The 57,671-nt window shown below is 49.1% G+C and carries 50 protein-coding genes and 1 pseudogene (2 of these 51 cut by a window edge); 42 read left to right on the forward strand and 9 right to left on the reverse strand.

The window, feature by feature from the left end:
* The 3 genes in view from DESTI_RS21185 to DESTI_RS21195 are tightly spaced (at most 56 nt apart) and all read left to right on the forward strand, a layout consistent with a single transcriptional unit that may run on beyond the window.
* A protein-coding gene (locus DESTI_RS21185) for a hypothetical protein (RefSeq protein WP_014812023.1) crosses the window boundary here: on the forward strand, nt 1-262 show its 3' end. It extends 266 nt beyond the left edge of the window; 262 of the gene's 528 nt are visible here — the last part of the coding sequence; its start codon lies beyond the left edge, outside the window; the stop codon is at nt 260-262.
* Between the two features lie 37 nt (nt 263-299).
* Nucleotides 300-839 (forward strand): hydrolase, encoded by a 540-nt coding sequence (locus DESTI_RS21190; RefSeq protein WP_014812024.1) that lies wholly within the window; start codon nt 300-302, stop codon nt 837-839.
* Nucleotides 840-895: 56 nt separating this feature from the next.
* The gene (locus tag DESTI_RS21195) at nt 896-1,300 is read left to right on the forward strand and encodes a hypothetical protein (protein ID WP_014812025.1); all 405 of its coding nucleotides are present in this window, start codon (nt 896-898) and stop codon (nt 1,298-1,300) included.
* A 233-nt stretch (nt 1,301-1,533) separates the two neighbouring features.
* On the opposite strand, the gene DESTI_RS21200 is transcribed toward DESTI_RS21195, so the two are convergent.
* Nucleotides 1,534-3,369 (reverse strand): hypothetical protein, encoded by a 1,836-nt coding sequence (locus tag DESTI_RS21200; RefSeq protein ID WP_157212239.1) that lies wholly within the window; start codon nt 3,367-3,369, stop codon nt 1,534-1,536.
* A 262-nt stretch (nt 3,370-3,631) separates the two neighbouring features.
* On the opposite strand from DESTI_RS21200, the gene mtnP reads away from it, so the two are divergent.
* The 18 genes from mtnP (at nt 3,632) to tpx (ending at nt 18,841) form a co-directional block, all read left to right on the forward strand.
* Nucleotides 3,632-4,417, forward strand: a complete 786-nt coding sequence (gene mtnP, locus DESTI_RS21205) for an S-methyl-5'-thioadenosine phosphorylase (RefSeq protein WP_014812027.1) — start codon at nt 3,632-3,634, stop codon at nt 4,415-4,417.
* A 30-nt stretch (nt 4,418-4,447) separates the two neighbouring features.
* Nucleotides 4,448-6,160 (forward strand): adenine deaminase, encoded by a 1,713-nt coding sequence (gene ade / locus DESTI_RS21210; RefSeq protein WP_014812028.1) that lies wholly within the window; start codon nt 4,448-4,450, stop codon nt 6,158-6,160.
* 702 nt (nt 6,161-6,862) lie between these two features.
* Nucleotides 6,863-7,285 (forward strand): Fur family transcriptional regulator, encoded by a 423-nt coding sequence (locus tag DESTI_RS21220; RefSeq protein ID WP_041286382.1) that lies wholly within the window; start codon nt 6,863-6,865, stop codon nt 7,283-7,285.
* A gap of 90 nt (nt 7,286-7,375) precedes the next feature.
* A complete protein-coding gene (rbr, locus tag DESTI_RS21225) occupies nt 7,376-7,951 on the forward strand; it encodes a rubrerythrin (RefSeq protein ID WP_014812030.1) in 576 nt (191 codons plus the stop codon).
* Between the two features lie 16 nt (nt 7,952-7,967).
* Nucleotides 7,968-8,339, forward strand: a complete 372-nt coding sequence (locus tag DESTI_RS21230; protein WP_014812031.1) for a desulfoferrodoxin — start codon at nt 7,968-7,970, stop codon at nt 8,337-8,339.
* A 71-nt stretch (nt 8,340-8,410) separates the two neighbouring features.
* Nucleotides 8,411-8,587, forward strand: a complete 177-nt coding sequence (locus DESTI_RS30220) for a rubredoxin (protein WP_211213702.1) — start codon at nt 8,411-8,413, stop codon at nt 8,585-8,587.
* Between the two features lie 16 nt (nt 8,588-8,603).
* Entirely contained in the window at nt 8,604-9,164 is a 561-nt protein-coding gene (locus DESTI_RS21235) for a peroxiredoxin family protein (protein ID WP_041287426.1), read from the forward strand.
* A 53-nt stretch (nt 9,165-9,217) separates the two neighbouring features.
* Nucleotides 9,218-9,769, forward strand: coding sequence for a peroxiredoxin (locus tag DESTI_RS21240; RefSeq protein WP_237671451.1), 552 nt, complete (start codon nt 9,218-9,220; stop codon nt 9,767-9,769).
* Between the two features lie 50 nt (nt 9,770-9,819).
* The gene (locus DESTI_RS21245; RefSeq protein WP_014812035.1) at nt 9,820-11,376 is read left to right on the forward strand and encodes a multiheme c-type cytochrome; all 1,557 of its coding nucleotides are present in this window, start codon (nt 9,820-9,822) and stop codon (nt 11,374-11,376) included.
* A gap of 3 nt (nt 11,377-11,379) precedes the next feature.
* Complete coding sequence (locus DESTI_RS31120; protein WP_014812036.1) at nt 11,380-11,556, forward strand: rubredoxin-like domain-containing protein; 177 nt, start codon at nt 11,380-11,382, stop codon at nt 11,554-11,556.
* A gap of 285 nt (nt 11,557-11,841) precedes the next feature.
* The gene (locus DESTI_RS21250; RefSeq protein ID WP_014812037.1) at nt 11,842-12,189 is read left to right on the forward strand and encodes a DsrE family protein; all 348 of its coding nucleotides are present in this window, start codon (nt 11,842-11,844) and stop codon (nt 12,187-12,189) included.
* A gap of 75 nt (nt 12,190-12,264) precedes the next feature.
* The gene (locus DESTI_RS21255) at nt 12,265-12,861 is read left to right on the forward strand and encodes a flavodoxin family protein (RefSeq protein WP_014812038.1); all 597 of its coding nucleotides are present in this window, start codon (nt 12,265-12,267) and stop codon (nt 12,859-12,861) included.
* A gap of 296 nt (nt 12,862-13,157) precedes the next feature.
* The gene (rd, locus tag DESTI_RS21260; protein ID WP_014812039.1) at nt 13,158-13,313 is read left to right on the forward strand and encodes a rubredoxin; all 156 of its coding nucleotides are present in this window, start codon (nt 13,158-13,160) and stop codon (nt 13,311-13,313) included.
* 393 nt (nt 13,314-13,706) lie between these two features.
* Nucleotides 13,707-14,912 carry an FprA family A-type flavoprotein gene (locus DESTI_RS21265; RefSeq protein WP_014812040.1) on the forward strand — a complete coding sequence of 402 codons (1,206 nt, stop codon included), beginning with the start codon at nt 13,707-13,709 and terminating at the stop codon, nt 14,910-14,912.
* 121 nt (nt 14,913-15,033) lie between these two features.
* Nucleotides 15,034-15,735: a DVU0298 family protein gene (locus DESTI_RS21270; protein WP_014812041.1), complete on the forward strand. Its 702-nt coding sequence runs from the start codon at nt 15,034-15,036 to the stop codon at nt 15,733-15,735.
* A gap of 87 nt (nt 15,736-15,822) precedes the next feature.
* Nucleotides 15,823-17,136 carry a cytochrome ubiquinol oxidase subunit I gene (locus tag DESTI_RS21275; protein WP_014812042.1) on the forward strand — a complete coding sequence of 438 codons (1,314 nt, stop codon included), beginning with the start codon at nt 15,823-15,825 and terminating at the stop codon, nt 17,134-17,136.
* Between the two features lie 20 nt (nt 17,137-17,156).
* Entirely contained in the window at nt 17,157-18,185 is a 1,029-nt protein-coding gene (gene cydB, locus DESTI_RS21280; protein WP_014812043.1) for a cytochrome d ubiquinol oxidase subunit II, read from the forward strand.
* A gap of 140 nt (nt 18,186-18,325) precedes the next feature.
* Nucleotides 18,326-18,841: a thiol peroxidase gene (tpx, locus tag DESTI_RS21285; protein WP_014812044.1), complete on the forward strand. Its 516-nt coding sequence runs from the start codon at nt 18,326-18,328 to the stop codon at nt 18,839-18,841.
* 341 nt (nt 18,842-19,182) lie between these two features.
* On the opposite strand, the gene DESTI_RS21290 is transcribed toward tpx, so the two are convergent.
* Nucleotides 19,183-20,280 (reverse strand): potassium channel family protein, encoded by a 1,098-nt coding sequence (locus tag DESTI_RS21290; RefSeq protein WP_014812045.1) that lies wholly within the window; start codon nt 20,278-20,280, stop codon nt 19,183-19,185.
* 444 nt (nt 20,281-20,724) lie between these two features.
* Between DESTI_RS21290 and DESTI_RS21295 the strand changes: the two are divergent.
* The 4 genes and pseudogenes from DESTI_RS21295 to DESTI_RS21310 all read left to right on the forward strand — a co-directional run.
* Nucleotides 20,725-21,090 (forward strand): annotated as a pseudogene (locus tag DESTI_RS21295) (septal ring lytic transglycosylase RlpA family protein); the annotation flags it as partial.
* Nucleotides 21,091-21,498: 408 nt separating this feature from the next.
* Nucleotides 21,499-21,759, forward strand: a complete 261-nt coding sequence (locus DESTI_RS21300) for a DUF4177 domain-containing protein (protein ID WP_014812047.1) — start codon at nt 21,499-21,501, stop codon at nt 21,757-21,759.
* A complete protein-coding gene (locus DESTI_RS21305) occupies nt 21,756-21,959 on the forward strand; it encodes a heavy-metal-associated domain-containing protein (RefSeq protein WP_014812048.1) in 204 nt (67 codons plus the stop codon). The genes DESTI_RS21300 and DESTI_RS21305 overlap by 4 nt, the downstream gene beginning before the upstream one ends.
* Nucleotides 21,952-24,420: a heavy metal translocating P-type ATPase gene (locus DESTI_RS21310; RefSeq protein WP_014812049.1), complete on the forward strand. Its 2,469-nt coding sequence runs from the start codon at nt 21,952-21,954 to the stop codon at nt 24,418-24,420. The genes DESTI_RS21305 and DESTI_RS21310 overlap by 8 nt, the downstream gene beginning before the upstream one ends.
* Nucleotides 24,421-24,697: 277 nt before the next feature.
* Here the strand turns inward: DESTI_RS21310 and DESTI_RS21315 are convergent, their stop codons facing one another.
* Nucleotides 24,698-26,098, reverse strand: coding sequence for an SAM-dependent methyltransferase (locus DESTI_RS21315; protein ID WP_014812050.1), 1,401 nt, complete (start codon nt 26,096-26,098; stop codon nt 24,698-24,700).
* Nucleotides 26,099-26,898: 800 nt separating this feature from the next.
* Here DESTI_RS21315 and DESTI_RS21320 point away from each other — a divergent pair.
* The 16 genes from DESTI_RS21320 (at nt 26,899) to DESTI_RS21395 (ending at nt 50,858) form a co-directional block, all read left to right on the forward strand.
* Nucleotides 26,899-28,620: a nucleotide sugar dehydrogenase gene (locus DESTI_RS21320; protein WP_014812051.1), complete on the forward strand. Its 1,722-nt coding sequence runs from the start codon at nt 26,899-26,901 to the stop codon at nt 28,618-28,620.
* 89 nt (nt 28,621-28,709) lie between these two features.
* Nucleotides 28,710-30,974, forward strand: a complete 2,265-nt coding sequence (locus DESTI_RS21325; protein WP_014812052.1) for a GumC family protein — start codon at nt 28,710-28,712, stop codon at nt 30,972-30,974.
* A gap of 53 nt (nt 30,975-31,027) precedes the next feature.
* Nucleotides 31,028-33,793 carry a DegT/DnrJ/EryC1/StrS family aminotransferase gene (locus tag DESTI_RS31635; RefSeq protein WP_014812053.1) on the forward strand — a complete coding sequence of 922 codons (2,766 nt, stop codon included), beginning with the start codon at nt 31,028-31,030 and terminating at the stop codon, nt 33,791-33,793.
* A 43-nt stretch (nt 33,794-33,836) separates the two neighbouring features.
* Nucleotides 33,837-34,838: an amidohydrolase family protein gene (locus tag DESTI_RS29245; protein WP_014812054.1), complete on the forward strand. Its 1,002-nt coding sequence runs from the start codon at nt 33,837-33,839 to the stop codon at nt 34,836-34,838.
* 44 nt (nt 34,839-34,882) lie between these two features.
* On the forward strand, nt 34,883-35,707 hold the full coding sequence (locus DESTI_RS21340; RefSeq protein WP_014812055.1) for a GNAT family N-acetyltransferase: 825 nt from the start codon (nt 34,883-34,885) through the stop codon (nt 35,705-35,707).
* A 345-nt stretch (nt 35,708-36,052) separates the two neighbouring features.
* Nucleotides 36,053-37,402 carry a lipopolysaccharide biosynthesis protein gene (locus DESTI_RS21345; RefSeq protein ID WP_014812056.1) on the forward strand — a complete coding sequence of 450 codons (1,350 nt, stop codon included), beginning with the start codon at nt 36,053-36,055 and terminating at the stop codon, nt 37,400-37,402.
* A 142-nt stretch (nt 37,403-37,544) separates the two neighbouring features.
* Entirely contained in the window at nt 37,545-40,241 is a 2,697-nt protein-coding gene (locus DESTI_RS21350; protein ID WP_014812057.1) for a heparinase II/III domain-containing protein, read from the forward strand.
* Nucleotides 40,242-40,545: 304 nt separating this feature from the next.
* Entirely contained in the window at nt 40,546-41,904 is a 1,359-nt protein-coding gene (locus DESTI_RS21355; RefSeq protein ID WP_014812058.1) for an O-antigen ligase family protein, read from the forward strand.
* A gap of 131 nt (nt 41,905-42,035) precedes the next feature.
* On the forward strand, nt 42,036-43,148 hold the full coding sequence (locus DESTI_RS21360; RefSeq protein ID WP_014812059.1) for a glycosyltransferase family 4 protein: 1,113 nt from the start codon (nt 42,036-42,038) through the stop codon (nt 43,146-43,148).
* Nucleotides 43,149-43,336: 188 nt separating this feature from the next.
* On the forward strand, nt 43,337-44,584 hold the full coding sequence (locus tag DESTI_RS29250) for a DegT/DnrJ/EryC1/StrS family aminotransferase (RefSeq protein WP_014812060.1): 1,248 nt from the start codon (nt 43,337-43,339) through the stop codon (nt 44,582-44,584).
* A 42-nt stretch (nt 44,585-44,626) separates the two neighbouring features.
* A complete protein-coding gene (locus tag DESTI_RS21370; protein ID WP_014812061.1) occupies nt 44,627-45,889 on the forward strand; it encodes a glycosyltransferase family 4 protein in 1,263 nt (420 codons plus the stop codon).
* 326 nt (nt 45,890-46,215) lie between these two features.
* Nucleotides 46,216-46,857 (forward strand): hypothetical protein, encoded by a 642-nt coding sequence (locus DESTI_RS21375; protein ID WP_157212240.1) that lies wholly within the window; start codon nt 46,216-46,218, stop codon nt 46,855-46,857.
* Between the two features lie 18 nt (nt 46,858-46,875).
* Nucleotides 46,876-47,598: a hypothetical protein gene (locus DESTI_RS21380; RefSeq protein ID WP_014812063.1), complete on the forward strand. Its 723-nt coding sequence runs from the start codon at nt 46,876-46,878 to the stop codon at nt 47,596-47,598.
* Nucleotides 47,599-47,643: 45 nt separating this feature from the next.
* Nucleotides 47,644-48,495: a hypothetical protein gene (locus DESTI_RS21385; protein ID WP_014812064.1), complete on the forward strand. Its 852-nt coding sequence runs from the start codon at nt 47,644-47,646 to the stop codon at nt 48,493-48,495.
* A 14-nt stretch (nt 48,496-48,509) separates the two neighbouring features.
* Nucleotides 48,510-49,676 (forward strand): polysaccharide deacetylase family protein, encoded by a 1,167-nt coding sequence (locus DESTI_RS21390; RefSeq protein ID WP_014812065.1) that lies wholly within the window; start codon nt 48,510-48,512, stop codon nt 49,674-49,676.
* Between the two features lie 18 nt (nt 49,677-49,694).
* Nucleotides 49,695-50,858, forward strand: coding sequence for a GNAT family N-acetyltransferase (locus tag DESTI_RS21395; protein WP_014812066.1), 1,164 nt, complete (start codon nt 49,695-49,697; stop codon nt 50,856-50,858).
* Between the two features lie 65 nt (nt 50,859-50,923).
* On the opposite strand, the gene DESTI_RS21400 is transcribed toward DESTI_RS21395, so the two are convergent.
* The 4 genes from DESTI_RS21400 to DESTI_RS21415 are packed head-to-tail and all read right to left on the reverse strand — an operon-like array spanning nt 50,924 to nt 54,723.
* On the reverse strand, nt 50,924-52,438 hold the full coding sequence (locus DESTI_RS21400; RefSeq protein ID WP_014812067.1) for a metal ABC transporter permease: 1,515 nt from the start codon (nt 52,436-52,438) through the stop codon (nt 50,924-50,926).
* The gene (locus tag DESTI_RS21405) at nt 52,438-53,205 is read right to left on the reverse strand and encodes a metal ABC transporter ATP-binding protein (protein ID WP_014812068.1); all 768 of its coding nucleotides are present in this window, start codon (nt 53,203-53,205) and stop codon (nt 52,438-52,440) included. Before DESTI_RS21405 ends, DESTI_RS21400 begins: the two co-directional genes overlap by 1 nt.
* Nucleotides 53,195-53,704: a hypothetical protein gene (locus DESTI_RS21410; protein ID WP_014812069.1), complete on the reverse strand. Its 510-nt coding sequence runs from the start codon at nt 53,702-53,704 to the stop codon at nt 53,195-53,197. Before DESTI_RS21410 ends, DESTI_RS21405 begins: the two co-directional genes overlap by 11 nt.
* An 8-nt stretch (nt 53,705-53,712) precedes the next feature.
* The gene (locus DESTI_RS21415) at nt 53,713-54,723 is read right to left on the reverse strand and encodes a metal ABC transporter solute-binding protein, Zn/Mn family (RefSeq protein WP_211213706.1); all 1,011 of its coding nucleotides are present in this window, start codon (nt 54,721-54,723) and stop codon (nt 53,713-53,715) included.
* Between the two features lie 307 nt (nt 54,724-55,030).
* Here DESTI_RS21415 and DESTI_RS21420 point away from each other — a divergent pair, with 307 nt between their 5' ends.
* Entirely contained in the window at nt 55,031-55,261 is a 231-nt protein-coding gene (locus tag DESTI_RS21420; protein ID WP_014812071.1) for a hypothetical protein, read from the forward strand.
* Between the two features lie 51 nt (nt 55,262-55,312).
* Here the strand turns inward: DESTI_RS21420 and DESTI_RS29255 are convergent, their stop codons facing one another.
* Together DESTI_RS29255 and DESTI_RS21430 are read right to left on the reverse strand one after the other, a co-directional pair.
* Complete coding sequence (locus DESTI_RS29255; RefSeq protein WP_014812072.1) at nt 55,313-57,559, reverse strand: sigma 54-interacting transcriptional regulator; 2,247 nt, start codon at nt 57,557-57,559, stop codon at nt 55,313-55,315.
* A 10-nt stretch (nt 57,560-57,569) separates the two neighbouring features.
* Nucleotides 57,570-57,671 carry the final stretch of a circadian clock KaiB family protein gene (locus tag DESTI_RS21430; RefSeq protein ID WP_014812073.1) on the reverse strand. The gene runs 261 nt beyond the window's last position, so 102 of the gene's 363 nt are visible here — the last part of the coding sequence; its start codon lies beyond the right edge, outside the window; it ends in the stop codon at nt 57,570-57,572.

Genomic DNA, 57,671 nt, shown 5'->3' on the forward strand with positions numbered 1-57,671 from the left:
AGATGTCCCGCCTACAGCTTTTTCCGAGCCCTTCTTTGAAAAGTTTGAGATTGAAGTTGAACGATGGCGGATTGTCGAAATACTCGATCTATTCAAGCCGATAATAGATCCCGATCTCCTGGGAAAGGCCAAGCAGATAAAGAAATATAGGGATTGGCTTGCTCACAAGAACGACCGAAAAGGCCATGATGGAAAGACCGACCCGAAAGCTGCGTATCAAATACTCTCCAAGATAATTCAGTCGATTGAAGGCGCTCAATAGCAGTTCAAATCGACTGCTCTGCCAAAGGGAGATCCACATGCTCAGATTGGAAGACTCGCTGCTTTTAGTGATTGATGTTCAGGAGAAACTAGCCCGCGCCATGCATCAGAGAGATGCGGTCGTGGAAAATACGGCCAAACTTGTCCAAGGCGCTGTGATTCTGGGAATTCCCATAATCTGGACTGAACAGAATCCCAAGGGACTCGGACGCACTCTGCCTGAAATCGCGGATCGATTATCCGGGTCAGAACCCATTACAAAATTGAGCTTTAGCTGCTGCGGAGAAGCGGCGTTCATGGATCGTTTGGAATCCCTCGGAAAAAAACAAGTTCTCGTCTGCGGATTGGAAGCTCATGTATGCGTGTATCAAACCGCTGCAGAGCTTGCTCATAGAGGCTACGAAGTTCATATTGTTACGGATGCTGTTGACTCTCGGACAGAAACCAACAAAAATATCGGATTAGAGAGATCTAAAGCATGCGGGGCCGCACTTACCAGCACGGAAACCGCTCTCTTTGAGCTCCTGAAAGTCGCAGATGGCGACAAATTTAAACAGATGCTCAAGGTAGTAAAGTAATTGATTCTTGTCCTTAAGAACATTATTAATGAAGCAACTATCGTGAGGGGGATTCTATGGTCGGCAAGAAAGTCTCGATTCGTGGTCTGAAGAAGCTTATAGAAAAATCTCTCATCAACGGTCCCCGATGGTATCGTAACCAGGCAGATCCACTTGATCCGCCCACCTGGAAAGACGTGTACCAACTTACCTTGAATGCTTATGCAATGGCTCTGGAAGACGTGCTTAAGGCGCTGAACGGCAACCCCGAGTTTCTGATCAAGACCTGCCCTGCGGATCGAAACAGGAAGAGCGGTCGGCCGTTGGTCTTGAATCCCGCAACCTTTCCCTGGCGGAAAAAAGAAGAGACCAACGGTGAGCGGACTCCTGAGCCGCGTCTGGAGACTATCGGAGTACAACTCTCCGGAACGGAACTGTTCAACACCTTTCAGGTAATGTCAAAAGACCAGGCAGCGGATTAGGCAGGACAGAAGGCGGAATATTCCGTTTGTGCGGCCCGGATCGTGATATTGCGAGGGGTGTGGTGTCCTGAGCGGAGTGATTAGACGGCTTTGCGTCGTCCGGGGTGAAGGATACCCTCCAGCCTCCCAGATTATGCAAAGAAAAGCTAATCAGTATAAGCCCTCTTGGCCATCTAGCGAAAGAGCTGAAATGCCTGCAAATTCAACCCCAACCTGAAGAAACTTTGTCAAAATTATTTGATTATCTCGCCGGACAGGCTGGTCTTATCGGTGAACCACACGGTAACGAAGAGGTTAGCTTTGGGATCTGACAGCATGCCGTTATCTGCTGCATACAAGTACAAGGTTTTTCTGCCTGCAAGCTCCAGGTTGAGACTCCCCGGTTTCTTATTAATGCACTCACGGAACTTCGGGTAAATAGCGACCCCGAGATACATGACAGGAGGTTTCGGATCGCTCGACCAACGTACTACTTTGTCCGGACCACTGATATCAACTTTGGCTATTTTCTGTTCGTCAGCCTGTATCTTGAGGATGAACAATCCATCCAGATATCCGTCTTTTCCCGGTTTGGCAGATGCGCTCACGAGATCGTACAGGAATCCTCTGAATTCGCAGTTAATAGCACCCTTCACTCTGTATGGGTCCTCAGTTCCGGGAACAACGGACGGCGTCGTTCCAATGGGTCGTCGAATCAGTTGCTGATAGGAGGAACCGTCTTCCAGGTGAACGATCATGAGAAGCTGCTGGTTGGACGTTGCTAAATCGCCCGGATCGGCCGCGTACACAAAAAATTGCGCCCTTCGCTCCAGAGGGATGCGGATGCCTCCATCGGGTTTGTTCAGGAGCGTCGACTGGGCGGACTGATAGGCTACTCCCATGCCCCAGGCACCTGGAACGGGATATGTGCTCCATCGCCTGGTCGGACCGTCCACCGACTGGATTTCAATTCCGATGATTTCACTCTTGGGAGTTGTTTCGATATCAAGCCCAAATACCGCGTCCGCCACTCCGTCGGGCTTAATCCCGGGGTACTGACCCACAGCATCGGTAGTGACAAAACCCAACAATGTAGCCATAAAATTCACATTCTTGGATGGCACCGCTTCAGGAGCGGGTTTAGGTTCTTCCTGACCCGCAGCACTTTTTTGCACGGGACACCACGACAGCCCCCCGTCTGCAAATGTCACAGACACCCGGTAATTTGTCTTTCCTGCCGCTATACTGCCGTTATCGGCCACGTACAAATTGAGTTCAAGCGGCTGCTTCTGCACAGGAATGGATACTGTGCCATCACGATTGTTCAGCAGCTTCACCGGTTCAGAAGTGATAGCCACTCCAATCGCGCCGTTCCGAGTACCGGGAATTGTGTCCCAGACGGAAGGCGTTCCGTCCACATTGCGAATCTCGATTCCGGTTATAGTCTTGTCAGTCGCTTCGACTCTCAAAACAAATAGTCCGTCTGCCTTGTCATCACTTGCGATATTCTTCTCAGGACTCACAGCATCATAGTTCGATATGCCTTTCAAGACTGCGGTCATTCGAACAGGATACGCATCTTGCGGTGCGGGAGCATCTTCCGCGGAGGTGATTTGAATTTTCACCGGGAGAGTGATAGCAGTCCCGTCAGAGTGGATTATTCTCATTTGGTAGCGGCGACTTTTGTTCTGAAACTGTCCATCATCCGTCAAGAAGAGCAGCAAAGAAGAATCTTCGACCGGATCGATTTTCAGTGCTTCACGACGAGGGTTCAGCAGCTCTGAAGGATTCTTTGCCCTGGCAATTCCGAGATACCCCACCTCAGTGCCCGGTCGTCCGGAACTCCACAACCCGGAAGGGCCCGCAAGCGTTCGTATTTCTATTTCCGCAATATTCGGTTCTCCCCGAGTAGGCTTGAGGTTCAAGGTGAATACTGCGTCCGGAGTTCCATCCGGTTGGGCATCGTGGCGTCCCACACGATCGGTCTTTTTGATGCCAATGAAGACGGCTTCACTCCTAGGCTGAGTTTGGGCATAGGTCAGGCTCGCCAGGGACAGCAACATCCCTGAAAGGAAGACTGTACACAACATTTTCCCAATGAAAGATATTTTAGCCAGAAGTAGCCTCACCCATACTGGAGAACTCTGACCCAAGTCTCCGTCAGTAATTGGCAATCTAGTTGACAACATTAGGGAATGTCAACACAAAAGTCCTCGTCTAACGGCTTATCTGCGGTTATCTATCAAAGTACGCCTGTACTTCAAAAGTTTCCTCAAAGAGCTTTGTCTTTGACACGGCTGTTGATCCCGCTTTACAATCATTTGTCATCATTCGGTCACCAAGGAGGTGCACGTGATCAGAATCGGTATGATCGGAGGATCGGGATTTGACGACCCTGATTTTCTCTCTGATGTCAAACTGCTGAAGAAAGGGACCCCCTTCGGTTCCGTTTCCCACGATCTCATAGTCGGCAAAGTCAGCGACACGGAAGTAGTCATCCTGCTCAGGCATGGGCGCGGACATCGTATCATGCCGTCTGCCGTGAATTATAGGGCAAATATATGGGCATTGAAAGAATTCGGCGTTACTCATGTCATCGCTACCACTGCCTGCGGGTCGCTCCGTGAAGAGATCGAACCCGGGCATCTGGTATTTCCCGATCAGTTCATCGATCGCACCACATCACGGAAGAGCACCTTTTTCGAGGGAGACCAGGTTGCTCATATCTCCATGGCCGAACCCTTCTGCGAAAAACTGAGGGAAATTCTCATACAAACGGCTCAGGAGGAAGGTGTTCGTCATCATCCTCAGGGCACGGTCGTTACGATAGAAGGCCCAAGGTTCTCAACCCGGGCGGAAAGTAAAATGTTTCGCCTGTGGGGTGGCGACATTATCAATATGTCTACCGTGCCTGAAGCAGTTCTCGCACGAGAAGCAGGCATCTGTTACGCCGTCGCCGCCATGAGCACGGATTACGATTGCTGGCACCACAGTGAAGAACCGGTTACGTGGGAGATGATTGCCGAGACCATGAGCAAGAATGTGGAAAACGTGAAGAAACTCTTCTTCAAAGCCATCCACCGCATAGATTTCGAAACCTGTGGGTGTCGAAATGCCATAGACACGGCTCTCGTATAAGACTGCCATGCCGAACACAAGGAGCACCTTATGAATACCGCCGATAGGATTGCCGCTGCATTGGGAAATGAGCCGGCAGACCTTCTCTTGAAAAACGGTAAGCTCGTGAATGTCTTTTCCGGTGAAATTCATCCAGCGTCCGTCGCGATAAAAGACGGGCTCGTGGTGGGTTTTGGAGACTATACTGCCAAAGAGACAGTGGATCTTGACGGCAAATATATTTGTCCGGGATTCATTGACGGTCATCTTCACCTTGAATCCAGTATGCTCGCGATTCCCGAATTTGCCCGAAACGTGCTGCCTTGGGGGACTACCACCGTGGTTGCCGATCCCCATGAAATCGCGAACGTCCTCGGAGTTGCAGGAATCAGGTACATTTTGGATTCCAGCGAAGGACTGCCTTTAAGGGTCTTTGTGATGTTTCCGTCCTGTGTGCCGGCAACTCCTTTTGAAACCTCCGGAGCTGAATTGCTCCATTCGGATATGGAACCTTTCAGAGATCATCCGAGAATTCTCGGTTTGGCTGAAATGATGAACTTCCCGGGATTGATTGCGGCCGATCCTGAAATCTTGAAGAAAATTGAGGTATTTCGTGACAAAGTCCTGGACGGACATGCTCCGGGACTTTCCGGAAAAGGGCTAGCCGCGTATGTCGCTGCAGGAATCGGTTCCGATCATGAATGCACCACTGTGGAAGAAGCCCGGGAAAAACTGCGCATGGGCATACACATTATGATCAGAGAGGGATCCGCGGCAAAGAATTTGGATTCCTTGCTTCCGCTGGTGAATAATCTAAATTCACGAAACTGTTTCTTTGTCACAGACGATCTCGATCCGGAAGACATCATGGAAAAGGGACATCTCAATAATCTTGTCCGAACTGCTGTTGGAAAAGGCCTGGACCCTGTGCGGGCAATCCAAATGGCGAGTTTGAATCCTGCCTCATACTTCCGTTTGAAAGGACTCGGCGCGGTCGCCCCCGGTTACACGGCCGATCTGCTGATTCTGAAAGACTTGACCGATTTCAAAGTTCTTCAGGTGTATCATTCCGGAAAGTTGGTTGCGCAAGATGGCGGAATCATAGAATCTCCCATGGCTCTGGAACGGGTCCAACTCGCTCCGACAGTGAAAGTTGACTGGAACAGCGTGCAAGACTTCTCCATCGAAGCTCGAGGCAGCTCGGTGAACATTATTGAAGTAGTGCCCGATCAAATTGTGACTCGCCGTGTTGTGGAACCCGCGCCAATCATGAACGGGAAAGTGGTCGCAGATACATCGAGGGACATCCTCAAGGTTGCCGTGATTGAACGTCACAAAGGCACAGGAGCGTTCTCTGTAGGCTTGATCCGCGGATTCGGGCTGGAATGCGGAGCCATCTCGAGCACGGTCGCGCACGATTCCCACAATATTATAGTCGTGGGGGCTTCGGATGAGGATATGATGCTTGCCGCACGCGAAGCAGTGGCAATGGGCGGGGGAATGACTACCGTGAAGAATGGCAACATCGTAGCGCGCTTGCCGCTCCCTATTGCAGGTTTGATGTCCGACGAGGACATCGATACTGTTCGCTCCGAATTGGAATCTCTCGTCCATTCGGTCAAAGGATTGGGGTGTACTCTCCACAATCCTTTCGCAACCTTATCGTTCATGGCGCTCACACCAATCCCTGAGATAAAGATTACGGATCAGGGACTCTTCGATTCAGTGAACTTCCGGTTTATCTCGCTTTTCGCGGATTCATGATGTGAGATTGATACGGACCTGAGATCGAGATAGTTCTCATTAAGGCGACAGCACAGACCTGCAGGGCAGGTCCGTGGCACCCAAAACCGCACTCATTTGAAGAAAAGCGTGCCATATGTTTACGGGGGGGAACGGCATTCTCTCGTTCGACTCTAGGAATTGCCGAAATTAATGTCCGATTGAAGATTAAGAATGTTGGTGGGTGCCGTGCCTCCGTGCCGGCACGTCTTCCATATAATCAGTGATATCAATGGAATGGACCGTCAGAAAGAAACTGTCTCAAAATTCTGGAATGTACCAAAATCGTGCCACGACACCCCATCCGCGCAGGAGCAGACCTATGTGTCTGCCCTCATTTGGGCGGACACGCAGGTCCGCCCCTACAACCACGCCGGGAAAATGATGAGAAATACGTGCCACGATTTGGGATAGATTTCGATTTCGAGACAGCCTCTGACGCCCGTGGCTACTATCGGGCCGCCCTTCCAGGTCGTGCCCGCTCATTACTGAATAGTTGCGCGGGATGTAGGAAATTTGCCTGAATGAAGCCCTGTCCAGAAGCTGCGCATCGCAAACTCACAATTCCTTGATGATTGTCTCGTACAAAGTTCTTGACAAGGAACAAAGAAGGGGGGTATATCTTAATGAGAATAGTTACTATTACCAAACAGGAGCTTCGATACGGTGACCTCTGTTCTCCGAATGACTGAACAGCGCAGAATCATCCTGGAGGAACTCAGAAAACTCCGTACGCATCCAACAGCGAACGAGGTTTACGAAATAGTTCGCAGGCGATTGCCGCGGATCAGTTTGGGAACTGTCTATCGGAATTTAGAAATCTTGTCTGAAACCGGTATGATCCTGAAGCTTGAAATGGCCGGCACACAAAAGCGTTTCGATGGAAAAACAGAAAACCACTATCATGTGCGATGCCTCGGGTGTGGCCGGGTTGACGATGTTGCAATCGAACCCATCTCTTTAATAGACAGCGCGCTCGACGGCGTGAGCGATTATCGAATTGTGTGGCACAGGCTTGAATTCATGGGGTTCTGTCCAAAATGCCAGTTTAATATGAACGGTGTCCTAAAGAATAACAGCAAAGATTATTTGGGCAACAATCACTAGCATTCAATAAACTATATGCCACAATGAAGGCATACTGTAGTTGGCCAGGTTTACGTACGAATTTATGAAAATTCTATGAAAGGAGAATTTATGCCGAACATGAAGGGATCGGAAACGGAGAAGAATCTTCTGGCAGCGTTCGCCGGAGAATCTCAAGCACGCAACAGGTACACATATTTTTCCTCCAAGGCGCGAAAAGAGGAGCTGATTCAAATTTCACAGATTTTTGAAGAAACCGCGAATCAGGAAAAAGAGCACGCAAAGCGTTTTTTTAAGTATTTGGAGGGTGGCGAGCTGATGGTACAATCAGCCTTTCCTGCAGGAATAATAGCTTCAACTCAGGAGAATTTGCAGGCTGCCGCTGCCGGTGAAAATTATGAATGGAGTGACTTGTACCCCGGCTTTGCCAAAATCGCATACAAAGAAGGCTTTGATGAAATAGCCAAAGTTTTCGAAGCAGTGGCGATCTCAGAAAAACAGCACGAGAAGCGCTATTTGGATCTGCTTCGTAATCTGAAAAACGGCAAGGTCTTCAAAAAGGATTCGCCCGTGGTCTGGCGCTGCATAAACTGCGGGTACCTTCATGAGGGTCTTGAGGCTCCAGATCCATGCCCTGCTTGTAACCATCCGCGGGGTTATTATGAGATCCTTGCAGAAAACTGGTGAATTGAGGAGGTATTTGATGACTGAGTTGCTCCAGATCTACAAATGTGACGTTTGTGGAAACATTGTCGAAATGGTGCATACCGGCGCAGGTGAGCTGGTCTGTTGCGGACAACCTATGAAACTGTTTGTCGAAAATACGGTGGATGCCGCAAAAGAGAAACACGTACCTGTGAAGGAAGCTGTGGCCGGCGGACTCCAGGTCAAAGTAGGCAGTGTTGCGCATCCGATGGAAGAAAAACATTATATAGAGTGGATCGAGATCGTTGCAGACGGCCAAACGTATCGCAAGTTCTTGAAGCCCGGAGAAGCTCCGGAAGCCGTCTTCCCCGTCCAGGGAGAATGGACTGCTCGAGAGTACTGTAATCTTCACGGGTTGTGGAAAGCGTAACAATCAAAGAAAACGATTGTCGGGATTTTCCCGGCAGTCGTTAGCGAAACAATTTGTTTGGGGAAAAGACTGTGTATCAATGTCAAACACCTAACTGTGGCTATATCTACAATCCGGAAAAAGGCGATCGTAAGGGCAAAATAGCCAAAGGCACCGCTTTCGAGGATCTTCCCGATGATTGGAAGTGTCCCATTTGTGGAGCATCGAAAAAAGCATTTAAGGCTCTCAGCTTTCCGGGACAAGCTTGATCCGAAGGTTGTTCACATGAAATCCGTTTTGGCTCTTTTTTTACTGATGTTGCTCCTTCCCTTCGAAGGACATGCGGCTCGTACGTCTTTAGATTCCAAAGCGCTTGGCGGAATGGAATTCACGGTCCCCTCGGACCCGGAGTGTCAGAACTATCTCGGCACTTCCCGGTCGGGCACGTTCAAGCTGACGGAAATTCCTGCCCAAGTGCTTCTCGTGGAAATCTTCAGCATGTACTGCCCGTATTGCCAAGCGGATGCCCCCACGGTGAACGAGATTTATAAGATCCTTCAGCAAGACCCTGTTTTGAGCAAGAAGGTAAGACTCATCGGCATTGGAACAGGAAATACCCCTTTCGAGGTTGACGTTTTCAGGAAGAAGTACGATATCAAATTTCCTCTGTTCCCGGACGAAGATTCTGCTCTACAAAAAATGGTCTCCGAACCAATCAGGACCCCGACCTTTATCGCACTGAAAAAAACCGATAAACGTTTGGAAGTGCATAAAGTCCATGTAGGTGAGAGTAAGAACGCCGAATCTTTTCTCAAGGAAATCCTGGAAGGGTTGAATCTCAAATAGGTGCAGGTTTGATGCGGGTCACAGGAAAAACGACAGTCGGGATTCTATTCCTCATGCTTCTTTATTGCGGACACACGTGGGCTGAAGTCTCTGGTGCCTTACTGTATCGTCCAGGTGAGTTGAAGCCGCGAGACAGTGACCTGACCCTCAAGGTAGGGGATCGTGCACCGGATTTCACCCTGCCGAGCCTTAGTGGGGACAAAGTTTCACTGAATCAGTTTTTGGGAAAGAACAATGTGGTGCTGTCCTTCGTTCCCGCAGCCTGGACACCGGTTTGCTCCCAGCAATGGCCCGGGTACAATCTTGCCAAGGATTTTTTTCTGGAGGCAAATGCTGTCTTGTTGGGAATTTCCGTGGACAACATTCCGACGCTTAGCGCCTGGTGCGGTCAAATGGGCAACCTGTGGTTCCCTGTCCTTTCGGATTTTTGGCCTCACGGCGCTGTTGCTAAGAGCTACGGGATTCTGAGGTCGGACGGGACATCGGAACGAGCGCTTTTCGTCATAGATAAGACCGGGATAATTCGTTACATCGATGTTCACGATATCAATAAGATGCCACGACTGGAAGATCTTGTCCGTGAACTGTCGAAGCTGCCGAAATGAGGCAAGCTTATGGACGCACACGAATTCGGTGCATGTGAGGAGTATGTACGATGCCGATAAACCGGTTAGACACGAATCGTATCTTTGCTCCGCAATCTGCGACAGCTGTCTTCGCTTTGATCCTAATTGCCTTTTCGTGCCCCATTTCGGCGAGCGAAGCGCCTGTGAGCGAGGCCACCCAGGAGTGCATTGATTGCCACGCGACGTTTGCACCGGCAATGATAGCGGATTGGAAAAAGAGCCTGCACGCAAAGACCACCCCAGCCGCGGCGAGAAAAAAACCTGAACTGGAAAGACGCGTTTCTTCGCCGAACATCCCTGAACAGCTTGCAGGAGTAGCAGTGGGCTGTGCGGAATGTCACAGCTTGAACCCTGCCGCTCACAAGGACACATTCGATCATAACGATAAGAAAGTGCACTTGACGGTCACGCCCAATGACTGCGCTGTGTGTCATGCTGAGGAGTCGCAACAATTCGATCAGAATCTCATGTCTCACGCATGGGGAAATCTCACGAAAAACTCTGTTTTTTCCAGTTTGATGAATGCAGTCAACGGATTGCAGTCAGTTCACGGCCTTAAATCGACGTTGATCGCTCCGGATCAAAAATCTCAGGACGATTCCTGTTTGCAGTGTCACGGAACAGAAGTTCAAGTGAAAGGATTGCAGACCCGCGAGACCGACCAGGGTACGTTTGATTTCCCCGTGCTCACAGGCTGGCCCAATCAGGGCGTTGGAAGAATTAACCCTGACGGATCCAAAGGTTCCTGTTCCGCATGCCACAACCGCCATCAGTTCGCAATTGAGATTGCAAGAAGTCCCGGTACGTGCGCTCAATGCCATAAGGGTCCGGATGTCCCTGCATACAAAGTGTATTCGGTGAGCAAGCATGGCGCGCTCTATTCAGCTCTTGCAAAGGAATGGAATTTCAAGAGCGTGCCGTGGCGAGTGGGGGAAGATTTCACTGCGCCAACGTGTGCGACCTGTCACGCGAGTCTTTTGACATCGCCGGATGGCGACGTGATAGCGAAAAGAACTCACCGCATGAATGACCGTATTCCCTGGAGGTTATTCGGATTGATCTACTCTCATGCTCATCCGAAATCTCCGGACACTTCAATTATTAAGAACAAAAACGGACTTCCTCTTCCCACGACGCTCACGGGAGAGTCGGCGAAGGAATATCTCATCAATGACGAGGAAATTGCCGCCCGGCAGAAGACGATGCAGGAGGTCTGCAAATCTTGTCACACAACGGATTGGGTGGACGGCCACTGGGATCTATTCCAGAATTCCCGCAAGACTTCTGATGCAATGGTCCTCTCGGCCACCGAAATCATGAGAACGGCCTGGGATAAAAAGCTTGCAGACAACAGCAATCTGTTCGATGAAGCGATTGAAAAAAAGTGGATCGAGCAATGGTTATTTCATGCCAATTCAGTGCGACTGTCATCTGCAATGCTTGGCGCGGATTACGGTGTCTTCGACGGCGGTCGGTGGAGCTTATCCAAAAACATTCAAGATATGCTGGATTACATGAAGTTTCTCATGAAACCGGGTGCCACCGAAGGGGCTGAACAGCCTCGACAAAAACCTAAACAGAGGTGAATCATGGACAAGAATACCTGGAAATGTTCGAATTGCGGCTACACCTTCGACACCGATGCAACCGCAAATCCTCCGGAAACGTGCCCTTCGTGCCGCACTAAATGCGAATTCCTTAACGTGACCTGTTATATCCCGGAATGCGGAATGAGCGGCCAGGATCCACGACTCGGATCGAAATAGTGTTTTGGCAGGACGTAAACGCGAAAACGTTATAAAACAAGTATATAAACAGTGTCCAATTGCGAAAAGCATTTCTCGGCAATTGGCAGGTGCCGTGCCTCCGTGCCGACACATTTTTCAAATGCAAATCAACCGGTTCGGGCCTGCAGGGACGCCGGGCCCCTACCGATCATTGAAAACACTGTGTGTTCAAAAGGTCAGAAATTATGTCACCTGCTATAAGACTCATGCCGCGGGAAGGCCGGAGTCATCTTCTCTCGGTTCGTAATGATAAAGGAGATTTCTGTGAACAAGATCGCGCTGTTTGCTTTTAGAGGCGACCCCGTCTGTTTTGTGCATGTTCTCCTGAATGCTTTAGACATGCACGCGAAGGAATATGATGTGAAGATCGTCCTGGAAGGTGAAGCGACAAAGCTGGTCCCTGAGCTGGCTCAGCAAGGCAACCCTCTCTTCAATCTTTATTCCAAAGTAAAAGAACTTGGCCTTGTCGATGCCGTGTGCAGGGCTTGTTCATCCAAAATGGGGGTGCTCAAGGATGTTGAGGCTCAGGGGCTTCCGATTTCCGATGAAATGTCCGGTCATCCGAGTATGGCTCGGTACAAGAGTGCAGGGCACGAGATACTGACATTCTGAATAGCAGCTTTTCGCATTGTTTAATCTTGGCAAGTTCCATGGCGACTTGCTTCAGTCTCCATCGAGTAACAGGAAATGAAAGTTCTCGGAATTTACGGTAGCCCGCGTAAATGTGGTAATAGCGATATTCTGCTGGATGAAGCTCTCAAAGGAGCCGAATCTGCCGGAGCGGACGTATCCACTGTCTATTGCAGCGACGTGACTGTATCGGGGTGCCTTGAATGCGGCGGATGTGACGAGACCGGTGAATGCGTGGTGGATGACGATATGCAATCGATCTACCCCAAGCTGGTGGAAGCGGATGTGATTTTTCTCAGCACGCCGATCTTCTTTTATGGGCCCACTGCCCAGGCGAAAGCTGTCATCGACCGGTCCCAGGCTCTCTGGTGCAGGCGGATGCTCGAGAAAAAACCCGAAGACCACAAGAAATATGCAAGTGGTAGAGGATATCTCATTGCCGTCGGTGCGACCAAAGGAGCAAACCTCTTTGAGGGCATCCAGCTTGTGGCCAAATACTTCTACGACGCTCTTGACATGAGTTATGAAGGAGGCCTGTTTGTCAGATCTGTTGAAAAAAAAGGTGATATCAACAATTTTCCTGAGTATCTCAAACAGGCATTCGACTTGGGAGTGACAGCAGTCAGTTCCGGTAGACGAGCAGATCGAGATTAGATCGATTCAATTGCCTGAGATAAGGCAATTTCAGAGGGGATTCATCCTCATAGGTTCTAACTTTTCTGCAATTCTTTGTCCCGCAGGGACTAAAGAAAATAGCCCGGTAATTCATTGCCGGGAATTTGTGTATCAGCCGTCCCTCCGGGACTTGAAAATCATTAGGTTTTTCTTAACCGGCGATGAATCGCCGGCCTATTGTCAGTTGTTCCTCCGGAACAAACGACCAAAAACACGCTAAGTCAGCGCTTATGGGACTCTCCCTGATTTGAATTCATATGAGAAAGGCAGGAAACATGAAGTACGTATGTCAAGTATGTGGTTATGTGTACGATCCAGCAGAAGGAGATCCGGATAATGGAGTAGCTGCCGGTACTGAATTTGCCGATCTCCCCGCTGAATGGGTTTGCCCTGTGTGCGGAGCCGACAAAGACAGTTTTTCACCGGAATAGTCTTGAAAGCACAGTAAAGCTGCCGGGGTTCCCGGCAGGCCTCTCCTCTACGGGTATCTATCCGGAACTGCTGGAGGATGCAACAGATTTCTTTGTTCTGTGTCTCGGTAAAAAAAGATGAAAACGGCGAATGCGTACCGACAACTGAAGACGGGATTATATAGCAAATGTCAGAATTTTTGTCCGATTGCGAAAAGCGCTTCTCGAAAATTGGTGGGTGCCGGCCTCCGTGCCGGCACATTTTCCAGGACAAATCGACCAGTTCGGCTCGGCAGGGATGCCGGACCCTATCGTTTCTTATAAAGGGTAAGGTGTTCAAAAGGTCAGAAATTTTGTCAACTGCTATAACCGTCCAACCTATTTGATCTTGTATAACACGACGGAGGATTGGAATTGCGAATCAACATCGAAATCAAACCCGGAATTCATTGGGTTGGTGCCGTCGATTGGAATGTCCGCGATTTTCATGGATATTCAACCAAGAAAGGCACGACATACAATGCCTATCTTGCCATCGACGACAAAGTAACGCTGTTCGACACGGTTAAAGGTTCTTTCAAGAACGATTTGCTGCATTGCATTTACAAAGTAATCGACCCGAGCAAAATCGATTATCTCGTGATCAATCATGTGGAACCCGACCATTCGGGTTCTGTTGTGGAAATGGTCGACCTTATCAAACCGGAGAAGATCTTCTGTTCAGCGAGAGGCAAGAAAGCACTCCTGGACCATTATCATAAAGAAGACTGGCCGTATGAAGTAGTGTCAACCGGCCAGGAAATCAGTCTGGGCAAACGGACGGTGCAGTTCATCGAAACACGCATGCTTCACTGGCCGGATAGCATGTTTTCCTACCTGAAAGAAGATGCTCTGCTCATCAGCAGCGATGCCTTCGGTCAGCATTGGGCTACAAGCGAGCGATTCAACGATGAAGTCGATACAGGCGAGCTCATGGCTCATGCCACAAAGTATTATGCAAATATTTTGCTGCCGTACAGCGGGCTCATTCAGAAGCTCATCGCCGATGTGGGGAAATTGGGACTGAAACTGGACATGATTGCTCCGGATCATGGCCTGATCTGGCGGAAAGACCCGCTCCAGATAGTGCAGGCATATGATGTGTGGAGCAAACAGATCCCAAAACGCAAGGCGCTTGTCATATATGACAGTATGTGGAACAGCACCCAGACCATGGCCAAAGCGATTACCGACGGTCTGGTGGAGAGTGGCATACATACCCAGCTTCTGGATCTACGCTGCAATCATCGCAGTGACGTGATGACCGAAGTCTTGGACGCAAAAGCGGTTATTCTGGGATCGTCTACACTCAACAACGGCATGCTGCCAAAGATGGCTGATATGGTCTGTTATATGAAGGGGTTGAGACCCGCCAGCAAGATAGGAGCCGCCTTCGGCTCTTACGGCTGGAGCGGGGAATCGGTGAAACTGCTGAATGCGGCCTTGGAAGACATGAAGATGAAGATCGCTCATCCGGGCGTGAGTCTGCAGTTTGTCCCACGGCACGAAGATCTGAAGAAATGTGTCGACCTCGGTAGACAGATCGCAGTTGCCATAAACGAGGAAGTGAAAGCGGGCTGATTCGTCCCCCCATGACGAGCTATCCTCTGATTGCTTTGATTGGCTCATCACAGCTCTTGGCAGGACGAATCGAACAACAAGTGCTTTTGTCCAACCGAACGAATACAGAGGAAGGGAAATCGTGGAAGACAGTGCACCCGGTCTCAGAAGACTGAAGAAAATTGTCCTGGAAAAGCTTCAGGCTGACGATTTTGTCGCGAGCTTGGGCGAACTCTTGCAGCTTCAACTCAAGCAGGTCACCAATTCCCTTTTTGCTTTCCTCATGCATTCGGACGAAAGAGTGAGATGGCGGGCAATAACCGCAATGGGTGCGGTCATTGCACAATTGGCAGAAACCGACAGGGAATTCTGCAGGGTGATAATGCGCCGACTCATGTGGAGTCTCAATGACGAATCCGGCGGGATCGGGTGGGGAGCGCCGGAAACAATGGCAGAGATTATGGCCCAACATGACGGTCTCGCGGGCGAGTACAACCGAGTTTTTGTATCTTATCTGAATCCGAGCGGAAATTTCCTCGAGTACGAAGCCCTACAAAGGGGGTTGCTCTGGGGAACGGTGAGACTCTCCCTCGTCAGACCGGACACCATCCTCGAAGCGGGAAATCATCTCTGCTTGTACATGGAATCGAACGATCCTATAATCAAAGGCTGTGCTGCGTGGGCTGCCGGTTTGCTTCGGGCGAGAGAGTGTGTGCACGCTCTTCGTTTATTGGCGGAAGACCCTTCGGAATTCCGGGTGTATCTGGATGACCGTTTTTTCACGCATTCCGTGGGGGAGCGGGCAAGACGTAGTTTGTCGCTGTTGTCAACTTCACAAACCTGAATTTCTGACAGTTTTTCGAATTCACAGAGGGATCGTAGTATTGTTTGGCTGAGAACACATTAACAGCAGACAACAGGAGAATTGGGCATGGATGTTCTTATGTTATCGCGTTTGCAGTTCGCTGCTGCCACAATGTTCCACTTCATCTTCGTTCCGCTGAGTCTTGGTTTGGCCCTGCTGATTGCAGTCATGGAAACCATCTATGTGCGGACCGGTGATGAAGAATACAAAAACATGGCGAAATTCTGGGGGAAGATATTTCTTGTTAATTTTGGCGTGGGCGTAGTGACGGGAATAACCCTGGAATTTCAGTTCGGGACCAACTGGTCCGGGTATTCCAAATACGTGGGAGACATTTTCGGGTCGCTCCTCGCCATAGAAGCGACTACCTCTTTCTTCCTTGAATCCACATTCATAGCAATATGGCTTTTCGGTTGGAAAAAATTGAGCCCGAAAGTTCATGCATTGTGCATTTGGCTTGTAGCGATTGCTTCTTCTGCATCTGCCTACTGGATTCTTGCAGCCAATGCATGGATGCAGCACCCTGTGGGATACGTTATTCAAGGGGGACGTGCCGAACTGACCGACTTCTGGGCGGTTATGAGCCAGCCCTTCGCGATTTTCACGTTTCTCCATACTGTTATGGCGGGGTACCTTGTTGGAGCATTTTTCGTGATGGGGGTCAGTGCATATCATTTGCTGAGGAATAGTCACACGTCCTTCTTCACCAAATCCTTCAAATTGGCCATGTTGTTCGGCCTGATATTTTCCCTGGGCGTAGTCGCTATCGGAGATCTTCATGGAAAAGAAGTAGCCGCAAAGCAGCCGATCAAAGTCGCTGCTATGGAAGCACAATGGGAAACGCAACGTGCAGTGCCTTTTTCCATGATGGTGATACCTGATGAGAAAAACGAGCGCAACTATGTCGAAGCGATACAGATACCGAAGTTTATGAGCTGGCTGGTTTTCGGTGATTGGAATGCAGAGTTCAAGGGTCTTAAGGAATGGCCGAAGGAGGAGAGACCTCCTGTGACGCTTGTGTTTGTTTCCTTCAGGCTCATGGTCGGGCTCGGCTTTCTCTTCATTGCCCTTTCTCTTATTGGTTGGGTGCTACGGGATAGACTGCAATCCAGTCCGCTGTATTTGCTGATAATGATGTGGTCGGTTCCCTTACCGTTCATTGCGTCGCAGCTTGGCTGGATGGTGACGGAAGTCGGCCGCCAACCCTGGATTGTGTATGGTGTGATGAAGACGAGTAATGCCGTATCTACTCTGGCTACCAGTCAGGTTGCAATATCTCTTGCTGCGTTTGTTGTCTTGTACTCGCTCCTGGGATTGGCAGCGTTCGTTATCATGATCAAGATCGCCAAGAAAGGCCCTGAAGCGCCCGGGCTTGCATGATGCAAATTGGAGGTTGAGCCATGTTGGAAACTATATGGTTTTTTCTGTGGGGATTGCTCTGGGCCATTTATTTCATGACGGACGGGTACGATCTGGGATTGGCCACTCTCAGGCCTTTTATTGCCCGTACCGACATTGAAAACCGCATTGTCTATAACGCAATGGGTCCCTTTTGGGACGGCAATGAAGTTTGGCTCATTACTGCGGGCGGTGTTACATTTGCTGCATTTCCCACGACATATGCAGTGATGTTCAGCACTTTGTACAGTCCGCTCTTACTTCTCCTGTTCGGGTTGATCATCCGGGCAGTCTCATTTGAATTCCGCGGGAAGTTCGAAGGCAATTCGTGGCGCAAGTTGTGGGATACCTGCCAGTTCATCGGCAGCTTTGTGCCTGCTCTTTTGCTGGGTGTGGCATTTGCCAATATTTTTCAGGGAATTCCTTTCGATCAAGATGGTGTATATCACGGAAACCTGCTGATGTTGCTCAACCCGTACGGACTTGTGGGCGGAGCGCTCTTTGTGATTATGTTTTGCGTACATGGAGCTATCTGGCTGGCGATCAAGTCTGAAGGAGTAATGCTGGAGCGGGCGGCTTCTTCCGCAGCCAAACTATGGGTAGCCTGGCTGGTGGTGGCAGTCATCTTTCTTGTGTACACCTGGTTTGCCACCCCGTTGTACAATAATTACCTGGCGAATCCCGTGCTCTTCGTGATCCCGCTGGGTGCGGTCGTTGCCCTGCTTGCGACCAGACTCTACATAGCACATGCAACATGGTGGACTGCCTGGGCGGCTTCCGCTGCTACCATAGTGCTTTCCACACTATTCTGCATCGTGGGATTGTATCCCAATCTGTATCCTTCCAGCATGAATCCTGAGTACAGCTTGAACGCGTTCAACTCTTCGTCGAGCCCCTTGACGCTCAAGATCATGCTGGTTGTAGCGTTGATATTCGTTCCTATAGTCATTGCCTACCAGGCATGGGGATACTACATTTTCAAAGATAAACTGACTGAAGCATCCATTCTCGAAGACGAGGATGCATACTGATGGCGATTTGCTTTCAAAGTTGGACGAAAATCCCGTCTAACCCCCCTTTATAAAGGGGGGAATGGGGGGATTTTGAATGCAAATTGGTATGATTTCCGGATTGACGCTATCGAACAAAGTAAAGGAAAGGATTTCTATACATGAACGAGCGAAGCGGCATTGTGACCATGAGGGGGAACCCTGTCACTTTACTGGGAGATGAAATCAAGGTTGGATATCAGGCTCCGAATTTCACCGTCACAGGAACGGATTTGAAGCCGGTAGATTTCTCATCCTTCAAGGGTAAGACATGTATCATTTCCGCTGTGCCCTCTCTTGACACACCGGTTTGCGACATGTCCACCAGGAGGTTCAATCAAGAAGCTGCCACTCTCGGCGATAATGTTGAGATTCTCACCATAAGCATGGACCTTCCGTTTGCACAGGCAAGATGGTGCGGTGCTGCCGGAGTGGATCGTGTAATAACTCTCTCAGACCACAAGAATGCCTCTTTCGGGACGGCATACGGAGTGCTCATCAAAGAGTTCAGACTTCTCTCCCGAGCTGTATTTGTGGTCGATAGTCAAGGAATCGTTCGATATTGCGAAATTGTGAAAGAAATAGCAGATTCGCCGAACTTCGACGCTGCTTTGGCATGCGTCAAGGAGTGCAGTTAGTACGATGCTCACCTTGAAATCAGGGGGAAACTTTTTGCCAAGATTCCCCCTGATCACTGAATAGCAAATACCGTATCAGGTCGACATGTGGTGATATGAATCCTTGTAGGCTAAGATGTGAGTCTGGGCCGATCTTATGCCGATTCACTTTTATGAATTTAATCTGGCCGGCACGGAGGCCGGCCGCTACCGGCTCACGGTGTAGGATGGAGTGAGAAAAGCGAATACCATCGTTCGAGAAAAGCCAAATTCGGGTAGACACGCAGGTCTCCCCCTACACAGACCTTGTCGGTCATGTCAGCGACGAACGCAGGTTCGGTTCATGTATCAGCCACGATCTATCAAACCACATTTGCTTCCGTGTCATCAACGAGAAGATCCTGTAACCATTGCCGCGTATCGGCTATGTACACCAGCCTGTCGTTTTCGGTAAGCTCCAGGGTATCGGGAGGGTTGACCATGGATTTACCGTCCCTCAGGATACCGACTGGAATTACCCGCAAGTCGTCGCCTTGCTGCAGACGTTTGCGAACAGCGCCGTATAATTTCGGAGCGTGCTTTGGAATCGCACCAACATAGAAATGATGTTCCTTCAGCTTTGATGAGAGTTGGGAGATCACCTCAGGAATGCCGGGGTCCAAGATGGATTGCACGATAATTGGCGGGACAAGATTCTCCAGGCAAACCACATCATCGACACCTGCAGTTCGGAGCGGTTCGACGGAATCCCTGTTCACCGCTTCCGCCGCAATGTACAACTTCTTACCGATGCTTCGATGCATGTTTTCCAGCGCCAGAGCCACCTGAGTCGTCAAACCATCGGAATGACCGTCTTTGGGGTCACGTGCGAGAATCACCACCTGTGAGGCTTCTCTGGCGTTTGCCCTGTCCAGTATTCGACGAAGTAAAGGATTTCCCTTCACGAAAAAGAAGTTTTTACGCCGAAAAAGCTGGTCCGGGCATTCGGGAAAATCATCCGAAATCAATACAATGGGCACTTCGTACGATCGATTGTCCACGCGCAGTTCGTCAATTATTGCATGCACTTTTTCTTCGTTAGGACAGTTGATGATCAGAATATGTCCTGTACAATCGAGATCTACCAGTCCGCTCATAGTCTTGAACTCTCTTTCGATCACTCGGGTGGCTATCAGGGAAACCAGGTACGCCATAACACCTATGCCGCAAATCATGGTCACCAGGGTCATGAATATTCGGCCGCCGTGAGTCCTGGGAGCAATATCCCCGTACCCCACAGTCGTCATGGTAACTACGCTTAACCAGAAGCTGTCGAATAGGGATAAACTCTGTTCTTGCTCCAGGTAGTAAATCCCGGCCATAGAACAGAGCAGAATCAAGAACAGGCAGCCTAGCGTGAGAAGCACCCGCCTTGTTTTGCGGTTAACCAGGAATTTGCGTATTAGAACATAAAAGGTCATGGAATCTAACCCGTAGACTGCCGAAGACTACCGATCAGTGTTCGCCAGAATCCCTCTATTGAGGAGAAAAGAGAGATTCGAAAAAGACCCCCAAGTTCCATTCTCTTGAAGCAAGTTTAGCACACGATCAAAAGTCTTGAAGGTATTTTTTGATTATGTCCGCGTTGCGGCTCAAACGAGAACGGAAAACGGATAAGACACTGTTGTCACCACACTCTTCTCCTGACAAAAGCCTGTAATTGGTTGCCCGAATGCGTCAAGCCTTACGACCACCGTAGTTTCCCCGTTGACGCGCGCTACCTTCGTATGCTATAACTCTATGCAATTAAGGTATGTTGAGATTTCTTTCCAAAGTTATATAGCATGAAAATATGCCAATATACCATTTTTATACTTGTTTTAATGCTCAGTGTCTCCGGGTGTGCCGGTAAGCAGGCCCTGGTCAAAAAAAATCCCAATTCCAAGGGATCTTACACCGTCATGGGGAAGACGTATTATCCTCTCAAGGAAGTCCGTCCGGGTTACAAACAGGATGGCATCGCGTCCTGGTACGGCCCGGGATTTCACGGCAAGAAGACTTCTTCAGGCGAAGTCTACGATATGTACGAAATGACGGCAGCTCACAATGTGCTGCCTCTGCATACGCTCGTTAAGGTCAAGAATCTGAGCAATAATAAAGAGATTGTGGTCCGAGTGAACGATCGCGGCCCATTCGTGGACGACAGGGTGATCGATCTCTCTTTGGCCGCAGCAAAGGGTCTGGACATGGTCCGATGCGGAACCTCTCCGGTGAGAATCTCCGTGATTGGGCCTGCAGAAGCTGTGGCATCGAAATTACCTGCTCCGGTTGTGAAAGCTGCTCCTCCCAGATGTCCGAATCCGTTCTTCTCCGCCAGTCCGAAGGGCGCGCTTGCAAAGCTTTGAGAACATCCCTCTTCATCAACACACCTCTGTGAAATTCTTCGGTTTGGAGAAGAATTCCCGCATCTTAAATGCATGCATAGAGATCGTGGTTCCCAGATTTATCTTGGGATTCATCGTATGCCGTATTGAAATTTTCGTATCACTGCATTAAACTTTGTTGGAAGAATCTTAATCGGCGTAGCGATATTTGTGTGATTTGTTAAACGGATTTAGAGAACATGGTGAGTACATAGCTGCGCAAACATTCTTCAGGTGCTCTTGCGCTCTGCAGTGTCATGGACGGAGGAGACGGTCATGGTCAATTTTGAATATCGCATTACCGTACATCCCACAGATTCTCTATCTCGCATGGCGTATTTTTGCTCTCAAGAGGGCGCTTGTTCCATAGAAGAGATTCCCTTGGGCGAACCAACTAAGCTTGAAGGCATACTGAATGAGTATGGCGTTCAAGGCTGGGAACTGGTGCAGATGATCTTTGGCAAAGACGGGTTGCTCGCCTGCTGGAAACGCAAAACTTCAACCCTGGACCGAAACACCGACGCGGAGGTAATATGACGTCGACAACGTTAAAGATTCAAGGAATGTCGTGCAATCATTGTGTCATGGCTGTAACAAAAGCACTCAATGGTATCGGTGGTGTAAAAGACGTGAATGTGAACCTGGAAAAAGGTGAGGCTACGTTTAACCGCGACGATTCCGTCGATCTCGACCAGGTAAAAAAACAGATAGAATTGGAAGGTTTTACGGTTGGCTAAATACACGATCAGAATTCTGGGCATGAGCTGCGCTGCATGCGTGAGGCGCGTTGAGCTCGGTTTGACCAATCTGCAGGGTGTCACGGAGGCTTCCGTCAACTTGGCTGCTCAGAAGGCCACGGTGGAATACGATCCCCAGATCGTCAAACCTGCAAATCTGGAAGCAAAAATCCGCGATCTCGGGTACGAACCGGTCAGTTCTCCGCAACCTGAAGACAAGCCCGAACGGACCACTATCAACATTGGTGGAATGCATTGTGCCGCGTGCGTACGGCGTGTGGAAAACACGTTGAAACGTATTCCCGGTGTTTTGGAGGCCAATGTGAATCTGGCCTCGTCGAGAGCGGTCGTTACGCACGAACCCGGTAAAGCGGACGTATTCGAACTGAGAAAAGTCCTTGATGACTCGGGGTACCAGTTCCTTGGAGTCGTGGGCGAGCAATCTGAAGATCCGCTGGAGGCCGCTCGGAAGCAGGAGCTCCGGGATTTGAAGATCAAGCTTGCAGTTGGCGCAGTGCTCAGTATTCTGATCCACATTGCGGCATTTCCGCATCTGATTCCTTCCCTCCATTCATTGATTCCGAGCAACTGGTTGCTTATCGCCGGTTTCATCATGACAACGCCCGTGGTCTTTTGGGTTGGGAGCCGTTTCATCATAGGAGCCTACAAAGCGGCTTTGCAGAAGACCTCGGACATGAATACCCTGGTTTCCGTAGGTGCATTATCTGCATATCTCTATTCTTCGGTGGTGACGTTTTTTCCTCGATTTTTCGAGACAGCAGGCATTCCTGCACCGGTGTATTTTGACGGTGCCGCTATGATCGTCACCTTGATTCTTCTGGGCCGCTATCTCGAAGCCCGGGCGAAGGGCAAGACGTCTGAGGCCATTCAAAGGCTCATGGGTCTGAAACCCAAAACTGCGAGGGTTATCAGAGACGATACCGAAATAGACCTCCCGGTCGAACTGGTCCAGGTGGGGGATGTAATTGTTGTCCGTCCCGGTGAACGCATCCCCACTGATGGAATCGTGCTTTCCGGTTCTTCAAGCGTGGACGAATCCATGCTCACGGGTGAAAGCATTCCGGTCTTGAAAGAGCAAGACGCGGAGGTCTTCGGAGCCACCATCAACAAGACCGGCAGCTTCACGTTTCGAGCGACCAAGGTGGGAGCGGAAACTGCCCTGGCTCAGATCATCCGCCTCGTGGAAGAGGCTCAGGGGTCCAAGCCCCCAATTCAGAGATTTGCCGATAAAGTTGCGTCGATTTTTGTTCCCGTGGTCTTCAGCATAGCCATTGTGACGTTTATCGTATGGTATTTTCTTGTTCCGGACTCGGTATTCAGCCGAGCGATGTTGAATTTCGTCTCAGTGCTGATTATCGCATGCCCCTGTGCAATGGGACTGGCAACGCCCACGGCTATCATGGTGGGGACGGGTCTGGGAGCGGAAAAGGGAATACTCATAAAAAGCGGTGAAAGTCTGGAAAAAGCATACAAGCTCACCACCGTGGTGTTCGATAAAACCGGCACTCTGACTCGTGGAGAACCTGTGGTCACGGATATTATCCCTGCAGAGGACGTTGGACAGGACGAAGTCATGCGCATAGCCTTGTCCATCGAGGCGGTATCGGAACACCCTCTGGCTCAGGCCATCATGGATCGGGGTAAGTCCGAAGGAATGCAGGCTTTGCCTTTGCAGGATTTTCAGGCGGAAACCGGCCTGGGGGTGCGCGGATCACTTGAGAATCGGCCTGTGCTGCTTGGCAATAGGCGATTCATGGAAATGCAGTCCATCTCCATGAACGGCCTGGAGAACTCGGTACAAACGATTGGCGATCAGGGCAAGACTACCGTGCTGGTTGCCCAGGAGGACAAAGTAATAGGCCTGCTCGGATTGCAGGATGTTCCCAGAGATGGTGCTCGGGAAGCAGTGGAATCCCTGAAACACATGGGACTGACGGTCGCGATGATCACCGGAGACAACAGGAAAACAGCGGAAGCCATTGGATCTTCCGTGGGAATCGACACAGTCCTGGCGGAAGTGTTACCGGGAGAAAAGGCTCAGGAGATACGCCGCATTCAGGGTACCGGACAAGTGGTGGCAATGGTTGGAGACGGCATCAACGATGCTCCTGCATTAACCGCTGCAGATATAGGAATCGCAATTGGCGCCGGCACTGACGTAGCCATCGAAGCAGGAGATGTTACTCTGATCAAGAGCGATCTCCAGTTGGTTCCAAGTGCTATCAGGCTGTCGTTGCAGACCATGAAGGTGATCAAACAGAATCTCTTCTGGGCATTTTTCTACAATTCACTGGGAATTCCCATTGCAGCCGGTGTGCTCTATCCGTTTTTCGGCATACTCCTGAATCCGGTGTATGCGGCTGCAGCAATGGCGCTGAGTTCCGTATCGGTTGTGAGCAATTCGCTCCGCCTGCGCTGGTCACTAGGCAAGAAGCTTTAAAGCGGGAACTCGGGGAGGAACTTCTTGTAATCCCGCTTATAGCAGGACTCCCCGAACCCCACCTCAAGAACTTCTAATACGGACCTGCAATCAAGATAGCTCTTACTGAGGCGGAAGCACGGACCTGCAGGGCAGGTCCGTGGCACCCAAAACCGCCGTCGTTCTCGGTACGGGGGTGCCACTGACCTGCGGAGCCAGGTCAGTGTAGTTCGCATCCTGAATGCAAAATAGTATAACATTCTATAAAAAAGCCATTCTTAAGAAGAAAACCTTCATCTTACTCCATACGGTCTATCTGCTGAAGCAATGCCTTGGTTATCGGTCGTTTCGATCCTTTCCATACGAGCGACTCGAGAAACCGAAGATTTTCGGGAGAGTTAAGCGCTTCGGCCAGGTGTTCGGCCTGCTCCTGAGATTCGCACGCGATGTAATAGCATGTATCGTCCAACATTACCGGACGACCGTTGACCGGGCCGACAACTCTGAATCTCGGGATTGGGTAAAATCCGGCTATAGCGACTTTGTAGAGTGCAAATGCATACGGTCCTATGCCGAAAATCGAATAATCGGGTCTTCCTTTGAATACCGACGACTTGCGCTTCCGGAACGTTTCCCTATGTTTCTTCAAATATGCCCATAACTTAGGAGCTACAGAACGTATTCGTACAGTATCCTCCCCTACTCTCTTTTGAGGAACTATCACAGATCTTTCACTTGTTCGACCGTGGAAAAGATCCGAACTCTTCATCAAGGGGTATAGGAATTGCTTCTCCACGTCCACGATGTCACCAGATTTGTTGCGAAGCCTATTTTCAAAATCGGGCGACAATTCCATGACCGAGGCCGCATTGTGCTTGATACCCTGGCGCCACACAAGTCCAGGCCTCATCGAGGATTCAACGCCTGATATCTTCTCTGAAACCGGTGATATGCCATTGGAAACAGCATCCGCAATGAGCTGCTCGGGTTGCTTGGAAGAAAGCTCCGAATACAGTGCTGCCTGCGACAAACGACTTCCTTCACCTACCTGGAGTATCAGTAAGCAAGCGTCAACTGCAGCACGAAACCATTTTTGTGCGTCTATACGGCGAATTTCCGCTCTTGTGATCGGTATTCCTTGTTTCAAAGCGAAAAGCCAGGCGTTCCTCGCCACTACGGTCTTGCACAGCAAGGCTATTGTGGGTCGTTGCTGCTCCAGTTCCATTAAGAGTTTTGTCACAAGCGACTCGGCCAGGTCGAAATTGGAAGCTCCCGTCAAAGCCGCAATTCCGGGAAGTTTGCGGAAATTGTGCTTTACAGGTAGATTTGTGCTTCCCATGCTTCCGAGTTCTGCATTTGTCACCCATGGCGGATTACCCAGAACGAGCAGCGGACCGGAGCACTTCCAGGAAACATCTCTGAAACTCATTCTAAAGACGTCGCTTTCACAAATCCGGACAGATACCTTGCAGTTATGCCCAACTCTTGCTGAAGCTTCATAGACATGAGAGGGGTTAATCTCGTAACCCCTGATTTCGCGCGGAGGATGGGAATGGCCGATCAAACCTGAGATGAAGTTGCCGATCCCGCAGGTAGGTTCGAGCACTCTCGGCCATCTTTGTCCAATGGGTCCCAATATCTGTAGTATACACTCCACTAATTCCGGTGGAGTCTGAAAATCTCCAAACGCTCTACTCACGTGCACCACTCTTCAGGCGTAAGACATTGCTCTTGTCATACTCGACAGAGCGCCGGATGTAAATGGCTGGGATAAAAAGCAGACGCAAGCGCAAAAGACATTGACATGACTCTATCTGCCTTTTATTTTCTGTTTATGGATTGAGAGAGAAAGTGTCAAGTTACTTTTCGGAATGCAAAAACAGTGTATGATTTGTCTCCTTCTACAACACTCCAGTATCTGTAATTACACTGGAATCGCACCGGAAAGCATTGTTCCTTTGGTTCAAGAAAGAATTAGATGCCGTTTGGAATACACCACATCTCTTTCAATTTCAATAAGATACAATCATAGTAATCCGAAACCGATTATCGGTTTAACTGTCAGCGCGTACCCGGAGTCTTTTCTACACGGATTCATGTCATTTGAGCAAAAATTACACTGGTTGTCGATGACAAATGGTTAATTTTCGCCAAATCAGCTCGGTTTTTGCCATTCATCAAACCACCTTATCTAACGTGCCATTAGCAAAAATATTTGTAGAATGGTCTTTACAACATTTTGGCACGGCGGATGCACAGTTTTTTAGAATCAATTGCGATACGAACAATCAAGGGGAAAATGGGGATTACTATTAGAGGTATAGTAAATTAAATATTGTCATTGGGGGCTTCAATTATTTTTTTTGAACAGATGCATTTTCACGCATGAAAAAACTCAATCACCCTTGTCTTTCAAAAACTAGCGTAATTTCAAAGTGATGCAGCGTTCGTCATGAAGCGAAGCTATGCCACCTGTCTGTTACCTGGAGGAATCAATTGATGCCAAGCAAAACTCTCCCTTTCAAAAGCCAAATTGATTATGACAACTACCTGAAAAGATTGCCGACCGGCGACCACTATTCAATCAGCCCTGAAGGCGAACGGTTCCGTCTCCCTTCCAAGGAGGACTATGAACGCGAATTCCTGAGATTGCAGAATCTCGTGGAGAAGAATCGCGCCGAAGGAAAGGAAATAGTGGTAGTTCTGGGAATCGGCTTTGTCGGCGCGGTTATGGCCGGGGTTGTTGCCGATTCCACCGATAAGGACGGAATACCGCGCAAGTTCGTTATCGGCGTACAGCGGCCCAGCACCAGAAGCTTCTGGAAAATACCGTACTTGCAGCAGGGGATTGCGCCGGTAAAATCGGAAGATGCGCAGGTTCCCGAAATGCTCCGTCGATGTGTCTTGGAGAAACAGACTCTCACTGCTTCCTTTACCTATGATGCGCTTACTCTCGCGGACGTGGTAGTCGTCGATGTGCAATGCGATTACGTGAAAGAGGATCTCGCGCAGGTAGCTTCGGGTTACGTGCAGATGGCTGATTTGGAAAGGGCGCTTGAAATTATAGGGGAATTGGTCAGCCCTGAAGCTCTGGTTCTCATCGAAACCACAGTCCCGCCGGGAACTACCGAGCAAATCGCTTATCCCCTGATGAAGAAAGCCTTCAAACAGAGAGGAATAACGTCCGAACCCTTCATTGCTCACAGCTATGAAAGAGTAATGCCTGGAGCTAATTACGTTGCTTCCATAAGAAATTTCTGGAGAGTGTGCAGCGGCATCAATGAAGAATCCAAGAGAAGAATTGTCAAATTTCTTACCGAGATAATCGATACTGAGAATTTTCCTTTGACCGTTTTGGATCGCCCCATGGAATCGGAAACCGCGAAGATCGTGGAAAACAGCTATCGAGCGGTAATTTTGGGCTTTCTCAATGAATGGAGCCTCTTCGCGGAACGCAACGGCATAGATTTGATTAAGGTCATCGAAGCAATCAAGGTGCGCCCCACCCACTCGAACATTATCTTCCCGGGACCTGGAATAGGCGGATATTGCCTCCCCAAGGATGGTGGATTGGGCGTATGGGCTTATAAGCATATTATGGGTTTTGAAGACGACCTCTTCAAGATTACTCCTATGGCAATAGATATCAACGACCGAAGAGCGCTTCATGTGCCTGAACTCGCACGAGATGCACTGAGGAACATGGGACGCTATATTGCCGCTTCAACAGTTACGATCCTTGGAGCATCCTACAAGGAGGAAGTCGGTGATACCCGGTACAGCGGTTCTGAGCTCATAATCCGTCGTCTGGCCGAAATGGGAGCCAACGTATGTGTGTGTGACCCGTACGTGGACCACTGGTGGGAATTCGAGGCCCAGGATTCATATCCCGCGCCCGGTCAGAGTCGTGCTCGTTTCTTCAGGGGCCAGGAAACCTTGAAGTCTTTACGCATAGAAAAGGATGTGAAGACCGCAGTCGCCGATGCTGACGTGGTAATTTTCGCAGTTCGTCATAAACAATTTCTCGACTTGCAACCCCAGGAGCTTGTGGAGGCGGCTGGAGGTCCAATCGCCGTCATAGATTGTATGGGAATGCTCAATGACGACAAAATACGCTCCTATTTCGAGCTTCAATGCGAAGTGAAAGGCTTGGGAAGGGGACATATCGAAAGACTCAAACGCCTGTACAAGAGTCGGCCGGCTATTCCGTCTCCAGGATGACAATCTCAGCCTTGGTTATTGGAGGCTTTCTTCATACAGGAAATTCGGTCACGATTACCGCGTGATCGTCCAAATACAGGATAAGTGCCATGGACCGGAATTATTATTCCAGCGGTCGCGACGAGATAGTCAGCAATGCAGTGATTCCGACTATCAGATCACCTCGTCACTTGACGCACAATTGCGGCTATTACGAGACCCGACAGGTAAACCAGAATGCGCCTATATCCCTCGATGATATCAAGCATTATATTGCCGTTCTCCTGAAGAAGAAATGGCAGATACTCTTGACAGCCCTGGTGGGAATTGTCCTGAGCGGGATCTATGCGTTGCTCTGCACTCCCGTATACCGGTCCTATGCAACCCTCGTTATAGAGGAGGAGAACAAAAGGGCTCTTCACATAGCACCTGCCCAACCTACCCTGGAGAAAGACTATTTTACGACACAAATTTCTATCCTCAGGAATATGGTGATTGCACAGAAGCTTGTGGAAAAAATGAACCTTGAAACGCATCCGGAATTTGCACCAAACAACAGATTTCCGTGGTCTGTGGTTAACGACCTCACTGCGTACATCGCGAAATTCCGAAGCGCTGACACCAACCCGGAACTAATGGATCCGGAAATGGTGGAAAATGAAAAGAAGACCAAGCTGATCGAGGAAGTGATCAAGAGACTTTCTGTGGATAGCCAGGGGAAGAGTAGGTTAGTCAGCGTAGCCATGGAAGCTCAAGATCCCAAGACGGCAGCAGAGCTGCTCAAGAACTACTTGTCTATCTATCTCGAATATAACCTTAGCCGCAGGCGCGCAGAAAGCCTTGAGAGTAGTGCCTGGCTCCAGGGTGAACTCAAGCAGGTCAGTCAGGAGTTGATGAAATCCAGGTCTGCTCTGATAGAGTTCATTAACAAGCATGGAATGGTATCGCTGGAGAAAAATAACCATGTTATTACCGCATTCAATACTGCAGCCGAGGGATTACTCAAGTCGAAAGAAAGCCGCGTGAGACTCCAGGCCTTTGAACGCCAGGGTAGCATCGGGGAGACCCAAACCGTTCCGGGCGGAGTCGACGTGCAGCATTTGGTAAAGCTCAAAGAATCCTTGGCCTTACTGGAATCCGAGTATGCACATCTCCGTACGGTGTACTCTCCAAATTATCCCAAGACGTACGCTATGGGCCGGAGAATTGAAGAGATGAGAAAAAAGATAGCGGAAATAGAGAGTTCCACTATCTCCGTTGCAGTAGAAGCTGCCATTCAGGAAGAAACTCTTCTTCAGGACAACTTTGAAAAAGCCAAACGTGCAGCTATGGCCTTGAATTCGCTCGACGTGCAATACGCAATCCTCCAGAAAGAAGTCGATACCAACGAGCGCGTCTATCTCATGTTTCTCCAGAAGGCAAAAGAAATGCAGGTGAACGCAGGAGTTACCGGCAACAACGTATCGGTGATTCTTGCACCTGTAACTCCTGTGATTCCCGTAAAGCCACAGAAGGCGAAATTCCTGTTACTGGGGGCTTTGGCTGGAATGATGATCGGGATTCTGAGAGTTGTAATCAAAGAGTACAAAGATCAATCCATCAGGAATTTCGAGGATCTCAGAAATAACACCACTGTCCCCGGTTTGGGTATCGTTCCCGATGTTAAGAAATTGGACGACTACGGTTCGATGAAGGCTCTTGAATTTGCTGCTCATATGTGGCCCAGGTCGGCATTGCATGATGCTTTCAGGAATATATTCACTTCTATAGAGCTTACTTCCATGGCCAGGGAACGAGTGAAGACAATCGCATTCACGAGTGCCGGGCCCGAAGAAGGCAAGACATTCGTTGCCGTGTCCATCGCCACTATAGTCTCCCACGATCGGGAAAGGGTTCTCATCGTAGACTGCGATCTGCGCCGACCAAAGATTCACAAAGTCTTCGGCGTTAACCAGAACAACAGAGGCTTGACCAATCTCCTGAGCGGCAGGGTGAATGACATCGATTATGTGGTAACTCCCACTTTCCTGCCGAATCTCAATATGATCACAAGCGGTCCTATCCCGGAAAATCCCGTCGGATTGCTTCAGTCGGAACGACTGGCGGAAGTCCTCCTCCAGATTCGTGAAAAATACGATACCATTATCCTGGACTGCCCGCCAATACTGGGTTTTGCCGATTCCCGGCTGTTGACCATGAATGCCGATGGAGTGGTGCTCGTTGTCAAAGAAGCTCAAGTATCCAGACACGTTCTCAATGAAGCGGTGCACTCACTTTCCCGCGCACATATTATCGGAGCAATATTAAACATGGCCAACCCAAAATCTGCTCAACACAGCAGTTACTTTCAGATGAGATATTACGTGCCGAGTTAATCCATTGCAGTTGCAGTTTATCTACTAATAATTGGTACCAGAGAGGAATTCACATGATTGAAAAAGAGGGTGTTTACACGAATTACGGAGTAGCAGTTGTCGGCGCCGGTTACTGGGGCAAGAACCACGTTCGCAACTTCTTTCGATTGGGTGCTCTGGCACAAATTTGCGATCTCGAGGAAGAAACCAGAACTCGCATGGCCTCACAGTATCCGGGGGTGTCTTGCACTGATTCGTATGAAAGCGTGCTTGCGAACAGCGATGTGCGAGGAGTGGTCCTGGCGACCCCTGCCGTAACGCATTATCGCCTTGCCAAAGCCGCTTTGGAGGCTGGTAAAGATGTTCTGGTAGAGAAGCCGCTTGCCTTGAATGTAAAGGATGCACAACACCTCATGACCCTCGCTACTGAGAGAAGAGCAATTCTCATGGTCGGCCATATACTCCTTTATCACCCGGCTGTGATCAAGCTGAAGGAGCTGGTCGACAGTGGCTACTTGGGCAAAATCCAGTACATACAGTCAAATCGCTTGAGTATGGGTATCGTGAGATCCGAAGAAAACATCCTCTGGAGTTTCGCTCCTCATGACGTGTCCGTCCTTCTCCATTTGCTGGGAGAAATGCCCACCAAAGTCAATGCATACGGAGTGTGCCAGCTTCAGGACGGCGTCGAAGACGTCACCATCAGTGTCATGGAGTTTGCCAGCGGAGTCGGTGCTCATGTGTATGTCTCCTGGATGAATCCCTTCAAGGAGCAGAAACTCGTAGTAGTCGGCGACAAGCGGATGGCCGTATTTGAAGATTCAAAGCCTGAAAACAAGTTGCAGGTGTACAACAACAGTTTCTCATGGGTTCAGAGGCATCCTGTACCAGTAAAAGGAGACGTAGAGAATATACCTATCGAGGTCGCCGAACCTCTTTACAGCGAATGCCTCCATTTTCTCGAATGCATGAAAACCAGACAGCGACCGAAGTCTGATGGAGAAGAAGGACATCGCACGCTATCTGTGCTGATGAAGTGCTACGAATCTTTGAAACAAATCTGTGCTGAACCGGAGGCAGTGGAAACAGTCCAACACAGAGACTATTTTGCGCACCCGACTGCGGAAATCGAGCAACCTTGCTCAATCGGTTCGGGAACGAAAATTTGGCATTTCTCTCACGTGCTGCCTCACGCCACTATAGGCAAGAACTGCAATATAGGCCAAAATGTCGTTGTAGGCAAAAACGTTATCATTGGAAACCAGTGTAAGATCCAAAATAACGTGTGCATTTATGAAGGAGTGACACTCGAAGATTACGTATTCTGCGGCCCGTCTATGGTCTTCACGAACGTGTACAATCCCCGTTCCGAGATCCCTCGCATGACTGAAATCAGACCGACTCTCGTGCGCCAGGGTGCCACTATAGGAGCCAATGCAACAATCGTATGCGGCACGACTATCGGACGTTATGCCTTTATTGGAGCAGGAGCCGTGGTCAAGAAGGACGTGGACGATTATGCGCTGGTAGTAGGAAACCCAGCACGGAAAATCGGATACATGTGCAAGTGCGGCCATAAACTGCACGAACATGCAGGTTCCAACGGTCTTTTCAAATGCTCGTCCTGTGGGATGCTGTACAAGTTCGGACCGAATGCAAAGCTGGAAGAGTATCAAGCCGAGGAAACGGTGACGAAAGTGGCCCTCCTCGATCTGAAGAGTCAGTATCTCTCGATAAAGGACGAAGTAGATAGTGCGATTAAGAAAACGCTTGAAAGTCAACGATTCATCCTGGGGCCGGACGTGGAAGCATTAGAACGTGAAATCGCGCAGTATTGCGGATGCAGTCAGGCAATTGGTGTATCTTCCGGGACCGATGCCCTTCTGATCGTGCTCATGGCACTCGAAGTGGGACCTGGAGATGAGGTGATCACGACTCCATTTACTTTCTTTGCAACTGTTGGCTCGATAGCAAGGGTCGGAGCTGTTCCGGTTTTTGCCGATATAGACCCGCATACGTTCAATATCGATGCCAACCAGGTCGAGAAACTCATCACTCCGCGAACAAAGGCAATCCTGCCGGTTCATCTTTTCGGTCAATGCGCCGAAATGGGCGTATTGCTCGAGATCTCGCAAAAATATGGCATTCCCATTGTGGAAGACGCTGCTCAGGCTATTGGAAGCGAATATCACGGAAGAAGAGCCGGCAGTATGGGGGCATTCGGTTGTTTTTCATTTTTTCCTTCCAAGAATTTAGGAGCTTTCGGTGACGGTGGAATGGTGACCACTAATGACGACGAACTTGCAGACAGGGTCCGCATGCTAAGAAATCACGGAGCCAAACCGAAATACTTCCACAAGATCGTTGGAGGAAACTTCCGACTCGACGGTATTCAGGCAGGCATATTGCGGGTGAAACTGAATCACCTCGACAAATGGACTGAAAGACGAATCGAAAATGCTGCCTACTATACCAGGAGACTCGATGAATTAGGGCTCTCGGGCAGTGTCACTCCTCCGTACATTGCTGAAAGCCGTCACATATTTAATCAATATGTTGTTATCGCTGAGAATCGTGACGAACTTAAGCAGTATCTCAAAGATCATGGAGTGGAAACGGAAATTTACTATCCAAGACCGATGCATCTTCAGGAATGTTTCGCTGACGGTCGTTACACTGAAGGGAGTTTCCCGGTAAGTGAACAGGCCAGTAAGCAGGTTCTTGCTTTGCCTATTTTCCCCGAGCTGAGCGCAGCCCAGAAGGAATATGTGGTGACCAAAATCAGGGACTTTTACCAACCTGCTTCTCGAGTCGAGCGACCGTGTTTTATGTACGCCTGATTTGGTCGTTTTTTCCCCGAGTCTTTCATTATTCGAGGTCAAAGTGTTCATCGATGCCCATTTGCATGTCGATCTTCATGGTATGTCGATCGATAAACTGATCGCATACCTGGATCGCAATCGAATCGATCAGTGCTGGTTATTGACCTGGGAGGAGAAGAATCCCGCCCATCCGTGCTATCACCACCTGACAATCGAGAAGGTGTTCGAGGCATATCAGAAATATCCATCACGAGTCGTCCCGATGTATGCCCCGGACCCAAAGACAGAGTCCTGGGAAACCACGATGAAGTTCTGGTTTCTCCGTGGTATCAGAGGAATCGGTGAGCTGAAAGCCACTTCCGGGTGGTCTTCGAGTGAGATGACAAAACTACTGGATTTTGCTGACAAGCTGAAATTACCAGTGATATTCCACATGGAAGAAGCGAGTTCAGCGTTTATGCCCACAACCGACTTCACGACAGACAAAATAGGGTGCAAATTTCTTAACAGGATAAAATCATTTGACTTGGGACGAACTTCTCTCGACTATCTCCGGAGAAACTATCCGCCGGCCGGTTCGTTTCTCGATTCCCGACAGCGTTTCCATCCGGGGTATTTCTCGGACTTCTCCGGATTGGAAGAACGCCTGCGTGAGTATCCGCAGGTGACGTTTATCGGTCATGGTCCTCTGTTTTGGAAGGGAATTTCGCAGGATCCCGGACCCGACTTGTACCCCAAAGGACCTATCGAATCAGGAGGAATCATACTGAGACTCTTTCGAGAATACCCGAATTTGCACGCGGATATTTCCGGTATGAGCGGCTACAACGCACTTCGCCGCGATGCAAGGTTCTCTCAAGAATTCCTCGAAGAATTCAGTTCAAGAATCCTCTTTGGCACCGACAACGTGTCCCTTGGTCAGAAGGAGCTTTTGAGAACTCTGAAAGTAAGCTCTACCGGCTTGAACAGAATTTGCGCTGATAATGCTCTGAGAATCATGAAGATTGCAGGAACCGCGCAATTCAGATCATTTACTCCCGCCGCGAACAATGCGACTAACTGATTCCGGATTCACCGGATGGGAAGAATTGTTTACGGAGAATTATTATGGCAATACTCGATCTATGTTCACGGACTCTGGAAGTCATAAGAGCACCGAGAATTGGAATATGTATGTTTGGAGATGGTAATGCTAAGAAGACTTATGAAATGTACATACAGCGCCACCCACGCTTTTTCTTTATAAAAAGCAAGACGATAGGAGTGGCACTTCTGCAATTGCCTCATACCTTCGATGCTTACCTGAAAGACAAACCATCCGTGCAGCGAGCCAGAAACAAAGCTCTCAAACGGGGTTATACATTTCATACTATTCGAGCAATCGATCACGTTGACGAAATACTCGCGATAAACACTTCTGTTCCCATTCGGCAAGGTTCGCCTATGCGCCGGGAATATGTCGATCGGAAGCTGGTGGAAAATTTCTGTAGTTCAGCCGGGGATATTTTCGGTGTTTTCGGACCTGACGGGAAACTTGCAGCATACGACCACAACTTCATCTGCGGTGACGTTTTTACCGGCACCAGGATGTTGGCCCATAACGATCACTTGCGTAACGGAGCAATGTATTTTCTCGTGACTGAAGCAATCAGAGATCGAATCGAAATGCGCAACCGATTGGGTTACCCTAATTGGGGTATGTATGATACGATTTGGGGCTGCTCTCCGGGCTTGCTTTTCTTCAAGAAAAGATTAGGCTTTGCGCCTTACCGGGTCAAATGGATTTGGAACGATTCTCGAACTCGCTGTGCTGAGACATTCTCCGCGCGACTCGAAGAACTCAAGAAGAGGTACACAAGCGGTCTGGTTGGGGTGTGGAGCGATTTCGACGGCTTTTCCGAAATCGTCCTGAACGCTGCTGAATTTCTATGAATCGAGATTTTGGTAGCAGTTCACACTCGCTTTCAAGTAAGCTTTGCGAAAGTTTTTCAATATTGTCTCAGTTTAAGTAAGTTTGAAGAAAATAGAGAGGCATAATTCGTTGCACCGGGACAAATTCTTCCATGATTTGCTGCGCATGAACGAGAATCCATAGATGTATTGGATGCCTGCTCGTTAAATTAGTCGTTTCTCGGATTCAAGTTCACATGATTGTTACGGTGACGAACAAGAAGGTTAATCCTACCGTTTCTCAGATAATACTTCGCATAACCTTGTTCTACCCTGAAGAAACAGCGGTTCTAAAATCGGTTCTGTCAGCCGACCTCAAGGATATCTATGTCATATGCATCATTGGCTCTGGCAAAGCTCAAAAACGCTCTTGCATCGACGGGTTTCATCAGAAACGCCGCTCTATTGGCCGGTTCTGCTGCTGTGACCCAGGTTATTTTCTTAAGTTTGTCCCCTATTTTGACACGAGTATATTCCCCTGAAGATTTCGGGATACTGGGAGTTTTTGTTTCTGTGGTATCGATGGCTTTGCCGCTGGCTTCTTGGCGCTACGAATATGCTATTACTTTGCCGCAGGATGACGATATCGCCGTGAACGTTCTTGTCCTCGCGATAATCATTCTCCTGGGCATGACGCTTTTGAGCGGGACAGGTTTATTGATATTTGGCGACTACATTATGAAGGCGCTACGGGTGTCGACCGGATGGTATTTTTCCTGTCTGCTGGTTGGCGGACTATTTGCCAGCGGCCTATTTCAAGCACTTAATTTCTGGGCTCTGCGTAAGAAGGCTTTTTCTCGGATCGCCCGGACGAAACTCGCACAAGGATCTATAACCGCAATCGGGCAGGTCGCTCTGGGACTGTTGCACATCGGCCCTGCAGGACTATTATTGGGAGATGTGGTCGGTCGTACTGCAGGAATCAGAGTTTTGGCAGGATTGCTCTGGACCGAAAGATCCAATCTGGTAGGCAGTGTATCTACCGGTCAATTGCTTAAGGTGGCTCGTCGTTACAAGCGTTTTCCCTATCTTTCCTGCGGTTCCGGAGTATTGAACGCTGTGGGTCTGTCTATTCCCGTAGTCCTGATGGCCTCGCTGTATGGGGTGCAAGCGGCCGGTTTCTTTTCGTTGGCTCTTCGCTTGATCGGTCTCCCAATCAACCTCCTGGGTCAGGCGGCAGGGCAAGTATTTTGGGGAGAAGCAAGCCGCATGTATGAGGATCCTGAAAGATTATCCAGACTATTCTACCGCGTTCTGCTTATTATGTTCTTGGTGAGCATAGCAATGATGGTTCCGTTGGTTGTGGTGGCTCCTTCTGCACTGGCACTTGTCTTCGGTGAGCAATGGCGGGAAGCAGGCTATTACGTCCAAGCACTCTCGCTTGGTTTTGTCGTTGATTTTATGGCGACTCCATTGTCTTCCACGCTTTTTGCCCTGGAACGCCAGAGCTGGCAGCTTGGTTGGGATGCAGGCCGGCTGGCTCTCATGCTCCTCGTATTCATAGGAGTGCATTCGTTGGGATTTAGCCCGCTCATTGCAGCTCTGTGTTATGGATTGGCACAGGTATTGGCATACGGAATCCACCTCACCCTCTCGGCCATTGCGATTCGCATTGCCAAGAACAAGATTTCCCAAGATCTTGACAACGGAGATCTTCGAGTCGGTTTTAGTGGATAATTCTTTTTCCACAGACCTCCGGAAGATTCGGTCATGCTAACCGCAATATCCATTTCTCGCAAAACGGTGATACGTGATACGGTCACAATAAAAAATGTGCACCTTCCCATGTTGTGCATACATCGACGTAAACGGAAAACTCATGATGAGATCGATCAAAGTCCGGTATCTCACGGCTAAGCTATCATGCATACTTCTTGTTGCTCTCGGACTCTCACTGGGCCATGCAGTCATGCTGCATGCTGAACCCCAGACCAAGAAGGTTCCCATGGATCTTGGTTTCAAGACGAACAAAGGGGCCGACGAATTTTTGCAGTATATCTTGTCCTTGTCCGAGAACGAGATGATTGCCATAATTCCCGAGCAATCCGGAATTTTCTACACCAGATGTCCGAACTGCCGAGCCGGAACACAGGATCGCGGAGACTGGGAATGGACACCTCAACTTCCTCGAAGCATACGATGCAAGCAGTGCAAAGAAGTGTATCCAAATAATACGCGATATCCGGATTCCAATCATATTACCACTGTATCGCTTCACAAAAGGCACTCCTATCCTTATTACGAGACACCCGACGGTTATCGGATCTTTCTGGCGGCACATGCGGATTATCTTGCTCGCCAGTTCATGGAAAAGACCTGCCGAAGACTGGCTTCGCTTTATCGTGAAACCGGAAATGATATGTATGCTCGTCGAGCTGCGTTGATACTACTCAGATTTGCCGAGGTTTTTCCCGGGTACGCTTACAAGTTCGATTATCCCTTCAAGCAAAAACAGTTCTTTTCCTATCGCCAGAGCACGATGGCGGGATTCGATCCCTTCCGGGTGAGTAAATGGACCTGGTGGGGCTACATGGATGTTTCCCGGGAGTTGCTTCAGGCCTATCATGACATCAAACCTTGGCCAGGGCTGAAGGAAATGGGCAATGGAAACGCTGTTCGTCTCATTGAAGCAGATCTTTTCGGCCAAATGGTCCGCGGAGTCTTAGAGAAGCCGGAAACCTACGGAAATATGTCGCCGGGAATGTGGTTTGATTTTGTCCTTGCAGGTTACGTTCTGAATCGATTCGATTGGGTACGTGAAGTCACCGATCGGCTCAAGAAATTCTATGAGACAAATTTTCTACATGACGGGTACTGGATGGAGACTTCCCCATCGTATTGTTCACAAGTGACAGGCAATCTGACAAGATTACATTTTGCGATTCAGGAAAGCATGCAATCCTCGGACAGGCAGGATAAGACCAAAGTTGAAGTTGCTGAAAGAATGCAGGAATTGTCTGTAGTTTTCGACACCATCCGGACCGTGCAAAAAGCTGTTAAGCTGCCAAACGGAAGAGATCTCCCCATAAACGACACATGGGCCGACACCGGCTCCAACGGGCTGAACGAGTCCAAATCTCTCTTGATGCCCGGTCTCGGACTCGCTGTCCTGAATACGGGAAAGGGTAACAACCAGTTAACTGCATGGCTGAACTTTACATCGGGCCGTATGCATAAACATAAGGATGCCTTGAGCATAGGGTTATTTGCACACGGGAAGGAGTTGCTCAGCGACATAGGTTACACACACACGAAATGGCGCTGCTGGAGCCAGTCCACTCTGTCGCATAATACGGTTGTTGTAAACGGATTGGATAGCGCCCTGGATCCCAAACATGTAAATAACCGATTGCGATTCTTTGTCACTGATGGAAAAGGATTTCATGTAGTCGAGTCCGAAAATGATTCAGCGTATCCCGGTGTTACAACGGCGTATAGGCGTGCTTGCGCACTGATCGGGTCGGGCAGCAACGATGCTTATTTATTAGACATATTCCAGGTAACAGGCGGTAAACAGCACGATTTTCTGCTTCACGGGTCTCCTGCCGAAAACTCACGAGCACGCGTGGGGGGAGTCGAGCTGAAGCCGTATGACGGCACCTTGATGAACGCACATGCTGAATTCCGAGAACCCAAAGGTGAATATGACACCATCCCAGAGGGAGCAGGCTACGGTTTTGTGCGTGATATTTCTCAAAGTAAAATAGGTAATGAGATTACAATCGATTTCCGATTTGAATCCGACCCGCGAGTGGGAATCACGACCCACCTGCTTGTCCCGCGAGAAGCTCTTCTTTTCGTCGGGAAGGCTCCCAGAATCCGCGATGCAAAAAACCAGGATAATTTACTCGACAAATTCTGGGCTCCATTCGTCTGCGCAAGAGTGGAAGGGAAAGATCTTTCCAGTCGTTTCATCGCGGTTCACGAGCCGGTAAACTCCGAGGCCAAGGTAAAAAGTGTCCATTTTGTCCCGTACGGATCCGGAGGGCTTGTAACGGTCGATAGGGGGAATTACGGACGAGACTATTTTATGGTCTCAAATGAGGAGAATCTCGCTTTTAGTTCGGAGACTCCCGATGGGGTTCTCAAGTTTGACGGTCAATGGGGATTTGCTCGAGTTCAAGACCATCGATGCGTTGAAGCTCATTTAGTAGGAGGCCGATTCCTTAACCTTGGGACAACGGCAATTTCGGGGCAAGGACGGTGGTCGGGTCAGGTCAATCAAGTTCACCGAATTGTGACCAAAGAGTATCGCGGATATTTCGAGATCGGTGAAGATGTGGGATCTCTTGCCGGGTCGATTCTGTCGATAGAGTTTCCCGATCGGACAATTAGGGCTTACAATATTTCCAAGATAGAACGACTAGATCGCGGAAGCCGAATATATGTGGTTGAAGACCCGGGATTTACACTTCATGATAGCTATGTTCAATTGACTACATTTCCTCAGCGTTCCATCCGAGGGGCTGTAGTCAAATATCACATTGCGAGCGTTGCAAATTGGCGGGACCAATAGGGTTTGATGCTACGAATTGTTAATCGCATTGCTGCAATTTTGACCAAAAGCTTTCTGCCAGAAACAATGAAATGAAACAAAGTATAGAGAACTTGTTCTTTTCTGACCTTTTGGACACCCTCTTTTTTATGGGGAACGGTAGGTCTCTGCGTCTCTGCCGAGCCGAACTGATCGATTTATTTTGAAAAATGTGCCGGCACGGAGGCCGGCACCCACCAATTCTTGAGAAGCGCTTTTCGCAATCGGACAAAAATTCTGACATTTGCGTAAATTGCTGTTTGGGTACGACCTCTGGAGGCGCATTTTGCTTCTGTTTGCAGCAATAGCTGTGGGAGCTGCTCTGATAACGTTAGTTAATCCAATGGCCGGTATAGTCCTGGCGTTGAAAGCTGACGTGGCTACGTCGATAGTTTTGGCGCCAATTCTGGGAGCCAGCTACGGCGAGGGTGAAAACCAGCACCATACATTGCTGATCACTCTTCCTGTACTTGCAGTTTTGCTTGTCAGGATGATTCTACAGATTCTTTCCCGCAGAAAAAGCATGGCGATTCCAGCATTCAACAGCGTTGATCTGGGGCTATTTGGGTTAATCGTGGTGGTGACGTTCGGCAGCTTTCGTAGCGAAAGCTTCATTTTCGGAAGTGAAATAGTGGGTCGACTTCTGGTACTGGGCGTCTCGTACTATATTTTCTCCCGTACTGCTGTAGTTTGCAAGAATGATGTCAAGCGTTCGGTTCTGAGTTTCATGATTTTAGTTTGGTTATTGTCTGTTGGTTCCGGACTCTACGTCCTCTTCTCTACAGGGGAAATTGGCAGCAACGTCATATCCGCTGCAGGGGAAATCGTTGGCAAAGTAAGTCTGACAAAAGTGAATCCGATATCTTTCAGTATGTTGATGGGAGAAGCCATACTGGTTGCACTTTTTTGGCTTCTCTCGAATAGAGATTCATCGAGACTGCTGACGTTTTCCATACTTTGTTCGTTGCCACTTCTGTTTGGTTTGATGCTGACGACGGCTGAAAGAGGACCCTTCTTGAGCCTGGTCATGGCAGCCGCTTTCCTTACCGTAGCACTTATACTCATTGGTAACGACGCCCGCTATCTTGTGTATTCTGCGATCTTTTTTTCTGCGGTTCTCGCGGGAGGGGTTGCTCTCTACCTCAGTCAACCCGCACTCAGCGAAGGACTCGCAGGCCGTATATCCGATCTCGGTTCAGGAGAGAGTACCGTCGGTATACGCATCAGGCTGTATTCTCAAGCGTTGGATTTGTTTGGAGAATCGCCTCTTCTCGGCAACGGTACCGGCGCACTCGAAAATATCAACGGCAGAGGTCTTTATGCTCACAATTTGATTTTGGAAATCCTTGCGGAACAGGGGTTGCTCGGATTTGCAATGCTTTCCATCTTTCTTGCGGGGTTGGTCAATCGGATAAAAACATCAATTCTACTCTATCACGACCCGATATGCGCTTATTTCGCGGCCCTTGTATTATTCCACTTGGCAGAATCCATGGTCAGCGGCACTCTTTGGGGATTGAAGAGTCTCTATTTTGCCGCAGGTATGTTGGTCGTGCTCGAGTATCTCGCCAGAGAAGATTTCGCAAATTACTGGGAGTCTCCATGTCATGCTTGTCAGTACGGCTGCGTCGAGGGCTGCGAATAAGCGAAACATGCGCATTGCAAGCATTTGGAACCGGCCGTTTCGGTTCAATACTTTGAAATCACTGAGGCTTGCGATTGTTTATTAAATTGGCCTGAGTGCACGATTTTCCTGATGTATGAGGCAAACTTATAGTGGCGACCAAGGTGATCCATTTGACTTCCGTGCATCGTTGTGACGATCCGCGGATCTACGAGAGGCAGTGCAGGACTCTTGCGAGAGCGGGCTATGAAGTCATTCTGATCGCGCCGGATTGTCATGACAGAGTAAAAGAAGGGGTTTGCCTGAGGGGAGTACCAAAGGCAAATGGCAGACTCAGACGCATGTTAGGAACAGTATACCAGGTATACAGGTCAGGAGTCAGGGAAAATGGTGAATTATATCATCTTCACGATCCTGAATTGCTGGGTCCTGCAATCCTGCTACGAATGCAAGGCAAGAAGATAATCTTCGATTTTCATGAAAGTTTGGCCGCACAGGTCTCGACCAAACCCTGGGTGATGTCAAGACTACGCCTCGCAGCGGCCACTTTCGCAACTTTCGTGGAAAAACTGGCTATCATTGTATCCAATCGAGTTATTGCCGCTACACCCGTGATAGCGAGATCTTTCCCACGAAACAAGACCTCTGTAGTTATGAATTATCCGATCCTGAAAGAATTCAATCCCACAAGTTGTCTCCCCTATTCTCGGAGGCCTCCCTGGATCGGATATGTAGGTGCTCTGACTGAAATCCGTGGAGTCAAAGAAATGGTAACGGCAATGGACCTGCTGCCATCCCATCTGAAAGCCAAGCTCTTCCTTGTCGGGACGTTCAAACCGTTCGACTTTGAGAATGAGGTTACACAAATACCCGGATGGAATTATGTAGATTATGCAGGATATCAACCCCGGAAATCAGTAGTGGATATACTTGGCCAATGCCGTGTCGGGCTTGTGATGCTTCATCCGACGCCGAACTATCTGGAGTCGTATCCTATCAAATTGTACGAATATATGGCTGCAGGGTTGCCTATCATTGCATCTGATTTTCCTTTCTGGCGCAAGATAATTGAAGACGTCGGATGCGGGTTGCTGGCCGATCCTCTCGATCCTGGGAGTATAGCCGATCGAATCCAGTGGATACTTGCTCACCCCAAAGAGGCTGAAAAAATGGGAAAGCGAGGTCTGGCTGCGGTTCAAACCAGATTCAACTGGAATTTGGAAATACCCAATTTACTGCGAGTGTACGAGGAAGTGCTTCAGTAGTTTGACGCCGTTCACTCAAGAGTGAATAGTATTTCGCATGAACATTCAATTTGTAGATACAACGTTGTGGAATGTTAGTTCTCTTGCTTTGAATCGACTCAGTCGTGTCACGGGTTACTACTTCTTACTTCATATTGTTACGTGAGATCTCAACGGCTAACCACCATTAATATGTGCGAGGAAGAACGATGAAAAAATTTGTACAAAACGAATTTGAATCGGCATTTGCGGAATGGCTTGGAGTCACTCGCGCGTTTGCTTTTTGGAAAGGACGAGTAGCGCTGTACGCTGTTCTGAAAGCAATGGGCATCTCTGAAGGAGACGAAGTAGCAGTTCCCGGTTATACTTGTGTCGCTAATATTACCCCAATTCATTATCTTGGTGCCATTCCAAAATACGTCGATATATTGCCGGACACATATAATATGAATCCGCGTGCCCTGGAAGAAGCGATAACTTCGCGAACGAAAGCAATTATCGCTCAGCATACGTACGGAATTCCAGCCGATTTGGATGAGATAATTCGAATCTCCAAGAAACACGGGGTTCCGGTTTTGGAAGATTGTTGCTTGGCTCTAGGAACCAGATTAAACGGGAAGCGAGTTGGGTCCTTTACTGCTGCATCCTATTTTTCTTTTCAGTGGAGTAAGACGATACGTATCGGTCTGGGAGGCATGCTTGCGATAAACGATAGAAGTCTTGTTGACAAAATAGAAGCTTTGAGAAATCAGAGCATGTTTAGTCCAGGCATGTTGGAGAGCACTCTTTTATCGGCCCAGATGTTAGCTTATGGCTTATTATATAGGCCTTCAACCGCGATGTTTCTCGAGGACTTCTTTCGTTTTCTCACCAATCATGGGCTGGTAGTGGGCTCATACAGCCTTAAGGAGTACGACGGATCTGCGCCACCGCATTTTCTCAAAGGCATGAACCGGGTGCAGGGACTCATAGGTAGGTTAAGGTTCCGTGAAATTGACACAGTCATTTCTCATCGCAGGATGCTACAAACAATTTACGAAGAGTATCTACAAAAACTGAACTGGCCTGTGTTGGATGATTCAGTGGATTCACAGACTGTCCTCGTGCGTTACCCGATTCGTGTGAAAAGAAAATTTCAAACACTGGATGATGCTTATCGCGATCATATAGAGCTTGGTAGCTGGTTTGACTCACCTCTTCATCCACGAGGGACACCGTTGGAACGCTATGGCTATGTCAATGGAACCTGTCCTGAAGCCGAACAAGCGGCAAGAGAAGTGGTGAATCTACCCTTGCATATGCGCATTACGCCCAAGCACGCAGAAACGATTGTGAAGTGGTTAGTGGAAAATGCAGTCCCGGCCAATAGCGCCATATCGATGGCTGGACAATCTCATCAATTGAGAACATATAAGCTCTCTCAGGAGTGGATGCATGAAATCGAAGATCAGGTGTAATTGGGTATTCTTAGAATTGGTCTCAAATGAGGACATAGCCATATGAAGACCACTGCTGCAGGAAATGCTATGCGAATTCTTCTGATCAACCAGTATGCCGGTTCTCCCAATCATGGCATGGAGTATCGCCCGTACTGTCTTGCGAGACAATGGACCAGTTCGGGCCATGACGTCAACGTGCTCGCTGCCTCATTTTCGCATCTCCGGACAAGAAACCCCAAGGTCACGGGGATAGCGTTCCAGGAAGAAGTCTCTGGAATACACTATGGATGGGTGAGGTCACCGAGCTACGACGGTAATGGCTTACTCCGAGCTATCAACATGCTTTCCTTCCCGTTGTTATTATCGACCTACGGGTGGGGTCTCTGTCGGAACACGAAACCGGATATGGTCATCGTCTCATCCCCAAATCCATTCACAATTCTGCCCGGCTATCTTCTGGCAAAGCAGACAGGGGCAAAACTTATATTCGAGGTTAGAGATCTTTGGCCGCTGACTCTTATGGAGTTGGCCGGCATGTCACGCCGGCACCCTTTCATTTCTGCCCTGCAATGGGTGGAAGATTTTGCCTACCGGAAAGCGAATTGCGTGGTTTCCTTGCTGCCAAAGGCAGAGGATTACATGGTATCGAGAGGTATGGACAGGCGAAAATTTGTTTACATACCCAATGGGTGCGATTTGGAGGAATGGGATAGTACTGCATCTGACATGCCTTCGGAACACGCGGACACATTTCAACGTCTGCGGGATCAAGGACGATTCATTGTCGTGTACGCTGGCAACCACGGTCTGGCCAATGCGCTTGACACACTGATTGATGCCGCAACTGACCTGATCGATACATCGGTCACGTTTGTGTTAGTAGGTAAGGGACCGGAAAAGGAAAGGCTTTCCAGGCGTGTCGCTCGGCAGAATCTTTCGAATGTGGTCTTTTTACCGCCGGTATTGCACTCATCATTGCCGAAACTATTGGCAGCAGCAGATGCATGCTACATAGGGCTCGTCTACAGTCCAATATTTCAGTACGGTATCAGTCCAAATAAACTGCTCGACTACATGATGGCCGGTAAGCCGATCATCCATGCGATTGAGGCTGGAAACGATCTTGTTGCGGAGAGCATGTGCGGTATCTCAGTCTCTCCTGACGAGCCATCAAATATTTCTGAAGCAGTCGTCACGCTTATGCGCATGGATTCCGGCAAGCGAGAGGCGATGGGGCGCCGCGGACGGGAATACGTGGAGAAGAATCATTCATATGAGGTTCTTTCCAATCGTTTCTTAGAGCTGGTGACGACTACGAGTTGACGCTTAACCACTGAGGTCATTGAACCGGATTCAGGTACGAATAGCGGTCAAAGGAAGCACGAAAAACTTTTTCTGTAGTTTTGAGGCTGTTTAACTTAACGGTCGACATCAATGAAATGCAAACCATCATGCTGCATGGATTGGTGACCATGGAGTAATGCTTAGAAGATGGGGGGAGGCTACCCGAAATGTTGCCATCGGTTCATTTCTTTAGAAAAACACTAAATGTCCTGAGATCACCGTGTGTGGAAATTGCCTTATTTGGCGATTCTTCGGCGAGATGCAAATTTGAACACTTCATCCAGCGGCATCCCCGATTTCCTTTAATGCGATGTAAGAAATGGGGAGTCGCTCTCCTTGAACTGCCAAAGACTTTTGAAGACTACTTGAAAGAGCACAAAGATGCTAGAAAACGTCGGAATAAGTGCATCAAATTAGGGTACAAATTCGGGTCAATGGAACCGGCGGACTATCTCGAAGATATTCTGGCAATCAACGGCTCTTCACCGAAGAGGCAAGGCACTACTGTACGCAAAGAATATTTGGAACCCGATCTCGTCCGTTCATACTTCGATCAGGTCTGTGGCACCATGGTTGGAATATTTCGACAAGACGACGTGCTGGTCGCATACCATCATTTCACTATGTGCGGAGACGCATGCGTGTCAAATAGGATTTTTGGACATGCAGATCAACTGAAATCCGGGATAATGTACTACCTTATGACTGAGTCGGTTCGGACTCTAATTGATTTCAGGGAAGAATATGGATACCCTCACTGGACCATGTACGACACTATAGCGGGGGCGTCTGAAGGGATGCTTCGATTCAAGACAAGATTGGGATACGAATCGTACAATGTGAATTGGATCTGGGAAGAGAGTTTAAGTCATAAAGAAGCTTGCCTAACGGGACAAGCTGTCGAGCAGCCGGTCATCCCTCATTTCACAAAACCACACACTATTTAGTCTCGTCGGAGGAGAGTCATGCTGTCGCTGGACGTTTGCAAGAAAACGTACGCTATATTGAAAGCGCCCCGGGTGGAAATTGCTATGTTCGGGAATTCCCACGCACGGGAAATGTTTGAAACCTTTACAGGGCCTCACCCGCGATTCCCGTTCATCAAGTATAAAGTGTACGGAGTAGCGTTACTCCGTCTGCCCGCAACATTTCAAGAATATTTGTCGACTCACAAGGGTGTTCGAAAATCACGAAAACAAAGTCAGAACGCGGGATATACATTTCATTCACTGAACGCGCTAGACTATTACGAAGACATACTCGCCATCAACAAATCCTCTCAGAAGAGACAGGGTGAACTGATGTTCAAGGACTATACCGATCCGGATCTTGTCCGAGAAGATTGCGAACGTGTGCCGCAAATGCATGGGATACTCCGTCAAGACGGCACGCTTGCAGCATATCACCAGACTATCTTACTGGGAGACATGTATTACGGCCATAGAGCGCTCGGCCACGCCGAGGATCAAAGGAAAGGCGTCATGTTCCATCTCTGGAGTGAGATCATACGAGTCTTCATCGAACTCAGGGACAAAAATGGATACCCCGTCTGGTCCGGATATGACACTTTTTGGGGCGCATCTGAAGGCCTGGTCTCTTTCAAGACAAAGCTCGGTTACGCTCCTCACAACGTAAAATGGGTCTGGACAGATAAACCGGCTGACCTCAATTTTTGGTCCATCTCATAAAGTATGCCATAAATGACGAGACTCGGATGCGTAAGGAGAATTCAAGTGTTCCGTAACCTGGGAAAGCGATTGTACGAAGATTTCTTCATGCCGTCCAGATTGTCAGAATACGCAGAAATGCTGAGAGTCGCTCTGCACAATGGATATAGTGTGCTTTCCATCGAACACTACTTGAAGATTATCAGAGCGGATCGAATCGGATCCGAAAGGTTTCTCGTGCTACGACACGATGTGGATTCGGATGTAGAAACAGCGAAGATCATGCTGGACATCGAGTGCTCTTTTGGAGTCCCTGCGTCCTATTATTTTAGACTTTGCACAATCGACACCGACTTCATGCATCGCATTGCTCGTAGCGGTGGAGAAGTCGGATATCACTACGAGGAAATCGCTACCTTTAGCAAAAAACGAGGATTCAAGACTCGAGCTGAAGTCGAAAAATGTTTGCCGGAAATTCGCGATGCATTCAGGCGGAACTTGCTGTCTTTGAGATCGCGAACCGGTTTGCCGATGAAGATTGTTGCCTCACATGGTGACTGGATGAACCGGAGGTTAAGAATCTTCAATCATGAACTCTTTAATGACGAATTGCGAAGAGAAATGTCAATTGAAGCCGAAGCTTACGACCCATACCTTTCCTACGGCATCACTTCCCGAATTTCCGACAACAACTACCCCACCTTCTGGAATCCGGTAGATCCGAGAGTGCCGCTCAGTGAAGGCAGTCCGGTCGTGTACGTACTCACCCATCCTCGGCATTGGGCTTCCAATGTAACTGAAAACTTCCAACTAGAACTGAGCCGCATATCGGAAGCTGTCAAGTACCATTTGGTCTCCCTGTTGCCGAAAAACTTCTTTTCTAATGGGAACTCCCATAGCAGCTACTTATCATCTTGAAGAACTGGAATACTATGAACCCGAAAACAAAGATCGTTTGTCTGATAACTTTTGATTATGAGCTTTTTCTGGGAAGAAACTTCGGGCCACCCGACACGATTCTTTTCGAACCTACACGCAAAATATTGGATATCTGTGACCAAGTTAATGTGCCGACGACGTTTTTTGCTGATGTGTGCTCTGTTTGGGCTCATCGTAACAATGGTTGCGATTCGTACGCAGATGCATTTGAAAAGCAATTGCAGGAAATCGTCTCCACAGGTCATGATGTCGGGCTTCATATCCATCCGCACTGGCTCTTTACGACGTTTGTAGGGGGACAGTGGCAGATATCCACTGAGCGCATGTATCTTCACGAGTTGGGATTCGGCACGCATGATCATTCCGCTGAAGAGACAGTCCGGAAGGGTGTCAACTACTTGAACGAGTTGCTCGGCAAGCAAGATACTCAATATCGGTGCACGGCATTCAGAGCCGCCGGACTCGCATTGCAGCCACAAGAGAAGGAGATCGTCAGAGTCCTCCTGGACTGCGGTATCCGTGTGGATTCGAGCGTTGCAAAGAATCTCCGGCTCAATATGGACACAGTTACCATTGATTACAGCCGTACACCGAAGAACGCAAACTGGTTTCTATCCCCTGAAACCGGAATAGAGAATGGGAATCGGTCCGGCATTTTTGAAGTACCCGTTGCCACCTTTCAGATGGGATTCTTGGAAAGAACCGGCTTCATGGCCCGTCGAATCCGGTCTGCCGGGAAGCTTCGCGGCTCGGTAATCTCCCGTTCTCCCAAACAGAGTCGCTTGACTAGTCTGTACTCTCTTTTACTACTGAATTTGAGATATTTGTTCTGGAATCCCTACTATCTTCTGTCGTGCGACACCAAAGGGATGACATTGGATTTGCTGCTCAAGGGTTTTGATTCTTACCTTCAGCTTCACGATGATGAAGTGATGTATGTCTCCATGATAAATCATCCGAAGTTGATGTTTGATGAACAGGTCCAGCTATTGGGAGACTTTGTACGAGAAACGAGACAAAGATACGGCTCTGAAGTGTCCTTTCAAACCTTCAGACAAGTGGCTGCAGATTGTGATTGCACTCAGGATTTATTGAAGTCGTCTGAAATTTCCACGAATGCTACACGAAATAATTTGGAAGTTTACGAGGGGGCGCTGTAATCAAGAAAGGTATAAGTGATGCGATTGGCAGCTAATAAAGTCGAAAAAGGCATGCAACCCATTGCAGACAGGCTCCTCAATAATCAGCCTGAAGAGAAAGAAAACCGTATCGGGGGTCTGAGAATTTTTGGGGCTACAGAAGAAATGGCCGATCAGTTGGTGTCGTTTCACAACAGCTATTTTGGTGACAATCGTAAATCCGAGCACTGGATATGGGAATATAGGGGATGCCACCCCGATTTATCGTTTTTCACGGTGGTTGTCGATGAAGGCAGATTAGTAGGCACTATGGGATCTATTCCTATTTACCTCAGAGTTGCAGGTGAGAAAATATTGTCGAACAAACTGGAGAATGCTTTGCTCGTTCCCGAGTACAGGGGCAAAGAGACTGCAACTGACGCGAGAATTTTCCATGAATGCAAAGCTCGTGAAAAAGGGTCCCAATGTCTGTGGGCATACACACCGGTATCCAAGAGTGCTATTCGAGAGGGCTATACGGTTTTCAACGGCGTCATATGCGGCGTCGTAGCGGCAATGAATCTCTCGGTTATTGCGTCGGATACGCTCAAGTCAACGAAGCACCCTTTCAAGAAGAAGATTCTTAGGCTCGCTTCGCAATTTCTGCTCTGGATTTACGGTTCGATCCTCAGGGCCACGGTGCTTCTGCCCAAATCCAACTATGACATCGTTTCAGAGCCTCTAAGAGAGACTGACTTGGACGACTTTTACAGGAGATTGCGCATCGCATACCCGAACATGATCCATATCGACTTGAACGCGCGATATCTCAAATGGCGAATTCACGATAATCCAATACTACAATACAGGTCTTACTATGTTTACGACGGAAAAGATCTAAAGGCATATGCGTTTGTTCATGCCGGTGATGTTCGGGCTTTTCTAACGGATTTTAACTTCGAGCACATTGACGCAGGCAGATTCCTTCTATCACGCATTGTGAATGATCTGAAGGACCAAAAAGCCGGTTTCATAGTCTTTGCCGGCAATTTGGAGAATCCTTCGCTGAAGCGAGTATTCCGATTACTTCGACGCTGGGGTTTTGTACACTTCAACAAAACGAATCTGATCGTAAAGAATCTACAATTCAGGAACGGAAGAGCACTGACCAACGCGGAGAACTGGTGCATGACCGGAATCGGAACGGAAGGATACACGCTTTAAGACGTTCAGAATGGAGCGTCTGTGCCCACTTGAAATCGTACGGGCAAGTGAGCCAAAAGCAACAATCAGCGTAAAACCCTTCCCTTAATTGCATCTGCAACAGAGTGACTCAAGGTTATAGTCTTCCCGTCCTCAAGAAGCACCGACCACATAACCCCGTCCTCCAGCCTGGGGCCGATAGTGACTTTCTGTCCGGGGTATAATCCAGAGTTTTGTGCCTCAGCACCGACGGATTCAATAGAGACGGTCCGGCCCTCTCGCAAAATGCTCAGCGAGCAAACGTTCCCTGCTGCACACGAGACATAATTCTCCGGAATCTGAGCACCGTGAGGATCACGAATGGGATGCCCGAGCAGATCGTCTAGATACTCGACCGAATCTCGGTCGTGCACGTGTTCCAGTTCGTGGGCTTTCTGGTGCACTTCGCCAGCAGGAATTCCTACTCGATGTAGATACGTTTCCCATAGTCGGTGCGCTCTCAAAATGCGGCGAGCTTCCCTCTCTCCATCCTGGCTGAGTGACAATCCTTCTGGAGTCTGCACGATAAGTCCCTCACGTATCATGAATTTGAGTGCCCGGGAAATCCTTTCCTGATCGGCCCCGATGACTTCCGTGAGCAGACTTCCGGTGGCCGCGGTTCCTCCCTGGCGAGTCAAGGTAACAAGGACGTCTTCAACCAGCTGCTCCGGAACCATTCTCCGAAGACGCATCCACCGTGCCAAAAGTCCATATTGAGGAGCAACTGTGAGGACGACAAGAAACTGAAGCGTGCAGAAGATCATAATTGCCCCACCGCCTGAAGAATCCAACCAGATACTCAGATACAATCCCCCCAGAACGCTGGTCACTCCGAAAACGGCAGACAACATCATCATCCGATCCAGTCGGTCGCAGAGAAGGTATGCGGTTGCGGCTGGAGTGATCAGAAGTCCCACCACGAGAATTACCCCTACCATGGAGACCGCGCTTACCACTACGAGTGAGACGCATGTAGTAAGTGCGTAATCGATGAGGACCACGGGCATACCGATGCTTGCAGCCATTACCGGATCGAAACTGGATAGTTGAAACTGTCGAAAGAAGAGTATGACTGTCGTTAATACAATAGATGCCGCTATGGCTGCAACCCACAAATCGTGATCTGCGACGCCGAGCACATCCCCCATGATGAAGTGTACAAGGTCAATGTGAATATAGTTGCGAAAGATGGATACCATTACCACGCCGGCCGCAAAAACTCCCGTGTACATGATCCCTATGGCAGCATCGTCCTTCACCCTGGAGACCCTTGAGACAAACCCTATGGAACCCACAGTCACCACTGCGGCTATGAGCGATCCCACAAGCATGGCAGGCGCGTACGCCTCGGTTTGAAAAGCGAGCTTCATAAAAAGATATCCACCCGCTACACCAGCTATCATGGCATGAGACAACGCATCTCCCAGGAAAGCCATACGACGTAGGATCACGAGGCAACCCACGACGCTGCATACGATTGCCGCAACTGAGCCTCCAATCAGCGCTTTCTGGAAAAAGCTCTGTTGAAGGGGATAAACCAGCGCTTTGTACACGAACTCCATTAGCCGGATTCCTCTTGCGCTTTCAGGCCGGAAAAAACCCTGAGCTTCCCTTCGTACACTTCGCTGAGGAGGCCCGGGTTGAGTACGGTCTCAGGGCTGCCGTATGCATATAGTCTCTGTTTTATCAGCATGAGCAGATCAAAGTATTCCCCGGCGGTAGTCAAATCGTGATGCACCACGAGCAAAGTCCTGCCTGACTTCTTGGCGCGATCGAGAACATCGAGAATAGCTCTTTCAGTAGCAGCATCGACGCCGGCAAAGGGTTCGTCGAGCAGGAGTATATCAGCTCCCTGAGTGAGGGCTCGCGCCATGAAGACCCTCTGCTGTTGCCCCCCTGACAACTGGCCGATCTGGCGATCGCGAAATTCCTCCATACGGACCATTTCCAGGGCTTCCTGTACTATTTGCCAGTCGGATCGACTCGGATCTTTCCACCAGGGGATGTGCCCGTATCGGCCCATCATTGCCACTTCCGCAACAGTGATCGGATAGTCCCAATCAACGGCTCCCCGTTGCGGGACATAGGCCACCAGTCCCTTCGCCTGGGTTGCGGGAAATCCCAGGATCTTAACCGTACCGAAATCCGGTTTGACAAATCCGAGTACTGCTTTTATGAACGTCGATTTTCCCGCACCGTTGGGTCCAATGATGCCTACTGAGACGCCCTGCTCGATACGCACGGATATATCGAGAAGAGCCGGTCTGGGACCGAAGCTTACGGTGAGATTCTTGACCTCGATTGCCGGGATGTCGTGATTAGTGGCCATGATCAGTTTTCGCCTCGTGATCGGCCGGCGGAATGTTCAAAGAGAGTGAAGTCGCCAGGCGAAGCCCTGGTTCGGACCACAAAGTTTCCTCTGCAATTGTTTCGCCGTCGCGTTTGATGGTGACCCGATAGGCATGGGCACGACCAGCGGATTCCAGCGGCGGATTCGCCTCCACGTACAATTCGTTTTGACCTTCCGTCAGCCCTTGCACGTCTTCGAGTCGTAGTGGAGTTCCCTGTGCTTGATTGTCATCCTTGGCGAGCACCTGCTCACCGTTGATCTTCACTATTAACGACATAGGTTTGTCATCCGGATGTGCAAGAAGCGCAAAAGGGTCAGGTTCCAGTTTGGTAGTGGCAACAATCTCGAGAGTAAAATGCCCTGCAGCCGCAGTGGGACGGAATTCCGCGACAGCACGCTTGTCTTCGCGGGTGTGCAGATACCCGGCCACACCCCCCAGAATCAGGATCCACACCAAAATAGCTAGAATAGGCCGCACACTTCACCTCAATGAAGAGCTGTTACTATTGTGAGAACATTCTCTCTCATCATACCGATATATGTCTCTCCAGCCGTTCCGGCTTCACCCATAGAATCGGAATACAATTGTCCACCTATTTTCGTACCCGTTTCTGAAGCGATCTCTCGCATTAATTTCGGGTTAACACTCGATTCTACGAAGAGTGCTTTCACACCTCGACTTTTAATGGATTGCATTACCTGCCTGAGTTTATCCGGGGTCATGCCCGCACCGAGTTCCGCTCCCGTGGACCAGCCTATTGGCGCTTCGTTCTTGAATCCATATTCCTTCGCGAAATAATTGAATGCATCGTGACTGGTTACCAGTATTCGTTGTTGCGGATGTACCTGGTTGAACTGCTCGCGTATCCATGCATCCAGAACTCGTAATTCCTGCAAGTAGAGCTTGGCTCTGGCGCTGTATTCGACGGCTCCGTCGGGGTCCATCCGGGAGACTGCGCGGAGTATGTTGTTTACATAGATTGCTGCATTCCTCGGGCTAAACCAGGCATGTGGATCGTTTATCTGCTCGCCACCCTGCTCGAGCACAATGGGCTTCAGCCCTTCTGTTGCGGTGATGAGCGGCTTACCAGCATCCTTCGCCAGAGTTGCCATCCAGTTCTTGCCCTCCAGATGCAGACCGTTCTCGATGGTCAGATCTGCGCTTGCGGCAATCTGGGCATCTTTCGGGGTAGGCATATAGGTATGAGGATCCGCCCCGGGAGCCAGAATGCTGACAACGTGCCATCGATCTCCCACAATCTGTCGAGCGAAATCAGCTATTTGGGTTGTTGAAGCCACAATGACCGGTTTATGGGAACCCACTGGTTTTTCCGCCTGTTGAGCGTGCACATGTGAGACTCGGCCCCACAACATGAGAACACAAACCAGAAGGAACGATGTTACAATTGTGGTATAAAACGTGCCTGAAATCGTATTACCTGCGGTTCGCTTCATCCAAAAAATTGTTTCACTATCATATCTGACTTCACGAGACATTTCCAATCCCCACACCTGTGGCGCCGAAGCGACAATAAACATCTCTGCTGCCTGGATTCCACAATACATTGTTTTGCACGAGTCGTCAAAGATGTGGTTTATTCGTACAAAGGAATGAAGCGGAACGGATATTGAAAAATACCTTATTGTTCTGTTCTGAACGCAGATGACATTAATGTACATTACAAAAACAATGCGTAGAGAATTAAATGTGCTATTATGGCATCATGTTGTTGGCGGCAGATCTTGCGTACTGTCGATCATTTTCAGAATATTCTCAGCCAACTGAGATTGCAGGAGGTTACACGTGTCAACGTCTTATAAAATCGTGTTGACCGGGATTCAATTCAGGCAGGATAGACGACAGGTCAGGGATGCATTGGCAAGCCTTTTCAAATGCGAACCGGATCGTATCGAACGTTTGCTGGGGACTGCCCCGGTCACGATAAAATCGGGAATTACCATGGAAGCTGCGATGAAATATCAAAAGGCAATTCAGGAACGAGGAGCGGAAGCCATGGTGCAGCGCGATGAATGAGAATGCTTCTCGGTAAAGGTCGGTAGTTTCACCCCGTTATATTCACAATATTTACATTTCATAATCGTCATGGACGCCATAGAAACCGAGATCCAGGGTTTTGAGATAATGCTTGAGCGAGTACCGTGAAATCCCGAGCAACTTTGCTGCACCTTTCTTACTTCCCCCCGACCTGCGCAGCGCTTCACTCACAAGCCTACTTTTCATGTTTCTTGTTATGTCGTTTATAGATTCGGATTTCGGGAATTGAATGGTATGGGACCAGTCACTCAACACTTCCGACCTGCCTCCCAGATCGATAATTTGAACAGCCGGTGAATTGGAAAGCATTACGGAACGCTCCAGAACGTTGCGGAGTTCACGCACATTCCCCGGCCAATCATAATCGATCAAAATTTCCATGGAGGTGCCGTCCAGTTGGGGTTCGTAGGGAAGTTGCAGTTCGAATCGTAATTGAGCCAGAATACGCTTCACGAGCAAAGGAATGTCTGCTTTCCGTTCTCTCAGCGGCGGAATGGTTATCGTCATGACATTCAACCGATAGAACAGGTCCATTCTGAACCGTCCCGCATCTACTTCGGTCTTCAAGTCTTTGTTGGTTGCCGCAATAAGCCGTGCACTTACGGAAACCGGCTTTTCTCCGCCAACCCGGGTGAATTCTCTCGTATCGAGAAAGGTGAGCAGTTTTGCCTGCAGCGTGAGGGAAAGTTCGCCGACCTCGTTAAGCAGGAGCGTTCCACCTTCGGCTAATTCAAGTTGTCCGCGTTTCCTTCCCTGAGCACCGGTGAATGCTCCGCGCTCGTGTCCGAAAAGTTCTGATTCGGCCAATTCAGGAGCCACGGCAGCGCAGTTTACGGCAAAGAACGGGCCGCTCGATCGTGGGGAGCGCTGATGAATGAACTTGGCGAAGTAATCTTTTCCACTGCCGCTTTCACCCAACAGAAGGATTGTTGCGTCCCTTTTCGATGCCAGTCTCAGATAGGTGATTGTCTCTTGCATTGCCTCCGAAGGATACTCGTTCTGTGAGTGCGTGACCTCTTTCTGTTCCTTCCTTTCAGTTACGTTTCGTGCAATCCCGCAGATGCCGATGATATTTCCTTCACTGTCCTTGAGAGGCACTCGGATTTCGTGGAGAGTTGTAGGAACGCCATGTATTCTTCTCGTATGTTCGTCTTCTATATAAGCTCCCCTGAGCACGCGAGAATCCACATCGTTAAAATAGCCGCTTTCACTCGGCTCCAGCAAATCTGCATCCGTTTTACCAATAATGTCCGCGGCGGGAAGCTGGAACAGTTGTTCCATTGCCGGGTTCACCTCTTTGTACCGTAAAAGATGATCTTTTATGTAGATACAGTCCTGAGCTCCTTCGAATATCGCGCGGAAAACCTCTTCAGTACGGCGCCGTTGATCCTCGATTTCCCTTTTCGCGGTGATGTCTGTCAGCGCACCTGCAGCTCTCAAAGGATTGCCGTCTGCGTCCCGCTCGATCACTTTCCCGCGACTCCAGATCCATCTCCATTCGCCGGAGGGCATTTTTGCGCGGTACTCGCAGTCATAGACCGGTTTATGTCCCTGCACATGATCGTCGAATGCTTTCTGAACCCGGGCTCTGTCTTCAGGATGAAGCCGGGCCATAAAGTCTTGCCATACGCCTCCAGTCTGGTCCGGACTGTATCCGAACAATTCTGCTTTGCTTCGTTGAATCCTGTCTTTTATCAGATCCCATTCATAAAATCCGTCTGAACTCGCCTCCAGAATGCGCGCGAGCCTTTCATTTGCGGCCTGCAACTCCTCTTCCACTTTTTTGCGATCCGAAATATCCATAATCACCGCACAGCTCGTTTCGATGCCGTCCTGCCGGTAAGTGTTCGAAGAAACCAGCGCATGGAGTTTGCTGCCATCCGATCTAACGAAAGTGAATTCTCTCCTGCTCCTCTCCGTTTTGCTTTCACCGATCAGATTCATGAAAGAATCTCTCTCTTCAGGAACGAGATACAGCTTCAGTGGAGTTGCGATAATTTGTTCCAGAGACGAACCAAGCAATTCAGCGAGCCGCGTGTTACAGTAGAGGATGGTTCCGTCTGCACTCAGTGAGGCGGCTCCTTCATGCATTGTCTCTACCATCATGCGGTACGCTCGATCTTGCCCTTCAAGCGTGTAGATTCGCTCTGTATCGGATCCTGAGATAACAATTGCGTCGACCTCGCCTGCTCTGATTGCTCGGAGAGTGTCTTCCGCTTCTTCCAAACGTTCGCGAATCAATGCTATTTCCGCCAGTAGTTCTTCATTCGTCTTCATTGTACGTCTACTATTCTTTCGATGAATGTAGATCCAATCCTGCCAGAACTCTTGTTTCACTTGAAAGATCGCCTATCAGCCGCCTTAAAGGAGGGGGCAACGCCTTGATCAA

Source organism: Desulfomonile tiedjei DSM 6799 (assembly GCF_000266945.1).
Lineage (GTDB): Bacteria > Desulfobacterota > Desulfomonilia > Desulfomonilales > Desulfomonilaceae > Desulfomonile > Desulfomonile tiedjei.

Coding starts and splice junctions, on each gene's coding strand:
- DESTI_RS21190 (WP_014812024.1), top strand. CDS start 300: ATGCTCAGATTGGAAGACTCGCTGCTTTTAGTGATTGATGTTCAGGAG.
- DESTI_RS21195 (WP_014812025.1), top strand. CDS start 896: ATGGTCGGCAAGAAAGTCTCGATTCGTGGTCTGAAGAAGCTTATAGAA.
- DESTI_RS21200 (WP_157212239.1), bottom strand. CDS start 3,369: ATGTTGTGTACAGTCTTCCTTTCAGGGATGTTGCTGTCCCTGGCGAGC.
- ade (WP_014812028.1), top strand. CDS start 4,448: ATGAATACCGCCGATAGGATTGCCGCTGCATTGGGAAATGAGCCGGCA.
- DESTI_RS21220 (WP_041286382.1), top strand. CDS start 6,863: ATGACTGAACAGCGCAGAATCATCCTGGAGGAACTCAGAAAACTCCGT.
- rbr (WP_014812030.1), top strand. CDS start 7,376: ATGCCGAACATGAAGGGATCGGAAACGGAGAAGAATCTTCTGGCAGCG.
- DESTI_RS21230 (WP_014812031.1), top strand. CDS start 7,968: ATGACTGAGTTGCTCCAGATCTACAAATGTGACGTTTGTGGAAACATT.
- DESTI_RS21235 (WP_041287426.1), top strand. CDS start 8,604: ATGAAATCCGTTTTGGCTCTTTTTTTACTGATGTTGCTCCTTCCCTTC.
- DESTI_RS21240 (WP_237671451.1), top strand. CDS start 9,218: ATGCTTCTTTATTGCGGACACACGTGGGCTGAAGTCTCTGGTGCCTTA.
- DESTI_RS21245 (WP_014812035.1), top strand. CDS start 9,820: ATGCCGATAAACCGGTTAGACACGAATCGTATCTTTGCTCCGCAATCT.
- DESTI_RS31120 (WP_014812036.1), top strand. CDS start 11,380: ATGGACAAGAATACCTGGAAATGTTCGAATTGCGGCTACACCTTCGAC.
- DESTI_RS21255 (WP_014812038.1), top strand. CDS start 12,265: ATGAAAGTTCTCGGAATTTACGGTAGCCCGCGTAAATGTGGTAATAGC.
- rd (WP_014812039.1), top strand. CDS start 13,158: ATGAAGTACGTATGTCAAGTATGTGGTTATGTGTACGATCCAGCAGAA.
- DESTI_RS21275 (WP_014812042.1), top strand. CDS start 15,823: ATGGATGTTCTTATGTTATCGCGTTTGCAGTTCGCTGCTGCCACAATG.
- cydB (WP_014812043.1), top strand. CDS start 17,157: ATGTTGGAAACTATATGGTTTTTTCTGTGGGGATTGCTCTGGGCCATT.
- tpx (WP_014812044.1), top strand. CDS start 18,326: ATGAACGAGCGAAGCGGCATTGTGACCATGAGGGGGAACCCTGTCACT.
- DESTI_RS21290 (WP_014812045.1), bottom strand. CDS start 20,280: ATGACCTTTTATGTTCTAATACGCAAATTCCTGGTTAACCGCAAAACA.
- DESTI_RS21300 (WP_014812047.1), top strand. CDS start 21,499: ATGGTCAATTTTGAATATCGCATTACCGTACATCCCACAGATTCTCTA.
- DESTI_RS21305 (WP_014812048.1), top strand. CDS start 21,756: ATGACGTCGACAACGTTAAAGATTCAAGGAATGTCGTGCAATCATTGT.
- DESTI_RS21320 (WP_014812051.1), top strand. CDS start 26,899: ATGCCAAGCAAAACTCTCCCTTTCAAAAGCCAAATTGATTATGACAAC.
- DESTI_RS21325 (WP_014812052.1), top strand. CDS start 28,710: ATGGACCGGAATTATTATTCCAGCGGTCGCGACGAGATAGTCAGCAAT.
- DESTI_RS31635 (WP_014812053.1), top strand. CDS start 31,028: ATGATTGAAAAAGAGGGTGTTTACACGAATTACGGAGTAGCAGTTGTC.
- DESTI_RS21340 (WP_014812055.1), top strand. CDS start 34,883: ATGGCAATACTCGATCTATGTTCACGGACTCTGGAAGTCATAAGAGCA.
- DESTI_RS21345 (WP_014812056.1), top strand. CDS start 36,053: ATGTCATATGCATCATTGGCTCTGGCAAAGCTCAAAAACGCTCTTGCA.
- DESTI_RS21350 (WP_014812057.1), top strand. CDS start 37,545: ATGATGAGATCGATCAAAGTCCGGTATCTCACGGCTAAGCTATCATGC.
- DESTI_RS29250 (WP_014812060.1), top strand. CDS start 43,337: ATGAAAAAATTTGTACAAAACGAATTTGAATCGGCATTTGCGGAATGG.
- DESTI_RS21370 (WP_014812061.1), top strand. CDS start 44,627: ATGAAGACCACTGCTGCAGGAAATGCTATGCGAATTCTTCTGATCAAC.
- DESTI_RS21375 (WP_157212240.1), top strand. CDS start 46,216: ATGCGATGTAAGAAATGGGGAGTCGCTCTCCTTGAACTGCCAAAGACT.
- DESTI_RS21380 (WP_014812063.1), top strand. CDS start 46,876: ATGCTGTCGCTGGACGTTTGCAAGAAAACGTACGCTATATTGAAAGCG.
- DESTI_RS21390 (WP_014812065.1), top strand. CDS start 48,510: ATGAACCCGAAAACAAAGATCGTTTGTCTGATAACTTTTGATTATGAG.
- DESTI_RS21395 (WP_014812066.1), top strand. CDS start 49,695: ATGCGATTGGCAGCTAATAAAGTCGAAAAAGGCATGCAACCCATTGCA.
- DESTI_RS21400 (WP_014812067.1), bottom strand. CDS start 52,438: ATGGAGTTCGTGTACAAAGCGCTGGTTTATCCCCTTCAACAGAGCTTT.
- DESTI_RS21405 (WP_014812068.1), bottom strand. CDS start 53,205: ATGGCCACTAATCACGACATCCCGGCAATCGAGGTCAAGAATCTCACC.
- DESTI_RS21415 (WP_211213706.1), bottom strand. CDS start 54,723: ATGTCTCGTGAAGTCAGATATGATAGTGAAACAATTTTTTGGATGAAG.
- DESTI_RS29255 (WP_014812072.1), bottom strand. CDS start 57,559: ATGAAGACGAATGAAGAACTACTGGCGGAAATAGCATTGATTCGCGAA.